The following is a 57671-nucleotide window of genomic DNA, read 5'->3' as shown; positions in this document are numbered from 1 at the left end:
TTTACGAACCATGCAAGATTGGATTGTACAACGTCAAATGGCCATGGTAAAAGGTGTTGTTGAAGTAAACGCCATAGGCGGAAAAATTAAGCAATATGAGGTTGCCCTAGATCCGAATGAATTAAGAGCAATTGGCTTAACCATTACCGATGTTTTTGAAGCTTTGGAGACCAATAATCAAAATACAGGAGGTGCTTATATCGAAAAAAATCATCAAGCCAACTTTATTCGTGGAGAAGGATTGGCAAGAAGTTTAGACGATATTAGACAAATTGTTATTAAAAACACTAATAATATTCCAATTATCATTGAAGATATTGCAACCGTTCAATATGGTGCTGCCGTTCGGTATGGTGCTATGACTCAAGATGGAAATGGTGAGGTTGTTGGCGGAACGGTAATGATGCTTAAAGGAGCCAACTCCAATGATGTTATAAAAAATGTAAAGGAAAGAATGGCTGAGATTGAAAAATCTTTACCAGAAGGTGTTAGTATAGAACCTTTATTAGACAGAAGTAAACTGATTAAAGAAACAACATCTACAGTTTCAAAAAACCTAACTGAAGGCGCTTTAATCGTTATTTTTGTCCTCATTTTTTTATTAGGTAATTGGAGAGGTGGCTTAATTGTGGCTTCAACAATTCCATTATCATTATTATTTGCTTTTATTTTAATGAATGCATTTGGTGTTTGGGCAAACCTAATGAGTTTAGGAGCCATAGATTTCGGAATTATTGTTGACGGTGCCGTAATTATTGTAGAAAGCACTGTTTTCATTATAGCGACACAAGTCTTAAAAAAGAAGAAATTATCGCAAAAAGAAAGGGATGGTGTAGCAGCAAATGCTTCTAAAAAAATGATGAATGCTGCCTTTTTTGGTCAACTTATCATCTTAATTGTGTTTTTACCCATTTTAGCATTAGAAGGTATCGAAGGGAAAATGTTTAAGCCAATGGCTTTAACGTTCATATTTGCCATGATTGGTGCCATGATTCTTTGCTTAACATATGTACCAATGATGTCTGCCTTAATTTTAAGAGCTCCTAAATCTGACAAAAAATCGTATGGTGATAAATTTGTTCTTTGGACAGAACGAAAATACCAACCAATATTAGAGAAAGCTTTAAAAAATGGAAAACTAATTGTTGGTATCTCGGTCGTTTTATTTGGTATAACTGTATTTATGTTCTCTAAAATGGGAGGAGAATTTATACCACAACTAGATGAAGGAGATATTGCATTTCACGCTATTCTAAAACCTGGTAGTTCTCTTACAGAAACACTTGAAACGACAACTCGAGTTGAGCAAATTGTAATGTCTAAGTTTCCAGAAGTTAAAAAAGTTGTTAGTAAGATAGGGGTTGCAGAAATACCTACAGATCCCATGCCAATGGATCTTGCTGATGTTTTTGTTATTCTGAAACCTAAAAGTGAATGGACAACTGTAACTTCTAAAGATGAATTAATTGAAAAAATAAAAGAAGCCGTAGAAATTATTCCAGGAGTAAATTACGAATTCACGCAACCTATGGAAATGCGTTTTAATGAATTGCTAGAAGGTGTTCGTGAAGATATTGCTATAAAAATTTATGGTGAAGACATTGATGTTCTTTCTCAAAAAGCGGAAGAAATTTCTAAAATTATTGCGGGTACAAAAGGTATTGGTGATATGAAAACGGAAGCTACCACAGGTTTACCACAAATAACCATCACATATAATAGAAGTAAACTAGCGCAATACGGCTTGCAAATAAACATGCTGAACCAAATTGTGCAATCTGCATTTTCAGGAGGAACCGCAGGTATTATTTTTGAAGGTGAAAAACGTTTTGACTTAGTAGTTCGTTTAAATTCTGAAAATAGAAAAGACATTTCAGACGTTCAAAACTTATTTATCAACTTGCCTTCTGGAATACAAATTCCGCTTCGCGAAGTTGCAGATGTGAGTTATAAATCAGGTCCTATGCAAATAAGTAGAGACAACACCAATAGAAGAACTTATGTTGGTATTAATGTTAGAGGACGTGATGTAAAATCTTTAGTCGAAGAAATTAAAGTAAAATTAGATGAGAAGCTAGAATTACCTGCGGGTTATTTTATCCGCTATGGCGGCGCTTTTGAAAACCTAGAACGTGCTAGTGATCGTTTACAAACCGTTGTTCCCATTGCCTTGTTACTTATTTTTGTATTGATTTATTTTGCATTAAAATCGTTACCACAAACCTTAATGATTTACATAGCAATCCCTATGGCAACCATTGGTGGTGTTGTAGCATTATGGCTTAGAGACATGCCTTTTAGTATTTCTGCAGGTGTTGGTTTTATTGTGCTCTTTGGTGTTGCTGTTCTTAACGGACTAGTAATGATTAGTGGTTTAAATGAACTAAAAGAAGAAGGTGTTACCAATTTAAAAGACAGAATTATAGAAGGTACAAAAAGACGTATTAGACCTATAATGTTAACTGCACTTACAGATGTTTTAGGTTTTTTACCAATGGCAATTTCCGCATCTGCAGGTGCAGAAGTACAAAGACCTTTAGCAACCGTTGTTATTGGTGGTTTATTGACCTCTACCCTATTAACACTATTCGTTTTACCTATTTTATATCATTGGGTAGAAAACAAAACTTTTAATTTTAAGATGAATAAAAAACTGATTACGAATACCGCTATTTTAGTATTTATATTCTTATTACCTATTGCAGGAAATGCCCAAGAGTCTATAAATAAGCTACCGATACTTTCAATGCAAAATGCTCTAGAATTATCAAAAGAAAATTATCCTAGTTTAAAAGAAGGACAGTTAGAAATTGAAAAACAGCAACTATTAAAAAGTACTGCTTTCGATTTTGGTACTACTCAAATTTATACAGGCGGAGAAGAACTAAACAATGGTGTTGGTGTTTACACAACTATCGGTTTAGGTCAATCTAATATTGATGTTTTTGGAATTTCATCTAAACGAAAATTAAATAAACAACGTATTCAATTGGCAGAAAAGGCCTATCAACTTTCTGAGTTAGATTTAGAGCTAGAAGTTAAAAAAGCTTGGTCAAAAGTATTTCAGACAAAGAAAAACTACTATTTATATAAAGAGTTAGACTCAATTTATACTAATTTCGAAAAATCTGTAAAGTTAAATTATGAAGTAGAAGCGATCTCTAAATTAGAATATTTAGCGGCTAGAAATCAAAAGTTACAAATTCAGAATAAAACAAAACAAGCCTACAGTGCGTATATTATTGCAATACAACAATTCAATTTATGGTTTGTTTCTGATGAACTGTTTACCGTATCAGATAAATTTGAAGACGTAAATACTATTGATATCAGTACGATTAACCCAGAATTACATCCATTATACAGTCTTTCTCAATTGCAAGTAACAGAAGCAGAGGCGAACTATAAAGTAGCAAAAGCAGAAAACTTGCCTAAACTAAATCTTCAAGGAGGCCTACAGGAAGTACAAGGAATTTCTGGGTTCTACAACTATCAAATAGGTATTTCTATCCCCTTTTTATCAGGTAAAACAAAAGCACTAATTAAGACAGCAAAAATAGATACAGAAATTGCCAAAGCAAATTTAAAATTCAAACAAAAGGAAATTAAATCTAAATTATTTCAGACAAAAGAAAATTATCAAAAATGGAAAACTTCTTGGTTGTTTTATAAAGAAGAAGTTTTACCCCTTGTAGAGAGTCAAAAAACAGGTGCTTTATTTGCTTACAAAGAAGGAGAGATTGATTACACCTCATTTACACAACTTATAAAGGAAGCCATACAGTCTGAATTAGACGCACAAGATGCATTTATAAATTATTTAGAAAGTACTTTTGAATTACAATATTTTAAAAATTAAGACGATGAAAAACACAATATATAACATTCTAGCAGTATTAATTCTCTCAGTTTTACTAACTTCATGCGGTGATAAAAAAGTAGATGCACACGCACATGATATAGAAGTTAAAACAGAAGTAAAGCAAGAAGAACATCTTGAAGAAGCGATGCTTTCTGCACAACAATTTGATGCTTTAAAAATGAAAGTAGCAACTATAGCAACAAGACAAATGAGTGGTTTTGTAGAAGCAAATGGAACCTTGGAGGTTCCACCACAAAATGAAGCAGCAATAACTACAGTTGTAGGTGCAAATGTGGTTTCTATTAAAGTGATTGAAGGAGATAAAATAAATAAAGGGCAGGTTGTGGCGTATCTATCACATCCAAATATTATAAAAATGCAAACGGAATATTTAAATGCTTATAGCAATCGTAATTTTCTACAAAAGGGTTTTGAGCGTCAAAACAAACTATACAAGGCTGGCGTTGGTTCTGGTGCTAATTTTCAAAAAGCAGCAGCTGAGTATGAAGCATCAAAAGCATTAGTCAATGGAATGGCTGCACAATTAAAACTGTTAAACATAAGTACTTCTTCTGTTAGAAATGGTACTATTTTTCAACGCATTGCATTGCGAACTCCAATTGAAGGTTTTGTGCAAAAAGTTCAAGTAAAAATGGGACAATATGTAGATCCACAAACAGAATTGTTCGAAATTGTAGACACACATCACGTGCATGCAGATTTAATGGTTTTCGAAAAAGATGTTTACAAAGTAAAGAAAGGTCAGAAAATAACGTTTGATGTTCAATCGATTCCTAATCAAGAATTAACGGCAGAAATATATTCGGTAGGTAAAACTTTTGAAGAAAACCCAAAAGCAATTCACATACACGCAGAAATAGAAAATAAAGAAGGAAATTTAATTCCGGGAATGTATATTAAAGGAAGGATTCAGGTAGAAAACACAGAAACAACAGCATTGCCAGAAAGTGCTATTACAAAAGAAGGCGATCGTTTTTTCGTTTTTTCTGTTGAAAAAGAAAATGATGCTTGGAGTTTTAAACCTGTAGAGGTTATTCCAGGTCAAAAAGATGGTGATTGGGTGGCAATAACTTTTCCGAATGAAATAAACCCAAATACAAAATTTGCTTATAACAATGCGTATTACCTTATTGCAGAAATGAAAAAAGGAGACGCAGAACATTCACATTAATGACGCAAACAATAGAACATTTTTTAGAATCTAACAATATTCGGGTTACAGCAATGCGACTGCTTATTTACAAGTTTCTTGCAAAAAAGCAAGTTGCTGTTACCTTAACGGATATTGAAAATGCTTTTGAAAAAGTAGACAGAACAACTTTATACAGAACTATTAAAACTTTTGAAGAAAAGACAATTGTACATCAAATTGATGATGGAACGGGTATTACTAAATACGCCCTTTGTGCACAAGGATGTAATTGTGAAATTGAAACCGATTTACACCTACATTTTCATTGCAATCATTGTAATGAAACAGTTTGCTTAACAGATCATAAAATTCCACAAATAAAAGTACCCGATGGTTTTATTTCAGAAAACATCAACCTCGTTGTAAAAGGGATATGCGATAAATGTAGCGGACAATAAATGCACTTCCGTTGCATTGAATTTTATAGCATCTTTGAGTTATAATTAAAAGCATTATGAAAAAAAAGCAACTCAATTTAAGAGATATAAAACCAAGTCCAGAAAAAGAGCATCATCACCACCATGATGATGACGGCCACAATCACGATGGAGATCCAGGTGGTTTTAAAGCCTATATTCCAGCAATTGTAAGTTTTACAATGTTGATGACTGGTATTGCCTTTGATTATTTTGACATTTCTTTTTTTAAAGATTGGATCAGAATTATTTGGTACGGAATCGCATATATACCAGTTGGACTTCCCGTAGTTAAAGAAGGTTGGGAAAGTATTAAAAAAGGAGCTGTTTTTACTGAGTTTTTCTTGATGTCTATCGCAACTGTTGGAGCATTTGTTATTGGCGAATATCCAGAAGGTGTTGCGGTAATGTTATTTTATGCCGTTGGCGAATTATTTCAAAGTGCCGCAGTAAATAGTGCTAAAGGAAACATCAAAGCATTGTTAGATGTCCGCCCGAAAGAAGCTAATGTTTTTAGAAACGAAAAAATAGAAAGCGTAACACCTGAAGAAGTTGCTATTGGAGAAAAAATTCAGGTTAGAGTTGGTGAGAAAATTCCGTTAGATGGTATTCTAACCTCAGCAAAAGCATCTTTAAACACGGCAGCGTTAACAGGAGAAAGCAAACCGAATACTCTTACAAAAGGTGATACTGTATTTGCTGGAAGTATTAATTTAGAAAACGTAATTGAAATTGAAGTAAGCAAAGAATTTAAAGACAGTTCTATTGCTAGAATTTTAGATTTGGTACAAAATGCGACAGCCCGTAAATCTAAAACGGAATTGTTTATCAGAAAATTCGCACGAATTTACACACCAATTGTAGTGTATTTAGCGATTGCCGTAACATTCTTACCATACTTTGTTGTAGCTAATTATGTATTTACAGATTGGTTATATAAAGCCTTAATCTTCCTAGTAATTTCTTGTCCTTGTGCTTTGGTTATTTCTATTCCGTTAGGTTATTTTGGCGGATTAGGGGCTGCTTCTAAAAATGGAATTTTGTTTAAAGGAGCTTCATTTCTAGATACCATGACTAAAGTAAACACACTAGTTCTAGACAAAACAGGAACTGTAACAAAAGGTGTTTTTAAAATAACAAACATTAAAACAATTGGTTGGAAAGAAAAGGAATTTATGAAATACCTTTTTGCCATAGAAGAACAATCTACACACCCAATTGCCAAAGCTATTTTAGAATATAAAGCAGATACTCCATATTTTAAAGCAACTGAAGTCTCGGAAATTGCAGGAAAAGGTTTAAAAGGAACCGTTAATGAAAGAGATATTTTGGTTGGAAACAAAGCTTTAATGACTACTCATAAAATTGAAGTTCCGCAAGAAGTTGAAACCATTGTAGAATCGATCGTTTTAGTTGCTATTGACGGAGTCTTTGCTGGTTATGTAGTAATTGCAGATGAATTAAAAGACGATGCAAAACAAACCATTATCAACCTACATAAAATTGGTATTAAAAACATTATAATGCTTTCTGGTGATAAAGACTCTATTACTCAAAAAGTAGCATCAGAATTAGGTATTAAAATCGCCAAAGGTGGATTATTACCAGAAGACAAATTACATGAAGTAGAACTTTTAAAGCAAAATCCTGCAAATAAAATCGCTTTTATTGGTGATGGTATTAATGACGCACCCGTTTTAGCTACAAGTGATGTTGGTATTGCCATGGGCGGTTTAGGGAGTGACGTTGCCATTGAAACAGCTGATGTTATTATTCAGACAGATCAACCATCAAAAGTAATTAAAGCGATAAAAATAGGACGTTCTACACGACAAATCGTATGGCAGAACATTGTACTCGCTTTTGGTGTAAAATTAATTGTAATGATTTTGGGTGCTGGAGGTTTGGCAACCATGTGGGAAGCTGTCTTTGCTGATGTAGGTGTTGCTTTACTAGCAATTTTAAACGCTGTTAGATTGCAAAAAATGCATTGGGATTAAAGATTATATTCTTCACTTTTTATCAAAAAAAACGTCTCAAAGAAATAGAACTTAATTCATTTCTTTGAGACGTTTTTAAAGACCTCTAAACTTCTTAACCTTTATACTCTTTACTATTAAGTTTAGTTTTCACTACCCCAAGGAGCAGAAGGTGTTTCAATTTCTTTTGTGGTATCAAACTTTACAGAAAAGTACCTTTCAGAACCAATTCTTCTTAGACTATATGTAAAACTTGTTTTATCAATAGTTACCCACCAAACATTGGTTGCTGCTGCCGGAATTAAATCTGCAGTTAGTTTATCCGCAGGAAAAACTTGAAGATTCGCTAATCCAACATTCGAACTCATACCTCCATATTGTGTAATTTTATATTCTGATCCATCTTTGTGCCTATGATCGTGTTTTAACTGAATCAAATTATCTTTATCCATTGTAAAAACCCACGTTCTAGATTTGTCATCACCCACAAAAAAAGGAATTCTAATGGTATTTTCTTCACAAGAACGCACATGCATTACTAATTTCTCACCAGTAAAACCATCGCCTTCTTTTCCGCCTGCAACAATTTCTCCTTCATAAGATTTGCCATAATGTGTTGTTAAAGCATCCCAAAACACTACAGAATTTGGCACACCTTGTGCTAATAATTGAATTGGTAACAATAATAGAAACACTAATTTTCTCATATTTTAATTTTAAATAATCGGATGAAGATACACTTTTTAAGCATAAAAAAACGCCTCATTTACATGAGGCGTTTTAAATATTTATAAAACTTTAAATATTAAGCTCCTAAAACTTCAGCAACTTTATCTGCAGCTTCTTGAAATTCTGTAGCAGAAATAATTTCCATTCCAGAATTGTCAATTAATTCTTTTGCTTCAACAGCATTTGTACCTTGTAATCTACAAATAATTGGCACAGTAATTTTGTCTCCCATACTTTTGTAAGCATCTACAACACCTTGTGCAACTCTGTCACAACGTACAATACCTCCAAAAATGTTTACTAAAATTGCTTTTACATTCGGGTCTTTTAAGATAATACCGAAAGCAGTTTCAACTCTAGCTGCATCTGCAGTACCTCCAACGTCTAAAAAGTTAGCAGGCTCTCCTCCAGATTCTTTAATTAAATCCATAGTTCCCATTGCTAAACCAGCTCCGTTTACCATACAACCAACGTTTCCATCTAAATCTACATAGTTTAAACCAGCAGCTTTTGCTTCAACTTCAATTGGATTTTCTTCACGTAAATCACGCATTGCTGCATAATCTTTATGTCTGTATAATGCATTTTCATCTAAAGAAACTTTAGCATCAACTGCCATTATTTTAGAATCAGATGTTTTTAATACTGGGTTAATTTCAAACATAGCAGAATCTGAACCAATATACGCTTTGTATAAATTGGTAACAAATTTTGTCATTTCTTTAAAAGCAACTCCAGATAAACCTAAGTTAAAAGCAACTTTACGTGCTTGAAAAGGCATGATTCCTAATAAAGGATCAATTTCTTCAGTAAAAATTAAGTGCGGAGTTTCTTCTGCAACAGTTTCAATATCCATTCCACCTTCTGTAGAATACATAATCATGTTTTTACCAGTTGCTCTGTTTAATAAGACAGACATATAGTACTCATCTGGCTCAGAATCTCCAGGATAATATACATCCTCACAGATTAAAACTTGATTCACTAATTTTCCTTCTGCAGAAGTTTGAGGAGTAACTAACATCATTCCTAAAATATCATCAGAAATACTTTTTACTTCGTCTAAGTTTTTAGCCAACTTAACTCCACCACCTTTACCACGACCACCTGCGTGAACTTGTGCTTTAATTACATGCCAACCAGTTCCTGTTTCTTCTGTAAGCTTTTTTGCAACTTCTACTGCCTCAGCAGGAGTACTTGCAACAATTCCACGTTGTATTCTAACGCCAAAACTGTTTAATATTTCTTTTCCTTGATATTCGTGTAAGTTCATCTGTAAATGTTTAAAACGGAATCAAAAATACAAATTCATATATAAAAAGGTGCAAAGTTTCTATTAAAAATTTATTAATGCTATTTATCTTAAATTTTCTAGAGATATTTTATTACAAATAAGTGTAACATTTTAACACGATACACGTCTTTATAATAACGAACAAAATAGACTCATGTATCTAAAACAGATAAAAGATATTGGTTTTGTACGTACAGATAATCAACCAAAAATTATATGTTTAAAAGAATCATTTTACTGCTTTTTGCAGTGTTACCAATAGCTCAGCTATCTGCTCAAAATAAAAAAAACAGAAAAACTATTAAAACCACAAGGGTTAAAAAGACTCCAAAAATAGATGGTCTTTTAAATGATGTAGTATGGGAAATGGCAGAAGTTTGTACAGACTTTGTTGACTTAAGACCTAATAATGGTAAATTGGTTTCAGAAGAATATCAAACAACTGTTAAGGTTATTTATGATGATGATGCCATCTATATTTCTGCTCAAATGAACGATCCGGACCCAGAAGGCATTCCGCAAGAGTTTGCAACAAGAGATAATTTTAGTATTTCAGACTTCTTTTTGGCTACCATAAACCCTAACGACGATGGTCAGAATCCTTTTGAATTTCTAGTACAAACTACCGGAAACCAAGCTGATGCTAAAGTTTCTAACGGAGATGAAGACTTTAATTGGAGTGCTGTTTGGGAAAGTGCTGCAAAAATTAATGATAAAGGTTGGGCAGTAGAAATGAAAATTCCCTACAGAGCAATTCGTTTTGCTAACAGACCTATACAATCTTGGGGATTTAATTTCCACCGAAGGTTAGAAAAATTAAACGCCCAACATACCTGGACGCACATTGACAATGCTGTTGGAAGATGGACGCAATACGATGGTTTAATTGAAGATTTTAGGGACATTAAACCACCAACAAGATTAAACCTTTACCCATATGCTTCTGCAACTGCCAATACTTTTGAAGGACATACAAAATATGATTGGAGTGTTGGAATGGATATTAAATATGGTTTAACTGAAAATTTCACCTTAGATGCGACACTAATTCCAGATTTTAGTCAGGTTGGTTTTGATAATGTTGAATTAAATTTAGGTCCTTTTGAACAACAATTCACAGAACAAAGACAATTTTTTACAGAAGGAACCGAATTATTTAACAAAGCAAATCTTTTTTATTCCAGAAGAATTGGAAGTTCACCTATAGATCAATTTAATGTAGAGAACACTTTATCTACCGATGAAGAAATTACAGATTACCCTAGTAAAGTAACCATGTTAAATGCTATTAAAGTTTCTGGAAGAACAAAAGGCGGACTGGGAATTGGATTTTTTAATGCCATTACAGAAAAAACAGAAGCAACTATAAAAAATAATGCTACTGGAAATACAAGAAAAGAAGTGATAGACCCTTTTACAAACTACAATATTTTAGTTTTAGACCAACAGTTTAATCAGAACTCTACGGTAACATTAATCAACACAAATGTTACAAGAGACGGCAGGTTTAGAGATGCGAATGTAACTGCTTTAGATTGGCACATAGAAACAAAAGACAGTAAATATAACGCAGACGGTTCTGTTAAAATGAGTAACATTTCTGATGACATTAACAACCCAAACACTGGGTATACGTTTGATAATAGCTTCGGATATAATTCTGATCACTGGAATTGGGAATTGGGTTATAATTTTGAAAACAAAGATTTTAACCCGAACGATTTAGGAATTCTTTTTAGCAACAACGAACAATCTATTTATGGTAGCGCAGGTTGGCGAACTTTACAACCAACCAAAAATTACAATTGGTATAATATCTATTACTACAACAATGCTAATTTTCAACATTATTCAGGCATTTATACTGGTTTTACTGCTAGCGCAGGAATTGAAGCCCAAACAAGAAATCGATTTACTTTTGGAGGAAACTTAAATTACAACACAGAAGAAAAAGACTTCTTTGAACCTAGGCAAGGATCTACAAGTGGCATTTATTTTCTACAACCAGAAAGAAAAAATATAAATATTTGGATTTCTACCAACTCTCAAAAAAAACTAGAAGTAAATGCTGATGTTTATTATTCTGCTTATAATAATTATAGCAAAGCAGCTTACGGCTTTAGCATTGCACCTCGTTATAGATTTACAAATCAGTTTTCTTTACAATATCAATTAGATTATAATAAAACGAATAACGATTTAGGTTTTGTAGACGAAGTAAATACAAATATTATCTTCGGTAAAAGAGATCGGAAAAACTACACCAACACCATTGCTGGTAAATATAGTTTTAGCACCAATTCTTCGTTATCTCTTAGTTTTAGACATTATTGGGGCGCTGTGAACTATAACGATTACTACACCCTAAATACAAACGGAGGATTAAACTCAAACGCAACCTATAATAGCGATAATGTAAACTTTAATAGTTGGAATTTAGACTTGAGTTACATTTGGCAATTTGCTCCCGGAAGTCAGTTAATAGCTTTTTACAGAAATGCAATTTTTAATGAAGACACAAACGCAGACTTAAATTTCAGTAAAAACCTAGACAATTTGTTTGAGGAATCACAAAGGCATACATTTTCTTTAAGACTCGTTTATTTTATTGATTATAATAAATTGAAAAATATATTTTAAAACTTCGTACCTTATAAAGACAACGGATATTCTTAACAACTAAGGATATCCGTTTTTTTATGAGTAAAATTAAAGTCTTTTTTATACATTCGTAACAAAGTTATATGTATGATAATTGGTAAAAACATTCACAAATATTATGGGGATGTAGAAGTTTTAAAAGGAGTAGATTTACACATAAAAAAAGGAGAAATTGTTGCTATTGTTGGTCCTTCTGGAGCAGGAAAAACAACCTTACTTCAAATTTTAGGTACTTTAGACAAACCTCAAAAGGACGAAAACTTCGAATTGAAACTAAATAATGTTTCACTGAAGAACCTTGCAGACAAAAAGCTTTCTTCCTTTAGAAACCAACATATTGGCTTTATTTTTCAATTTCATCAATTATTACCAGAGTTTACAGCATTAGAAAATGTTTGTATTCCTGCTTTTATTGCCAAAAAATCGAAATTAGAAACAGAGACAAGAGCTAAAGAAATACTTACTTTTTTAGGATTATCGCACAGAATAAGTCACAAACCCAACGAACTTTCCGGAGGAGAACAACAGAGAGTTGCCGTTGCAAGAGCATTAATTAACAATCCTTCTGTTATTTTAGCTGACGAACCTAGTGGAAACCTAGATAGCGAGTCTGCAAAAAACTTACACGAGCTGTTCTTTAAATTACGTGATGAATTTGGACAAACCTTTGTAATTATTACACATAATGAAGAGCTGGCAGACATGGCGGACAGAAAATTAACTATGATTGACGGTAAAATTATAGAATAATGTAACATTTCTAAGTTTAATACTACTTATAAATAAACCTAGATAATGAAAGAAACCTTTAACAATGTAATTAGCTATTTAAAAAACCCAATACCAGGAGAAGATCCCAATAAAAATGCTGGGTATCGCATTAAAATACTCTTTCACCTATTTGTTATTAGCATAGCAACTAGCATTATAATCACTCCTTTATTCAGTTTAATTCAAGAACTACAACTGGTAGATTTTGAAACGCATAAATTAGAAGAAATGTTTAAAGACATGTCTTTTATTCAAATTCTATTATTGGGTTCTGTCCTTACTCCTATTTTAGAAGAAACCTTCTTTAGAGCACCAATTACTATTTTTGTAAAACCAAAATCGTTTAAATACTCTTTTTATATTTTTACACTAATTTTCGGTTTCATACATATTAGCAATTTTGAAATCACCACAAACGTTTTATTACTCTCTCCTATATTAATCTTACCACAATTATTAGTTGGTGGTTATTTTGGATATATAAGAGTAAAATTTGGCTTATTATGGGCGATGTTACTTCATGGAAGTTATAATGGTTTTTTATTTTTAATAAGTTTTTTATTTGAGTAGATAGATATGAAGAAATCAGAATTAAAAGAGTTTTTAGACGAGAAGGTAGTTCTATATAACACCCCTAATTTTATTGAATCTGACCCAATTCAGATTCCGCATTTGTTCACAAAAAAGGAAGATATTGAAATTTCAGGCTTTTTAACGGCAACTATTTCTTGGGGAAACCGAACCATGATTATTAAAAATGCCACTAAAATGATGGATTATTTTGATCATTCTCCTTTTGATTTTGTGATGAATCATGAAGAAAATGATTTAAAAATTCTTGAAAATTTCGTGCACAGAACTTTTAATTCAATCGATTTACAACAATTTATAAAGTCCTTAAAACACATTTATACGCATCACCAAGGACTAGAAAAGGTGTTGTTGGTTGATGAAAAACAGACCGATTATAAGCATGCAATTCATCATTTAAAACAAGTTTTTTTTGAAACTCCTCATCAACAAAGAACTCAAAAACACATCTCAGATCCACTAAAAAATTCGGCTGCAAAAAGGATAAATATGTTCTTAAGATGGATGGTTCGAAACGATAATTCTGGGGTAGATTTTGGTATTTGGAAAACCCATAAACCAGCAAATTTATCATGTCCGTTAGATGTACATTCTGGTAATGTTGCACGTAAATTAAAACTACTTTTAAGGAAACAAAACGACTGGAAAGCACTTTCTGAATTAGATACAAACTTGCGAAAACTAGATCCAAATGATCCTGTAAAATATGATTTTGCTCTGTTTGGTTTAGGTGTTTTTGAAAAGTTTTAATAACTCTTAAAAAAGACAAATAAAGCAATTTAGCACACCTAATTTAAAGTTCCTTTTCATCCCTTTTGCTCCTATTTCTATTTTCAAACTAAAGGCTATTATTTCGTTTTAATTTCAAAAGATTATCTTTCACATTTCTAAATCTATTTTTTAAATTTAACTTTTTTTGAATCACATCTAAACATGATAAATGCAATTTAAAAACCCAGAAATATTATACTTTTTAGCACTGTTAATCATACCGATTATAGTGCATCTTTTTCAACTACAAAGGTTCGTAAAAGTGCCTTTTACAAATGTTGCTTTTCTACAAAAACTAGCACAACAAACACGTAAAAGTTCACGTATAAAAAAGTGGTTAATTCTAGGTACAAGAATGCTTTTATTTACTGCTATCATTTTCGCTTTTTCTCAACCTTATTTCAGCAAAAAAACAGCCAATAAAAAACAACATAATTTCATCTATTTAGACAACTCTTTAAGTACAAACACAAAAGGAGAAAGAGGGAATTTATTACAAATAGCAGCTCAAGAAATTATAGAAAACTCATCAGAAAAAGATGTATATTCGCTGCAAACAAATTCTAGTTTCTACGACAGAATTACAAAGTCCGAACTAAAAAACATCCTATTACAGGTTAAAGAAACTTCAAAAAATTTAGATTTACCGACTGTTTTACTAAAATTCGACTCAAAAACAGAAAGTAAAACCAACACTACAAATAGAACAATACTAATATCTGATTTTCAGAATACTTATAAAAACGAGTTTACAAATGTAACACCCCTTATTTCAGCAATAAATCTAGAATCTTCCATAAAAAACAACATTTCTATAGACAGTGTTTTCGTTACTGATTATAACGGCAATAATTTCACACTCAATGTTCTTGTAAAAAACCAAGGAGAAGCAAAAAACAACATTCCTGTTGCTGTTTACAACAACAATAAACTAATTAGTAAACTCTCCTCCTCTTTTAAAAAAGACACTTTAGAAACCATTCAATTTAAAGTCCAAAATCAAGCAGAATTTAACGGTAAAATAGTCATTAATTTTAGCGATACTTTTGCCTTTGATAATGTGTTTTATTTCACCTTAAAAAACGACCAAAAAATCAATATTTTATCCATCGGAAACAAAGCTAATTTTCTTTCTAAAATTTATACGAAAAACGAATTCAACCTCACACAATCTACAGTCCAAAACACCAACTACAATTCCATTTTAAAACAGCAATTAATTATTCTAAACGAGGTAGAAAACATATCTGAAATACTATCTAAAAAAATCATTGAATTTTCTAAAAACGGAGGAAGTCTTGTAATTATTCCGCATAAAAATCTGAATATAAATTCCTACAATTCTCTGTTTAAAAATTTAAGTTTAGGGAAAATTCAACCTAAAAAAACAGACAGTTTAAAAATTACAAACATCAATTATAAGCATCCACTTTTTCAAAATGTATTTTCAAAAAAAGTGACTAATTTTCAATATCCAATAGTGCAACATTATTATCCTTTCTCTTCAAATAATAAAAGTACAATTGTAGCTTTTGAAAACGGAAGTTCTTTTATTTCTCAAATTAAAAATGGAGAAAATAACACCTTCTGGATATCGAGTTCTCTTGATGTAAAAAACAGCAATTTTATAAATTCTCCTTTAATAGTTCCTGTGTTTTACAACTTCGGAAAAATGAGTTTTAAACACCCTAAATTATTCTATAGAATTGCATCAGAAAACACCATTGATATTGATACAAATATTGAAAAAGACAAGGTGTTAAAAATTGCAAATTCTAAAAATTCTTTTATCCCGTTGCAAAAGAAATTTCAAAATAAAGTAAGCATCACCACAAAAGAACAACCATTAAAATCTGGCATATATAGCATCCTACAAAATACAGATACCATTCAAAAAATTGCATACAATTATGCTAAGGAAGAAAGTTTGTTAAATTTTCTGGATTTAAATAAACTAAAAGAAACCAATCAAAATATTACAATTTCTAATTCGGTTGCAGACGTTTTTAAAAAAATCAACAAAAAAAATGAAGTTCATTGGCTTTGGAAATGGTTTTTATCGTTGGCAATTGTATCTTTGCTTTTAGAAATTTTGATTTTAAAATTCTATAAACCATGACTACGCTTTTAAAATCGGCAACGATTATAGACCCTTCAAGCCCATATCATCATCAACAAAAAGATATTTTAATTACCAACGGAATCATTACTAAAATTGAGGATTCTATAGAAGACAACAATTATCAAGTGGTAACACTAGATAACTTGCATGTTTCTTGTGGTTGGTTTGATACGAGTGTTTCTTTTGGAGAACCTGGCTATGAAGAACGAGAAAATATTAAAAACGGATTAAACGTTGCTGCAAAAAGTGGCTTTACCGCTGTAGCAGTAAATGCAAACTCAAATCCAGTAATAGACAACAAGGCTGCGGTTGAGTATTTAATACACAAAGCAAACGGGTTTGCTACAAGCCTCTACCCTATTGCTGCACTAACGCAAAACAGTGAAGGTGTTGATATTGCAGAATTGTATGATATGCAACAATCTGGCGCCATTGCTTTTGCAGATTACAACAGACCAATCGCAAAAGATAATTTGATGAAAATTGCACTTTTGTACGCTCAGAATTTTGACGGCTTAATTTTTAGCTTTCCTAAAAACAACTCTATTGCAGGAGAAGGAATTGCAAATGAAGGCGTTAATAGCACCAGATTAGGATTAAAAGGAAGTCCTGCTTTAGCTGAACACATACAAATTGCAAGAGATTTATATTTATTAGAATATACAGGTGGAAAATTACATATTCCAACTATTTCTACCACAAAATCTGTTGAGCTAATTAAAGAGGCTAAAAAGAAAGGATTGCAAGTTACCTGCAGTGTCTCTGTACATCATTTAACTTTATCTGACGACGAATTACATGGTTTTGACAGTAATTTTAAGGTAAATCCTCCCTTGAGAACTAAAACCGATTTAAAAAGCCTAATAAAAGGAATTAAATCCGGAGTTATCGACATTATCACTTCAGACCACAATCCTATTGACATAGAGCATAAAAAATTAGAATTTAGTGAAGCAAAAGACGGAACCATTGGTTTAGAAAGTGCTTTTGGTGCAATTAATTCAGTTTTAGACTTAGAAGATTTTATAGAAAATATTACAAGCAAACCAAAAGCTATTTTTGGTATAGAAAATCTTTCTATTCAAGAAAACAATAAAGCTGAAATTACTTTATTCAATCCTGAACAGAATTACACTTTTACAAAAGAGGATATTTTATCAACCTCTAAAAACAGCGCTTTTTTAGATAAAAAATTAAAAGGAAAAGCCTACGGAATTTACGCTAACAATCAATTAATATTAAAATAAACAGCATGCAAAATCAAACAGCAAACGAAGGAAAAACAATGGCAATTATAAGTCATTTTTGGATTATAGGTTTAATCATCGCTTTTTTCATGAACAACAGCACAAAGAATTCTTTTGCTAATTTTTACATCAGACAAATGATAGGCTTAAATTTAATTCAATTTTTAAACGGATGGATTATCTATAACTACCTAGGAAATACAGCAGGAATAATTGTAAGTACTATTTTATTGGTTTTATGGGTTATTTCATTAATGGGAGCTGTTAAAGGTGAAGAAAAAATTATTCCTGTAGTTGGAGATCAGTTTCAAGAATGGTTTAAGAACATATAATTAGATTAAAAAGGAATATAAATGAGCGATTTACAATACATAGTTAGGCAACCAAAAACAATAGCTAAAAACCCGCCATTATTAATTTTATTACATGGTTACGGAAGTAATGAACAAGATTTATTCTCTTTTGCTGAAGAATTACCAGATGAATTTTTAATTATCAGCGCACAAGCACCTAACGCACTGGGTGCCGGTAGTTATGCTTGGTACGCTATTAATTTTGATGATGTAAATGGTAAGTTCTCAGATTTAAAACAAGCAAAAGAATCTATAGATAAAATTGCCATTTTTATTGATGAAATAAAAGCAAAATACAATACAGCCTCAGACAAAACTTTTTTATTAGGTTTTAGCCAAGGTGCTATATTAAGTTATTCTTTAAGTTTTTTCTACCCAAATAAAGTACAGCACGTAATTGCATTAAGTGGTTACATTAACACAGAACTACTACCGGCATCTATTCCTAAAGAGATTAAAACAGACTACTATTGCTCTCATGGTTCTGTAGACCAAGTTTTACCTATAGAATGGGCTCGAAAAAGCAAACCTTTCTTAGATAATTTAGATTTTAAAAACGCATACTCAGAATATCCGGTAGGACATGGAGTTGCACCTCAGAATTTTTACAGCTTTAAAACTTGGATTGAAGAACGTTTATAGGTTTGTTTATTTTAGACTTTTAAAAACTGTATCCCGAATCAATTTAAAGACACATAAAGAACCTCAAACACACGTTTGAGGCTTTTTATTTATAAACAAATTAAACTCAGCAATAGACAGGAATCTATCTTATTGATTAATTTGAACTACAAATAAAACCCAACAATACATTTACCATTAAATTATAAAGCATGAATACGCTAATAAAAGTAATTGAAGCAGAAGAAATTTTGACAATAATTCCGCTTTTAACAAAATTAAATTCAAAAACTCCTTTAGAAATATTAAAAGAGAGAGTTGTAGAAACTTCAAAAAACACAAATTACGAATGCATTGGCTTATATGTTGATGAAAAATTAGTGGGAATATCTGGACTTTGGTACACAACCAGACATTATATAGGGAAGTCAGCTGAACCAGACCATGTAATTATAGACGACTCTATCCGCGGACAAGGACTTGGTAAACAATTCTTTAAATGGATAGATAACCATGTTAAAAACAAAGGTTGTGAAGCTATAGAATTAAATGCCTACTCAGGTAATACGAAATCTCATAAATTCTATTATAATGAAGGATACGACATTTATGGCTTTCATTTTTTAAAGGTATTAAGAGCCGATAAAAAATTTTATTAATTTTTTCAAAAAAAAGCTTGCGGAACTCAAAAAACATATTATATTTGCAACCGCTTACCAATAATGCGAAAGTAGCTCAGTTGGTAGAGCGTCAGCCTTCCAAGCTGAATGTCGCCGGTTCGAACCCGGTCTTTCGCTCAAAAGACTTCATATTAAAATATGAAGTCTTTTTTTTTGCTTAAAAAATAAAAAAGATTTAGAAGTTTTTAAACCTCTAAATCTTTATCATAAGGAATACGATTTAAAATGTGATTAATTACATTTACTCGCGCTTCTGTTTTTCTATTAGCCCTAATTATCTTCCAAGGAGAAATAGCTGTATTTGTTTTTTCAAACATGGCTTTTTTGTACTCTGTATAATCATCCCAAAGCAATTGCGCCTTTTCATCTAATTTTGTCATTTTCCATTGCTTTAATGGATCACTTTTTATGTCTGCAAAACGTTTTGCTTGCTCTTTCTTAGAAATAGACATATATATTTTAACCAAATGAATTCCCGATTCTAAAATCATTCTTTCGAAATCATTAACCTGGTTCATAAAGATTTTATATTCCTCTTGTGTACAAAAGTCATTAACGGGCTCTATAACCGCTCTGTTGTACCAACTCCTATCGAAAAATACTATTTCTCCTGCTTTAGGAAACTGCTCTACATATCTCTGAAAATACCATTGAGACTGTTCATCTTCCGACGGCTTCGGCAACGCAACAATGCGCATGTGACGCGGATTGATTCGTTCTGTTAATCTCCTGATCGCTCCTCCCTTACCTGCAGCATCTCTCCCCTGAAAAACAATAATTATTCTTTCATTATTATTAATGGCCCATTTTTGTAAACGAATCAACTCTACTTGCAAGTCCTCAAGCTTCCTTTGATAATCTACATATCTAATGGCTCTTTCTATATTTAAAGGTTCTTTAGACAAAAGCGCTAACAAACCTTTCTTAGAATTTAGTTTTTTTAAATTTTTAGGTGATATTTCCATATTAAATTTAATCTATATTAGTATTAGATCTATAATAACGCATTACAACATTAGGATCTGGGGTTAATACTGTTTTTGCTTCTTTATCCTCATAATCAAATTGAGATAATACGTGCCTAATAGCTTCTAACCTTGCTACTTTTTTATCATTCGTTTTTATCATCATCCAAGGGCTATAAGAAGTATGTGTCTTAGAGAACATCTCGCCCTTATAATGCGTATATCTATCCCAAAGAATTTGCCCTTGCTTATCCACAGGACTAAATTTCCATCTTTTTAATGGATTTTCTTTTCTGCCTTCAAAACGCTTTAGTTGCTCATCTTTACTAATTGATAACCAAAATTTAATAATAACAACCCCGTCTTCGTACATCATATGCTCAAACTCGGGCACTTGCACTAAAAACTCTTTATATTGTTGGTCTGAACAAAAACCCATTACAGGTTCTACAACCGCTCTATTATACCAGCTTCTATCAAAAAAAACAATTTCACCAGGGTTTGGTAACTCCTTTATATAACGCTGAAAATACCATTGTCCTTTTTCTATTTCTGTAGGTTTGTTTAAAGCCACCAATCTACTAGAACGTGGGTTTAGGTGCTCCATAAATCTACGAATATTACCACCTTTACCAGCAGCATCTCTTCCTTCAAAAATAATTGCAACACGCTTGTTGTTATTAGAAATCCATCTTTGTAATTTAACAAGCTCTATTTGAAGCAACCGTAGCTCTTCATTATAAATAATTGTTTTCTTTACTTTCTTACAAGCAGCATTCTTTTCTCCTATAAGTGCTAATAACTCTTGATTGCTTTTAACATTCTGAAAGTCTTCTGAACTTAATCCTTCTTTAATTTCCATAAATTCTATTTACTCGGACTAAAATAACTACTTTTTTTTAGAAATACATTAAAAAAAAATCATTTTAAATAAGTTATTTTATATTTGTTACTTATGAAATACTTTATACTTAGTCTAGTTGTCTTTATATCGTCATATACTATTGCTCAAGAAAAATTCTCAAAAGAAATTAGCCTAATCACAGATAACGATTTATACGTTTCTACCGTTAGAGATCGATATTATACAAGTGGAATTTTCTTAAGCTACAGCTATCTTTCTAAAAATAAAAAAGAGCCTTTGGATAAACGAATTTTAGAATGGAAAATAAATCAAGAAATGTATACTCCTTTTAAAGCTACAGTTCAAAACGCTAGCAATCACGACAGACCTTTTGCAGGCTATCTATATGGGAGCTTCGGCATAAAAAGAATCTATAAGAACAATCAAATTTTTAACACTACTGCTCAAATTGGAGTAATAGGCAGTAATTCTTACGCAGAAGAATTACAAGAATTGATACATAATGTTTATGGCTTTAAAGAAGCAATAGGTTGGGAATATCAAATAAAAAATGCTTTTGCTTTAAATTTTAATGCGGAGTATTTAAAAACAATTGTAAACAACCAAAACCAGCTTTTTGATATTACTTGGACCAACAATGTAAATTTGGGTTCTGTCTACACAAATATCTCTACAGGTGTTTATAGTAGAATTGGATTAAAACCCCTTCAGAAATTAGCTAATTCAATTGCATTTGATACAAACCTAAATAACGAACAAACTAATTACTTTAGAGAAGTTGAATCTTTTTTCTACATAAAACCTATGTTGCGTTACGCAGTTTATGACGCAACTTTACAGGGAAGTTTCCTAAACAAAACAAGCCCAATTACCAACGATTTAAAGCCAATTGTCTTTCACCTAGAATTAGGATTAAAATTTACCGCAAACCGCTTTAACTTTGGATACTCATTTCATTACAACACAAGCAAATCTAAAGATTTACGATTTACAAATGGACATAGATACGGTCGCATCGCAATTAATTACCTACTGAAATAGCCTAATTTCAATTAACAAAAAAAAGAGTTCGTAACTACTCCTCAAAAAACTCATCTTTAAAACCGATTAAATACAATTTTTCTTGCGCTCTAGTTAATGCCGTATACAACCATCTGTAATACTCTTTAGACACTCCTTCTGGTAAATAAGGCTGTTCTATGAATACTGTTTTCCATTGCCCTCCCTGAGATTTATGACAGGTCATAGCATAAGAGAACTTAACTTGTAATGCATTAAAAAACAAATTCTTTTTAATTTCCATAAACTGTTTAGACTTCGATTTTAAGTGCGCATAATCTTCCTTTACTGCCTGATACAACTTATTAGACTCCTCATAAGTTAAAGAAGGGGTTTCACTCGTTAAAGTATCTAACAATAAAACAGTTTCAAAAGGCTGCATTTCTGGGTAATCGATCATCCTTACTTCTACTTCTGCAAATTTGAAACCATACAATTCTTTAATAGAAAATATTTTTAAGACCTCACAAATATCTCCATTAGCAATAAAACCTGCGGTTGAATTTTCTTTTAACCAGAAATAGTTATTTTTTACTACCATTATATAGTCTCCTGCAGAAATTTCATTTTCTTGACCACGAATTTTCATTCTAATTTGTTGATTGTAGTCATTCGCTCTTTTATTAGAACGCACAATAAACGCAGTATCCTCTACTCCATCACTTTCATAAGCAGTAACCAAAGCGTCTTCTATATCATAACCATCATCTAAACGTACAATATCCGGAAAATCGACATCAAACTTAAAATTAATAGCATCATTCTGAATCATCAACCTCAATAAGGTAGCATTTGCAAGAATTCCAGAATCTTCATGCTGACGCATAACTTCATCTAATTCAATTTCTGTTACATTCTTATGATAATCATACACCAAAGTATCTTCTTCTAAAGCAGGACTAATATTTAACTTTACAGGAGGTAATTGAGCAGTATCACCTATAAATATCAATTTACACTGATGACCAGAGTACACATATCTAATTAAATCGTCTAATAATGAACCCGAATCGAATAATTGTTGATTCTGTCTACTATCAGGAATCATTGAAGCTTCATCAACAATAAAAATAGTATTTCTGTGCTTATTGGGTTGCAAAACAAAACCTACGCCACCATTTGACTGTTTTTTAGGAAAATATATTTTTTTATGAATTGTAAATGCAGGTCTTTTAGAATATACAGAAATAACTTTTGCAGCTCGTCCCGTTGGTGCTAATAAAACTGCTTTCTTACCAATAGCTCCCAAACTATTAACATAAGCACTAATACTTGTTGTTTTACCGGTACCAGCGTACCCCTTTAATAAAAACAAAGCATCTGTATCTTCCGTAAAGCTAAAGTCGCTTAAAAGATTTAATAATTTATTCTGCTTCGTTGTTGGTGAAAATTGAAATTTTTTCAATAATTCTACGTAAAAATCGGCTCTTTTATTTATCATATAAAAATTAATACAACAAAGATACATTGATTTGTAAATAAAAGTTTTTATCATAAAAAAAAAATTGTAGATTTGCCTTAGGACTATTAAAAAAAATACTTAACAATGGGATTACTTGGAATGATTTTGGCAGCTGTTTTAGTTGCAATATTACTAGCTTTTATTATAGTTAAATTTTTACCATTAAAACTAAGGTGGATTGCCTCTATATTACTTTTGGCATTAACCGCTTTTTTAGTTTCTAAAATATACTACGGTATTATGGAGCCAATTATTTTTAACAAAACCAAAGTTGTTAAGTACAGCAAAGTTGTTGATAAATTAAAAATAATTAGAGATGCAGAAGTTAAACATTTTGAAGTAACAGGAGCATACACTAAAGACAAAAATGCTTTATTGAAATTTATTGACACTGCTAGATTAGCTTTAACAGAAACAAAAACTGTTGTTGAAAAAGAAGATAGAGGTGGTGGAATTATCATTGATGTAGAAAAAAAGAAAGTAGATACTATCGGTTACGAGCCAGTTTCTAAATACTTTAAAGGTAAAAACTACAAAGAGATGTTTAAAGTACCTGGTGTAGACGGAAAAGAGTTTGATATTGAAGTAGGAACAGTAGAAAAAGTACCTGGAATGGTGGTACCAACTTTCTATGTAAAAACAGATAAAAAAGACATTTTAAAAGGAATGAATGAATCTCTTTTAAAACAAGAATTAGAGCAAGTAGCTACAGATCAAATTAAAGGGGAATATGTTTCTGTAGGTTCTTTAGACGAAGTTTCAACTGGTGGTAACTGGCCTCCTGCTTATGATAAAAAAGATCGTGATCAAGAAGAATAGTAGAAATACTGTAACACACTCAAAAGATACAAAGTTATCCATCCAATTTAATTTGGATGGATTTTCTTTTTGTATCATAAACAATACTACAAAAGAAACTAATTACTTTTCTGAATATGTTTTTAAAGAAAAACAATTAACTCCAGAGAACCTATTAAAGAAAATAGAAGAAATATTTAAAACAGATATACACTTACAAAAAGATTTTTCTTCTGTTTTAGTTATTCATCAAAACAATTTATTTTCATTAGTACCTAATCAATATTTTTCTGAAGACGTACTTTCTGAATATCTTAACTTTAATATTAAAACATTAGCTACAGATTTTATTGCATATGATGACATAGAAAGCATCAATGCAAAAAATGTATATGTGCCTTATGTAAATATTAATAATTACTTATTTCAAAATTTTGGAGAGTTTGAATACCAACATCATTTAACTATTTTAATTGAAAAATTAATTTCAGCTAATAATTCTGATGATAAAAAGGTATTTGTAAATGTTTCTAAAGAAAATTACGACATTGTTGTACTAGAAAATAAACAATTGCAATTTTCAAATTCATTTAATTTTCAAACAAAAGAAGATTTTATCTATTATATCTTATTTACATTCGAACAATTAAAGTTAGATGTAGAGAAAATAGGTTTATTTTTTATGGGAGATATTGAGCCAGAATCTGAAATTTACAAAATAACGTATCAATACATTAGAAATGTTTCCTTTTTAGAAAGCAATAACAAAATTTTTAATGAATTAGATGCTTCTAAACATTCTAATTATATACTTTTAAATTCATGAGAATAATTTCTGGAAAACACAAAAGTAGACGTTTATCAGCGCCTAAGAACTTACCTGTTCGCCCTACAACAGATATGGCAAAAGAATCGTTGTTTAACATATTAAACAACACATATTTCTTTGATAGTATTGCTGTAATTGATCTTTTTTCTGGTACAGGAAATATTAGTTACGAATTTGGTTCTAGAGGAACTAAAGACATTTACGCTATAGATGCACACTTTGGATGTATAAAATACATCAACGAAACAGCTAAAGTTTTAGACCTACCAATAAATACTTTTAAAAGTGATGTTTACAAGTTTTTAGAAAAGACTTCTTTACAAGCAGATGTTATTTTTGCTGATCCACCTTACGATTTTGAAGAAGAACAATTTTTAAAAATAGTAGATTTAGTTTTTACTAGAAAACTACTAAAGGAAGAAGGTGTTTTAATTGTTGAACACTCTAAACATACAGACCTTTCTAAACATGAAAACCACAGCTATGATAAGCGATACGGAGGAAATGTATTTAGTTTCTTTGAAAACGAATAATTCTCATCAATTAAAAGTTTACTCATAAAAAAACACGGCAAATGCCGTGTTTTTTTATGTTTGAAAAATATAATATATCTACAAAAGAGACTTTATAATATCTGCAACCGTAATTCCCTCTGCCTCTGCTTTGTAATTTTTTACAATTCTGTGCGATAAAATAGGGATTGCCACTGCTTTCACATTCTCTATATCCGGAGAAAACTTTCCATTTACAGCTGCATGTGCTTTTGCTGCTAAGATTAAGTTTTGAGAAGCTCTTGGTCCTGCACCCCAATCTAAGTAAGATTTTACTAAATCTGTTGCTTCTTTAGATTTTGGTCTTGTTTTACCAACTAAACCAACTGCATATTCTATAACATTATCTGCAACAGGAATTTTACGTATTAGTTTTTGAATTTCAACAATTTCTTCCGCAGAAAATAATGGATTTATAGTGGCATTTTTATTGCCTGTTGTACTTTTTACAACTGCTACTTCTTCTTCAAATGAAGGATATTCTAAATAAATAGAAAACATAAATCGATCTAATTGAGCTTCTGGTAAAGGATAAGTTCCTTCTTGTTCAATTGGGTTTTGTGTTGCTAATACAAAGAATGGTAAATCTAATTTATAATGATTTCCAGAAACCGTTACAGAACGCTCTTGCATTGCCTCTAATAAAGCTGCCTGCGTTTTTGGTGGAGTTCTGTTAATTTCATCAGCAAGAATAATATTAGAGAAAATAGGGCCTTTAATAAATTTAAAATGCCTGTTTTCGTCTAAAATTTCACTCCCTAAAATGTCGGAAGGCATTAAATCTGGTGTAAACTGAATTCTTTTAAACCCCAATCCTAAAGCATCTGACACTGTATTTACTAATAAAGTTTTAGCCAAACCAGGCACTCCAACTAATAATGAGTGACCTCCGCAAAAAATAGATAGTAAAGTAAAGTTAACAGCTTCATGCTGACCAATAATTACTTTACCTATTTCTGTTTTTAGCGCGTTGTATTTGTCTACTAAATCTTTTACAGCTTTAACGTCAGACATTATTTATTTACTGCTTTTTTCCAATTCTTATCAAACGTACATTTACTATGTGTAGGCCCAATGTTAATGTAAGTATCTTTTATTTTTTCTTTAGACCATTTTGTAATGGTTTCTTCTTTCTTTTTCTGAAGTGCTAATTGCTGTACTTTAACGTAATCATCAATAATATTTGCAACATGCGTATCTGTTCTACCTTTCATTAAAATGAATTTAAACATTTTATCTCCAGATCTTTCTTCATCATAAAAAGGGTCTGTCATTTCACCTTTTTTAAGATCACTAACTCTTGCATAAAAAGCAGGATCCATTCTTGTTAAATCGAATTTAGATTCTCCTGTAGATGGGTTAATAATAAGTCCACCACTATTTCTAGTGTCTTCGTCATCAGAATATTTTTTAACAGCTTCCTCAAAAGTTAAAGCTCCTTCTCTAATTTTTTGAACAATACTATCTGCTTTTACTTTAAGTTCATTCATTTTAGAATCCGGAACTTCTGGTTGCATTAAAATATGAGAAGCAACTCTTGTATTTCCTTTAACGGCATGCAATTGCATAATATGATAACCAAATTCTGACTTAAATGGTTTAGAAACTTGACCAATATCTAAAGTAAAAGCCATTTCTTTAAATTCTTTAATAAAAGCAGATTCTTTTGTTACCGAATATTCACCACCATTAGTAGTAACTCCTGGATCATCAGAATTAATAATCGCTTTCATTCTAAAGTTAGAACCGTCTTCTATTTCTTTTTTTAGTTCATTAAGTTTATTAATAACTCTCTCTACCTCTTGTTTTGTAGGCACTGCTGTTAAAACTATTTGAGCTAATTCTATTTCTGCAGGAAACTGAGGTAATTCCTCTTTTTCTTTTAATCCATTAAAATACAAACGAACTTCTTCTGGAGTAACATCTATTTTTTCAGTAATCTTTAATTGCTCTTTTTCAATTAAAAGGTTTTCTGTTTGAACCGTTGTTAATTCCTTTTTTAAATCTTCTAAATCATTAAAACCATACGCTTTAATTACTTTATCTACATCACCGTATTGTTGTGTAAAATACTGGATACTTCTCTCTACTTTTTCTGAAATTTCTGCATCTGAAACGGTAACACTATCTACAACTGCGTGATGTGCCATTAATTTCTGTTGCATTAATTCTTCTAGCATTTCGCAGTCTGTAATTTGCACTTTACCTTCGCTTCTTACTTCTACTTCTTGCTTAAATTTAGCAATATCAGAATCTAAAACAATGTTTTTACCAATGACAACGGCTACACCATCTATTTTTACTTTTTGCGCCGAAGTTTGCAGTCCTAAAAAGCATAAGAATAATGCAAAAATTGATGATTTAATATATTTTAAAATTGTTGTTCTGTGTTGCATCTTTTACTATTATTTTTTCTATCTCTCTTAATAATTCAATTTTACGTTTATGTAAAATCATTTGTTCTATGGTTGGTGTAATATAACTTAATGGCGCAATAGAATTACGCTCTAACACGTCGTTTATAGCCACCAAATATAAACCTATTGAGTCTTGTTTTTCGATGAATTTTGTTTTTTTTAACAGTTTATCCTTGGAAAAAGGAAGTTTTAACAAAATGTTATCTAATTGAGTCCAAACAGAGTCGTTAAATTGATGTGATTTAAAACTCAACTCTTGTTTTTCTAATTTTTCTAAATCAGTAATATCATCCGATTTAAAAAGTTTTAAAATATTCTTTTTATCTTTAATGTTATTATCTACATGAAGGTACCTTATTTTAACTAGCTCTTCATTTAGTTTAAAATTCTCCTTATTCAACATATAATATTCCGCTAATTCCTCTTCAGAAATAACAGTATCTAATTGTTGTTTTACAAGTTGTTCTTTAAAATTATTAATTAATAGACTTTCTTTATAATCTTTTACTAGATTGTCTATTTGGTTTACCGTTTCTAAAGAAATATTATTCTTTGCTTTTTCTAGCAAGAGTCTTTTAATTGCCCAATTTTGAATATAGCTTTTTACCAACACTAAGCTATCTACATTACTTATATTTTTAGGTAATACATTTGCTAAGTCTTCTTTAAAAAGTTTTTCCGCATTAACAGAAGCCACAACTTCTGAGGTGTTAACTTCTTTTTCTTTCATTGTAAAAAATTCACAAGAAGAAAATAGCACTACACAAAATAGGGAAAGAATATATTTCATTATTTATTTTCGTAAAATTTAATTAACTTTTTTAATTCCTTTTTGCTCACTTTAACTTTACTTTTCTTTCTTAAAGCTGCAATCCAATTTTTGTCTAAAAAGTTTTGATAATCATTAATCACCTGTCCTTTTATACTGTCTAAATCGGTTGTTGTATAAGTATCCTCTTGGCTCTTAAAGAACTTTTGCAAGCCAATTGAATCGTTAGAAGACTTTGTCCAAATTTTTTCTTGCATCAATTCAAAAAGTAACAAACCATCTTCATACTCTTTTAAAGTATATGCATATTCTGGTTCTGTATAAATTAAATTCTCTTTATAATAGGTAAGAATTTGATCATCTTTAAACATTTCAAAAAGTTTAAAAACAGCTAAATGCCTTCTATTTCTAATATAGTTTATAAAAGTTTCTTGTGTAATATTTTTATCATTTATACTAATAATAGTATGCTGTAATGAATCTTTTGGAATTGCTCTTAGATTTTTACGATCTAAAATCTTTTTAGCTTCCTCATATTCTATAATTGTGTACTCTTTTTTTAATTTATTTACAACTGCATCTTCAGACAACTGCATTCTAGAACTCTTTTTTATTTTTTCTTTTAATTCAACTTTCATTTCATCAAAAGATTTAATAGGATGTTTTTTTAACAATTGTACAATATGCCAACCAAACTGACTTCTAAATGGTTTAGAAAAATCTGATACGTTTTCTAAGGCAAAAGCTGCATCATCAAATGATTTTACCATTCTTCCTGCTCCAAATTTACCTAGCTTACCTCCATTATTTTTAGAACCTGGATCTTCTGAGTATTTTTTTGCCAAATCGTCAAAACTTTCTTTATTATTTAATTTAGCATAAATACTATCTATCTTCATTTTACCAACAGCAGTGGTGTCTCTTATTAAAATATGTGCCGCTTCAATTTCTCCTTTAGATTCTTTTATATCATCAACTTGCATAATATGATATCCAAATTGTGTTTTAAATGGCATAGAAATTTCACCAACCTTAGTCGAATACGCAGCAACCTCAAAAGGATACACCATATTAAAAGCAGAGAAATATCCTAAACTACCACCATTCCCTTTTCTTCCTGTTTTAGGATCATCTTGAGCAGATCTATCTTCTGAATATTGTGCTGCTAATGCTTCAAACTTTTCACCTTTTATAATTCTTTCTCTTAATTCTAAGATTTTATTATAAACCATTAAGGTATCTTTTGGTGATGCTTCTCTTGGCAATCTCATTAAAATATGTTTTGCCTTTACCTGATTTTTAGTTCTAAAATAAGCGTCTTTTACCAATTGATCTATAAAAGTAGTATCTTGTAAATAAGGTGCAGAAAGCTGGTTTTTATAAGATTCCATTTCTCTTTTATAAGAAGGCAACGTATCTAAATTAATGGCATAAGCTTCTTTTACTTTAAGCTTATAATTAATATATAAATCTAAATTGTTAGTAATACTTTTAGCCTCTTCATTATCTATAGCATCTAAATTCTTTTCATACACTCTTTTAAATTCAGAAACAGTTGTTTTTTCTCCATCTATTGTAATTAACGTTTTCTCTTTCTTTTGCGAGAAGACAGACATAGAGGCACCTAAAACAAATAATAAAACTATTTTTTTCATAAAATGACTTAATTATAATGATATGATTCCTTTAATTTTTTCAGCTTTTAAATAATAAGAAATTACTTTATCTGAACTTTCTATCTTTAATACGATAGAAACGCTCACATATTTCCCTGTCTTAGATTTTTTTGTATTAATTACTGCTCCAGAATCGTTAAATAAATCTTCTACTTCCTGTACCTGATTGCCATCTGTTGGTACAATAAATTTATACATATAATCTGCCGGAAACTTTGTAGTATCGTCTAATTGACTCTTTAACTTTTTATAAAATTCTTTTTTATCACTCATAAAAACACTTTCTTAAATCTAAATTAATTATAAACAACAAGACACAAAATTACATTAAAAATTAGTTTTATAAAGAGATTCATTTATTTTTGTGAAATGCAGCAAAAAATAGTCTTAATAGGTGGACCTGGAACAGGAAAAACTTCCGTTATAAATGAGTTAACAAATAGAGGGTGTTTTTGTATGCCCGAAATTTCTAGAGAAGTAACCTTAGAAGCTCAAAAAAAAGGAATCGATCAATTGTTTTTAACAGAACCTTTATTATTTAGCAAAATGCTTTTAGAAGGCAGAGAAAAACAATTTTTAGAAGCGAATAAAAGCGAGCAAGAAGTTGTTTTTTTTGATAGAGGAATCCCTGATGTTCATGCATATATGGATTATTTTAAAACCGACTATCCAGCAACATTTTTCGAAAAATGTAATCTTTATAAATATACTAAAATTTTTCATTTCTCTCCTTGGAAAGACATTCACATCACTGATAACGAGCGCTATGAATCCTTTGAAGAAACCACCGAAATAGACCGATTTTTAATGAAATCTTATACTGATTTAGGATACGCAATAATTAATGTCCCTTTTGGCTCTTTAAAAGAAAGAACAGATTTTGTTATAAATTCGCTTGCTTGCGAATTATGATTTCGCCAAAAGAAATATTAAAAAAATATTGGGGCTTTTCTGAATTCAGACCCCAACAAGAAGAAATAATTACAGCATCTTTAGATCAAAAAGATGTCATTGCATTACTGCCAACAGGTGGCGGAAAATCTATCTGCTTTCAAATTCCGGCTTTGGCACAAGAAGGTGTCTGTTTGGTTATTTCACCTTTAATTGCTTTAATGCAAGATCAGGTAGAAAACTTAACTCAGAAAGGAATAAAAGCCACAACTATTAAATCGGGTTCTACACAAGATGAAATGATAACATTGTTTGACAATGTTAAATTTGGAGGCATAAAATTCTTATATCTTTCTCCAGAAAGGTTGCAATCTTACTTTATTCAACAGAAAATAAAAGAATTAAACGTTAATTTAATCGCTATTGATGAAGCACATTGTATTTCTGAATGGGGACATGATTTTAGACCTTCATACAGAAACATCAATATATTAAGAGAATTAAAACCAGATATTCCTTTTATCGCTTTAACAGCGACTGCAAACCAAAAAGTTCTTGGTGATATTGAAAAAAACCTTGAATTAAAAGAACCACAGCTTTTTAAAAAATCTTTTTATAGAGAAAATTTAGCCTATCAAATATTTACGATTGAAGATAAATTACAACGTTTACTTCAGATATTTACAAAAACAAAAACTCCAGCGATTGTTTATGTTAATTCTAGAAAAAAAACAGCTCAGATTGCCGCATTTTTAAATGCAAATAATTTTAAAAGTTCTTTTTACCATGCTGGATTATCATCCGTAGAAAAAAATATTTCTTTTGAAAATTGGATGACCGAAAAAACTCCCATAATAGTGGCTACAAATGCCTTCGGAATGGGAATTGACAAAGCAAACGTTGGTTTGGTTATTCATTTAGACTTGCCTACAAGCATCGAAAATTATGTACAAGAAACTGGTAGAGCTGGTAGAAGTGGTAAAAAATCGTTTGCCGTTTTGTTATATAACAAAAGTGATGTTTTATTATTTAAAGAACGTTTAGCAAAAACATTATTAAGCATCTCTGAAATTAAAGAAATCCACAGAAAATTATATCAATATTTTAGAATTTCTTTGGGCGAATTAAGCGAAGAATCTTATTCTTTTAATCTTTTAGAATTTTCTAAAAAGTATAATTATTCCGTATTAAAAGTAGATACTGCTCTTAAAATATTAGCTAATAACGGAATTATAGAAATTAGTAATCAGTATAACAAAAAATCTACGTTGCAATTTATTGTGAACAGTAAAACGGTTTTAAATTATTTGGATAAAAATCCTATAATTAAAAATTTTACCAATTCTATATTAAGAACCTATGCTGGTTTATTTGAGGAAGAAGTTAAGATTGATGAATTTTTTATCGCTAAAAAATCTGGTTTAACTACCAATCTTGTTTTAGCAAATTTTGAACGTTTAGAAAAAGACAATATTATAGCTTATAAGCCCGTGAAAAATGATGCAGAACTCCTATTTTTAGTACCACGAGAAGATGATTATACTATAAATAGGTCTTCTAGAGAAATGAAGCAATTCATCCATCAGAAAAAACAAAAATCCGAAGATTTAATTGCTTTTATAAATAACAATTCAGTTTGTAGAAGTAACCAGGTATTAAGTTATTTTGATGAAATAAAAACCGAAAAATGTGGTATTTGCGATGTTTGTATTTCAGAAAACAGAAAGCCAACCAAAAATTTAGCATCAGAAATAATACTACTTTTAAAGAATAAGCAAGTTTTATCATCCCAAGAAATTAGTGCTTCTTTAGTAGCGGATGAAAAAGACATTTTAATACATTTGCGACAACTATTAACAGATGATAAAATAAAAATTAATCATCAGAATAAATACCAATTAATCCACTAATTATGAAAGATATGCGTATTGTTTTTATGGGAACTCCAGATTTTGCTGTTACTATTTTAAAGCATTTGGTAGAAAATGATTATAATGTAGTTGGTGTTATTACAGCTGCAGACAAACCCGCAGGAAGAGGACGAAAGTTAAATGAATCTGCAGTAAAAAAATATGCAACTTCGGTAAATTTACCAATTTTGCAACCTACCAATTTAAAAAATGAAGATTTTAATACAGAATTAAAAAGTTTAAATGCCGATGTACAAATTGTAGTCGCTTTTAGAATGTTACCAAAAATAGTTTGGCAAATACCTAAATATGGTACGTTTAACTTACACGCTTCTTTATTACCAGAATATAGAGGTGCAGCGCCCATACATTGGGCAATTATAAATGGAGAAACTAAAACAGGTGTAACTACTTTTTTTATTGATGATAAAATTGATACTGGAGAAATCATCTTACAAGAAGAAATAGCGGTTTCAGAAACAGAAACAGTTGGTACGTTGCATGATAAATTAATGTTTTTAGGAGCCGATTTAGTTGGTAAGACCATAGACCTAATTGCTACGGAAAAAGTAACCACGACAAAACAACCAGATTTAGAAGAAAAATCTGCTTCTAAATTGAATCCTGAAAATTGTAGAATAGATTGGACAGATTCTTTAGACAACATCTATAATAAAATTAGAGGTTTAAACCCTTTTCCGGCAGCTTGGACTATCATTAAAAATGAAGAAGAAGAAATAACTGCTAAAATCTATGCCATTAGAAAAGAAATTTTAGAAGAAGCTCATGCTTTTGAAATTGGTGAAATAATTGCCACCAAAAAAGAATTAAAAGTAGCTGTTCATGGCGGTTTCATTATTATTGATGAAATAAAACTATCTGGAAAGAAAAAAATGGATGCAAAAAGTTTACTAAATGGCTATAATTTTTCTTCTGAAGCGAATGTCTTCTAAAGCCTTTATCTGTAAGGTTTTTACAGATTTCCGTTATTTCCAACTACCTTTATTAACAATTTACACATATTTATTAACAAAAAGGTGCTTTTTATGCACTCAAATTTGCGTAAACCCTTAATCCATCTATATTTGTTAAGCTATTAAGCAAAAAATATACAATTAATTTTAAAAAATTTATTTATTATGAACAAGTCAGATTTAATCGATGCAATGGCTGCTGATGCAGGAATTTCTAAAGTAGCAGCTAAAGCGGCATTAGAATCTTTTACAGACAATGTAACTTCTGCTTTAAAAGGTGGTGATAAAGTTGCATTAGTTGGTTTCGGTACATTCTCTGTTTCTAACAGAGCTGCTAGAACTGGTAGAAATCCTCAAACAGGAAAAACTATTGAAATTGCTGCTAAAAACGTAGCTAAATTTAAAGCTGGAGCTGGTTTAAGCGACGCTGTAAACTAAAACATATAGTTTTAAAGTATATAAAAAGCTCTCTTTTTTAAGAGGGCTTTTTTTTATGAAAATTTTTATTATATTTAACATAACTATTTTAAATCAAAAATTTGAAACTAAATAAAGGTAAATTATTAATTGCAGAACCAGCTATTTTAAACGATAGCGCCTTTAATAGAACTATAGTCTTATTAACAGAACACACTTCTAGTAATTCTGTTGGCTTCATCTTAAATAGACCTTTAGAGTATACTATTAATGATTTGTTGCCAGAAATTGATTGTAATTTCCCTGTATATCAAGGTGGTCCTGTAGAACAAGATAACTTGTACTTTGTACATAAAGTACCACAACTACTCCCAGATAGTATAGAAGTTGCTAACGGAATATTTTGGGGAGGAAGTTTTGAGTGTTTAAAGGATTTATTAAACACAGACACCTTAAAAGCATCTGATATTCGTTTTTTCTTAGGATATTCTGGTTGGGGCAAAGAACAACTAGACCAAGAAATGAATCAAAATTCATGGTTTGTAGGTGATAATGATTTCGAAAATATTTTTTCCATGGACGATGAAAGTCTATGGAAAAATAAATTACTACAAAAAGGAGGCAATTATAAGCTTTGGGCAAATGCCCCCAGTGATTTTAATTTAAATTAAACACCCGTAATTTGTAATACTTTTAAATTACCTGCTATTTTCTTTCCAATCTCTGTAGTAAATACTTTTTTCTTATACCCAGTAACTGGTTGTACTCCAATAATTGCATTTGTAATAAATACTTCGTCTGCTTTTTGTATTTCAAAAGGTGATATTGAAGTCTCCTCTAGCGTAAAATCTTTGTTTTTAGATAAAATCTCAATTACCTTATTACGGGCAATTCCTTTTATACAACCTTCAGTTAATGCTGGCGTTTTAATAACATTTCCTTTAATTACAAATATATTTCCATTAGTAACTTCTACTACTCCCTTTTTTTCATTTAATAAAATGCAATTGTCTAACTCATTTTCTTCTGCAAAAATACTAGCTAAAGTATTCAACATTCTATTATTGGTTTTTATGGTTGATAAAAGCCCCGAATAATTATAAAAATCTTTATAAACATCTAAAGAATAAGAGTCCTTTATCTGATAAGAACTTTCTGCAGCTTCTATAGTGTAATCTATTTTATTAGTTTTAGGTGTATACAAACCACCATCTTTTCTAAAAACATTTAATCGGACTCTATATGTAGCGTCGTCTCCTTGTGCAGCAACCGTTTTTAAAATTTCTTTTTCTAGAAACTCTAACGTAAACTCCATAGGAATTTTCATACGTAACATTCTCATAGAGGCCATTAATCTAAAATAATGATCTTCCCAAAAAACCACTTTTTTATGCATCACTTTTACAGTTTCAAAAATGGCGTCACCATATTTAAAAGCTCTATTTTCTGATGATAATTTTATATTTTCTGGATCTATTAACGCTCCATTAAAGTTAATCATAAATACATTTTTTTAGAGTTGCAAAATTAATGCTTTTTAAAATATTTTAGCATAAAAAAACTCAACAATAATGTTGAGTTTTATATTTTAATAATATGTGTTAAACCACAAAGAATACAAAGTATTTAACTGAATAATACTGTTGCAAAAGAAAGGCTAAAACTTAAGCACCAATAGTGTGTCTTAATTCATCAATTTGATTTTCCCATAGTTGCTTAGACTCCTCTACTTCATCTTCATCATCTGCAAAATCTGTAATAATTAAAGAAACGTCTTTAGTTAATGCATCAACTTGAATCTTAATTTCAAAATAACTATCATCTCCCTCACTCTCTACCCATTTAAAACGGATTCTATCATCTGTTTTTTTGGTGATCAATTCTGCAATTTCTTCTTCTCCTTCCCAAGTAAAGCTATATTCTTTACCTCTAGAGTTTACCTTATCTGCAAACCACTCTTGTAAATTAGAAGGTGATGAGATGTACTGATACAACATGTGAGGCGATGCGTGAATAGCTATTTCTAGTTCGAATTTTATTTTATCCATTATTATTTTCTTAGGTTGACAAGATAGTTATTAATTCTTTTTAAAAAAAATTTAAAACAGTTCTTGCCAGTTCGTAAAATTCTACTATATTTGCAGCCTCAAAACAATGGCGAGGTAGCTCAGTTGGTTAGAGCGCAGGATTCATAACCCTGAGGTCACGGGTTCAAATCCCGTTCTCGCTACAAGTATAGTACAGAAAGTCAAGATTTATATCTTGGCTTTTTTTGTTTAGGTACAACATAGGTACAACAAATTGATTTTTTTTATTCTTTACCTCAAAACAACACATATTCCGTTAAAAATTATTAATTGCTGTAATTAGTACTTTAAATAAAGAGAACATTATGCTTTTCTCAATATCAACGTCCTTTTAAAGCCAATAAAACATCTTCAGATTTGAGAACTTCTTAAATGGATAATTTTTTTAACCGAAGCACTTCAAAAATAAAAACCTAATTAATTGCTTGTTCTGTTATAAAAATAACATCCGTCTGACGAATACAAAACTTCACATATTCTAAAATCCTTTTCTTTGTTTTTTTATTGTCATTGATAAACGCTATATTTATAGAGTAAAAGCAAACTCCTAAAACTTATTCTTCAAACTCTTACAATTTGTAAAACTATTGAAGAAGTAGATCCTCTCCCAAAAAACTGAAACAAATACTAACATTACCCATTTCCTGAAAATGCTAATATTAGTTTTGAATATAAAATTGAAAATCTATTAAAAAAAATAGTGCAATAGGTTCGGGAAATCTAAAGTTACTTGTACAAAAGATTAAAAAAAAATAATGTTTGGAACTTCAATACATTGGACAACATTCTTCTATTTATTAATAGATACAGCCATCGTTTTGTATTTACTTTACGTATCCTTCAAGAAAACACACAGTAGCTTAAAACATTTTATTTATCTTGGTTTTTCAATTATAGCTTATAATATTACTGGAGGTTTTCTTCCTATAGTTAATTTCCCAGGTCCTTTAATTATTCAATACATCATTACTTATAGCGTAGCAATTTTCTTATGCCTGTATATCATTTATTACCTTTATAAAGAATATGATATTGTCGTATTGAAATACAATTTAACTCTAAAAAAAGTTATTTTAATTACTAGCTTTGGTTTTATTCTGTTATTTTTATTCCCCTATTTTATTAGCGGTTCATTAAATCTTTCTAGATATCTTTTTACAATTCCTATTTCTATTTTTGCTTTTGTATTTCTCATTATTTTCTATAGAAACATTTCTAAACCTTCCAACTCTAATACTTTTATTTTAAGAAGAAATAAACTTTCTACGTTAAGCCTTGCAAGTATAGCCTTACTACCTGTTTTCACAATCATTGGAGACTACCAATGGATAACATTTACGTTAATGAATACTGCCTTTTATGCTATAACGATCATGGAAATAGATCGGTATTTATTTTTTATTAAAAACAATACCAGAATGTTTGAAATCTTTGCTCTAAAGAAAAAACAACGGGATGATTTCGTAAAACAAAAAATAATATATGAAGATTTAACGAGAAGGGAAATTGAAATTACGTTATCTATTCTGAGTGAATTAAATTATAAAAACATTGCTAAAGAGTTGTTTATCGCAGAAAGTACGGTATCAAAACATGCTTCCAATATTTTTAAAAAAACTGGTGTAAAAAACAGAAGTGAATTCTTAAAACGTTTTTTAAATAAGCAGAAATAACTACTTATACTATTAGTATTTTTTATTGTCAAAAGATGAAATCTGTATAAAAATACGGAATATTCCGTAAAGATATACGGATAGAAAACCTAGACTATCTCTATAATAATGCTATTTTAGAGTTCTATTTATAAGATTGTAAATACATGTAAAACTATTTCCATTTCAATTTTTCATATCATCATTTCCAAACATAAAAAAGACTATTATGAATTCATTATCACCAACATCTAATTTTATAAAGGAATTGAATGAAATAAAAATTCAAAATTCAGACATCTTACAAAGAGCTCTTTGTTCTATCAAAATTTGTAGTAATTTATTAAGTTTTTATAAAAAGAAAATACTCGTTAAAAAATTTCAAACAATACAAGAAGAAATAGAGTTCTTTAAAAAGACTAAGCAAATCCCTCTTATTCAACTTATTTACTTTTCAGAAATTCGGTCTTTTGAAATTCAATTTCCTAAAGCTGATAAGAGTGAACAATTAAAATTTATAAAGAAGAAAATTAGTCAACTTAACCAATTCTTTCTTTTCAATCTTGATTTTGGACGTTATGTGGATTCCGGTGCCACTCATTTTGACAAAGAATATTACACCAGAGAATACCTGGGAAAATGTCATATTACCACCTCAAATTTTTATTTTCAAGATCCTGATTTTTGCACACCAAGAGATATGCTTTTAGGTAAATATAAGGCGTACGATTCTTTAGTTACTTATCTCGATAAGAAAAAATATATCATTAAAAATAATCTAAATGAAACTCATGCTATTATAAAAGCTAAAATACATTGGCCATTTAATAACACAAATTGTGTAGAATTACTTTATGCACTATACGTAAAAGGTTTAGGTAGAGAAAATAATATGACTATTATAAAAGTATCAGAACATCTTCAGCAAGTATTTGATATTACACCTAAAGATATCTACAAAACCTATCAGGATATCAAAAACCGGAAGAATAGTAGGACATTATTTCTTGATGAACTCTCAACAGGAATAATATCTGAAATGAATAAAAGTGAAGAATAAGTGTATCTATATTACTAAATTCCAACCTCTAAAAAAGAACGTTATACGGTCGACCTAGGGTCATCTCCTTTTTCCACCACTTTTCATTTTAGTTGTACTCTTTTGGTAGTGAAAATTAAAATAACAACACTCAAATATACCCAAAACACTTCAAATTTCAAAATGTTAAATTTTAACCGTATACGGTCTTCATGGAGAAGGAAATCCAATAAAACTGCACAATTTTGTAGAACGAAAGTTAAATCAAGTCAGGGACTGCCAAATTCATGGATAGCAGTCCCTTTCTCTAAAACCACAACCTCATGCCTACAAGTATTATTACCACAGACGATCTTCTAGAGTTCAAACTGGAATTACTAGATGATATTAAAAACCTTTTAGTAAAACAATCTAAAGGAAAACTAAAAAAATACCTAAAATCATCTGAAATTATGGATTTACTACAAATAAGTCCTGGTACACTTCAGAATCTCCGTATAAATGGGACTTTACCTTACACCAAAATAGGAGGAATTATCTTCTATGAGGCAGAAGAAATTCAAAGTGTTATGACTGCAAACCGTATGCATCACATGATAAATTCTTAGGATATGAATTATATCAAATTACTAAATGCAGCCTTCGGAAAATTCTTTTTTGATGATCGCCTAAACCCTACACACATCAGTCTGTATATGGCGCTATTCCTAGAATGGAACAGTTGTCGTTTTGCAGATGATTTCTATATAAATCGAAGAGATTTAATGGTTGCTTCCAAAATAGGTTCAAAATCTACATACCACAGATGCCTAAGGGACTTAAATTCCTGGGATTATCTTTTCTATTTCCCTTCCAAAAACCCCTATAAAGGAAGTAAAATTAAGATGGTTATTATTGATACTAACATTGAAACATCTTCAGAACAATACAATCCCATATTAGAACAACTAGCAGAACAGTACTGTCCTAGAGGTAAACCTGTTGAGAAACAAAACAGTCCCATCTATGAACCAGTAATCAACTCTCACAATCCCAAAGAAGGACAAGCATTGGTATCAAATATAAACAGTCTAAAACAAATAAACAATATAAAACCAAAGGGCAGGCAGACTGTTATTATTTTTTTTAAAGAATCTTTTTTTAATCCTGATGAAGGAAAAAAATTCTTCGAATATTACGAATCTCGAAATTGGAAAACTAGCGATGGAAATGAAATTCGAGATTGGCGTGCTTTAGCTATTAATTGGATGAATAGAACCAAAGTTTTCGGCATAAAAAATAAAAAACAGGTATCCCAATTCAAGGACAACTTAAGAACTACTAAAAACAAAAATTATGGACAACCCCTCTAAAATAACCGAAGGAAGCGTAGAGTATTCGCTTGGAGATTTTGATGGTAAAAACGTTATATACGATTTTGATAAAGTTTTGATATACTTAAACGCTAAAGGTAGATTGCTCTTTGGTCGGCATTTCAAAATCTATAATGAAGACAAGGAAATCATTCGTAAACTATGCTACTATTACATCAAAGACAAAGAAAATTGTAAAAAATACGGAATAGATACAGACAAAGGAATTCTTCTTTCTGGTCCTATTGGTTGTGGTAAAACAACTTTAATGAAACTACTGAGACACCTGGTTCCGTTACAACTTCCTTATGAAATGATTCCGTGTAGAAATGTAACTTTCAGTTTTAATCATTTGGGTTTTAAAACCATCGAATCTTATGGCAACTCTAAATTTTTCTGTTTTGATGATTTAGGTATTGAACCTGCAGGAAGATTTTATGGCAAAGATTTAAATGTAATGGGAGAAGTATTGTTATCTCGCTATGAGCTTTACCTTCAAACCAAACACAAAATTAAAACACATGCAACCACCAACTTAAATGCCGAAGAACTCGAAGAACGATACGGAAATCGGGTTCGTAGTAGAATGCGTGAACTATTCAATTTGATTGCATTTGATAAAGGATCTGCAGATAAAAGAACTTAATTCAACCTCTGAAACTTTTAAACCATAAAATTATTTCCGAAATAAAGTGTGTTATAATTTCTTTTAAACTTTTCGTTACTTCTAAGAATAGGTCTTTCATCATTTTATTTTTTTTAATGTGAACAAAATCGCTTGAGCAATCAATGCGATTTTTTGTTTGTTTGCAAAATAGCGACATTCATCCAAATTACTTAGAAACCCCAATTCCAATAATACAGCAGGATAATAATCGATTGATTCTCGTAGTACTTGAAAATTAGCAAACTTCACTCCCCTACTTTCAAAACCCAATTGTTTTTTAAATACAGTTTGTAATTGAAATGCCAACCAGGTACTTTGTTTAGAATTCTCCGATAAGTTTTTCCCCACATAAACTTCAATCCCTCTCGCATTTGGGTTATTAGAATGATTGCAATGCATCGAAATAAAAATATCCGCTTTTAATGTTTTGCCTAATTTAGTTCTATCCGACAAAGAAATAAATGCATCTGTATATCGACTTAAATAGATATCCAATGGTTTGTCTAATTGCTTATTTTGTCTAAAAATCTCCAAAGCAACATTTAGTACCACATCCTTTTCTTTCATGTCATTTAATCCGATAGCTCCGGAATCATTTCCTCCATGTCCAACATCAATAAGTATTCTTTTTTGTTTCACATTTTCCTGCCCAAAAATGACACACATTTTTAGTAACAAAAAGATAAAACTGACGTTTTTAAGCACTTTTTTCATTTCATTTTTCCGCTTTTAAATATTTTATTTTTCAAAACTCATAGTGTTTGATGTCAAATAACAACAATTTAACTCAACTCACGACAAACAATATTTTACAAATAAACAACTGATTATCAATTATTTAAAAACAAATATATGTAAATTTAAAATATCAAAAACAACCTTATAATTTAAAATATTTTAAAATGAAAAAATCAATTTATTTAGCAACTCTCTTATTATTACTCTCTACCTCACTTTCTGCACAAATTGGTGGTATTGAAGAATCCGTTGATGATGTATCCGATACTATAAGAACTATTTTCCCTATAATTCTAGGAGTTATTTTCTTAGTTGGTTTCCTATTTAACGCAGGGCACTTTTTCGGTGAAAATGCCGACCTAAAAAAAGGAATTACGCGTGTTTTAGTCTTTGTACTAATTGCTGGAGCAGTCGTAGGAATTTTCACGTATTTAATTGGAATAGTGGTATAAACATGAAAAAGTTAGCCACCTATAAAAATATTCGTAAAAGTGCGGAAATTTTCGGTTTACCTATTTCTCTTTTTGCATTAATGATGATGGCTATACTTGCCACCCTTATGGTTATTATCTTTTCATTTAGCTTCTGGGTAATTATTGGTCTTTTAATTTTCAACGCTGCCTTATATGTCGCATTAATTCGAATAGTTCATCATCCTCAATTATTTCAAATATCTAAGGTCTTCCCAAAAATAATCTCTAACAAAAGAAATTCAGGTTTCAATTATGAACAAGATTAATCTTTCTACACACCATCCAATTGCAGATATTCAAGACAATATCATTTTTGCCAACAATGGTAATGTTGTCTTATGTTTTAAAGGGAATCTTCCAGAAATCTACTCCTTATCCGAAAAAGATTTTGAAGATATACATGGAGCTTGGTTTCAGTCTTTAAAATCGCTACCTGTAGGAACGATCGTTCACAAACAAGACATTTATCTCAAAAAAACATATACTTCAGAAAAACTACCGAATACCACTTTCTTAGAAAAAGCTACACATACTCATTTTAAAGGACGTGAATATATAAACCACAATTGTTATTTATTTTTCATCTTAACAAAAAACAAAACATTAAACAATCCTAAATATGTAAATCCTTTTCGAAAGGTAACAAAGGGAATTGTACAAGAACTAGATGACAACGTAAAAAGCTTTACCAACTCGGTAACAGATGCTATTTCCTTTATTAACAATTGTAGAAAAACAACCTTTCTACCATTAGAAAAAGAGGAAATTCAACAACTTACTACCGACTATTTTAATGGTTTTAATAAAGGTTATGACACTGATATAGTACTTGATAAGAAAAACGTCAATATTGGCGAAAATTATTTTGATGCCCTTGCCATCAATAGCGAACTGTGCTTTGGCGAAAGTGTACAGAGTAGCAAAACCAATGAGAAATTCACTACAGATGATTTTGTATTTCATCAAGGGTTTATTGATGGCCTAGGGCTTACGCTAAATGAAAACCATATTGTAAACCAAATTATCTATTTAGACAACAAACACAAATGGCGCAAGCTGCTTGACAAAAAAATAGAGGAACTTCAAAAGAGTTCTAATTTCGGATCACAAAACAAAGTACTTCTTGGAAAAATTCAGCACATTCTTGATCAGATCAATATGGATGATAATGCACGTATTGTGCGTGGACATCTCAATATTATTTATTGGTCTAAGGATCTTAAGTAATCAGACTCCATAATAGATAGAAATTGATAAAATGTTTGTTCTAAAATTTTATAAATTTCTTTTGGCCAATCACTTGCAAACGACTTCTTGGTTCCTTTTGACCTTAACACATTCTTTATTTTTCTTTCAAACTTTGGATTAACTTGAACCCTTTTGTTTCATTCAAAACTTTATCCAATTTAATTGAACAGACGACCTATTTTAATTACTGACAAAAAACATTACAATTTTGGTATCTAAGTAATTAAAAAAAAATATTTATTTTAGTTTTATAAATCTTCAGACAATTTATCTAAAATACTCTCAACTACTGAACTTAAATCTTTTATCAAAAATTTTTTCGGTTGTAAAATTATATTTCCCTCTATATAACAATATAGAAGGACATCTAAATCTTCAAAGAAAGGTAAGTCTTCAATGTAATTTTCAAAATAGAAGTTTTCATACCTAATCTTTAATTGAATAATTAAATTTTTCAACATCTCATTAGACATCTCTTCTGTAATTATTTCAAAAACCAAATCAACATCTAAAAATTTAAAGAGCTCATTACTATAATTATATTTCGTAAAAAACTCTTTTAACTCTTTATTATTCTTATTTAAAATTTCAAATAATTCTAATGCCTTTTTCTGAACATCTAAATTATATATTTGATTGTGTATCTCTTCCACTTTTAAGACAAACGCCTGTTCTTCTGGGGTTCTTTGATTATAAAAATGTTTTAGACCGTCCATTTTACTCACATCAATTTCCCCATTATCCTTAAGCTTTTCAAGCCCTGACTCTAAGTATAAGTTAAGTTTTTGTTCTGTAAGATTTAATAAATCATTGTTTATATAAAATAGATAATTATTATTAATAGTGACCATATCATAAAGACTATACTTTCCTTCTTCAGCATATTTAATAACAACAGATGTTAATGTATTAAACTCCTCATTACTTAGATCTCTGAAATTATAACCCATTAATTTGTTAAACTGTTTTGTCTCTTCTAATTCAAGATGAATTTTGTCAGCTTTTAAAATTTCTATTAATTTATTTTTGTTTAAAAAGCCTGTTAAAATAAAAGTGAAAACTGGCTTATAAAACTTATACAGTTTTATATTATCGTTATTAATATATTTCTTCTTGAAGTATTCATTATACTCAACTTTTTTGTCCTTCTCATTATCATCTGCTTTAAAGTTAAGTAGGTTATCAATATTCAATTCTAAATCACCTAAGTCGTAATAATTTAATTCCTCTAAGCCTTTAGCGTCCTTATAGTCTGATGAGGTTAATTTTCCATTTTTATATTCAATACATATAATACTAATAAAAAAAATAATTTTAAGTACAGACTCCTTGCCTATCGATTTAATGACAGGATGAATATATTTAATAACATCTATACAAAAATTTAGAGTTCTCAAGTTTAATATCCCGTGTTTTTTAAATTCACTCAATATTTCACTTTTATAATCCCTTAAAAACTTTTCAAAAAGTTTATCTTCAGAATACCTATATATTATTGTCTGATATATAGAGTCCAAATTAGGTAAATAAGCTAAAACGTTGCCTATCGTTTTTTCTTTAATTCTATTGTATTTATCCTTTTCTATTATTTCAGATTCATCTCCACAAATAATTACTTTAACATTTTTATGCTCAGTGTAATTATTAATAAAGCCTAACACTTCATCTATAGACACACTACACCTCTCTAAATCATCAAAACAAAAAACCGTTTTTGATAAATTGAAATTAGTCTTTACTCCTAAAAACAAATCCTTAAGTTTTGTACCCCCTCCAAATATGTTTCCTACTACATTTGTTGCGTTTCTTAAAAGAAGCATCGAATTAATTAAATACGGATTTTCTATTTTTTTTATTAGAGGTAAAACTTGAGTAAACAAAACTCCTTCTAATTCGGAAATACTGTTAATACCATTTAAGGAAATGTAAACACTTTCAAATTTTTCTTTCCCAGCTATACCTTTTAATATATTCTTCCAAAAAAAAGTCTTTCCACTACCCCATTTACCATTCAATAAAAGAGCATATTGAGTGTTTTGTTTTTTTAAATAATCTGTAAATATTACCTCTATTTTTTCTTTATCCATATTATTATTTAAAAAGGTTTATTAAAAAACTCATTATAATTCCAACTCTTCTTGAGAATCAAAACCTGTAAAATTATTAGCATCATTAATAAAACCAATTTCGGTGTCCTCATCAATTGGATTTGTACTAAAATGTTTTACTATAAAAGGCTTCAATTTACTTTCTAAATTAGTAGGAATATCATTATCAACAATTATCATTTGGAAGTTTTCAGGATTCTGATTATTCAAATTAAGTAAGTATCTATAAATGTTTTCATATTTAGTGGAATCATTCATACCTTCAATTAAATCATCATTTAAATTTGTTCCTAAGTCATATTCAGATTTAGTTTTACCAATGTATTTAGCTATAGTATCAATCATTAAAAAAGAAGGGTAATTAACAGAGTTATGAATCGCATATTCAAGTAAGCTGATAAAATAACCTATTGATGTTAATGTTCTTACACCTCCGGAAGTAATTTCTTCATAATTTTTATTTCTAATCATAGGGAGATATGATTTATCAGAAATTGTGACTCCATGAACATTTTTCATTCCAATGAAATTCAAAAAACCTATTAAACTATCTCTCAACTTTATAAAGACCCTATCTAATGTAGGAGCTGAATCTTTTAAAAATTTTAAATCCTCAGAAAAGTTTGTGATAATTTTATCAAGAGTCACAATTTCAGATTCAATTGTTGATTGTTGGTTTCTAATTTTATAAAAGTATTTTAAATTTTTAATATCACTTCGAATCTCCCCAGCTCTATTTGTAAGACTATCTCTTTGGCTTATATATGGTGTAACTATATCTTTTGTTTGTCTATCAAATTGGAGTCGTAATTCATCAAGTTCAATTTTATGATTATCAATCAATACCTTATTTGAATCAATTTTATCTATTAGTTGAGAATAAATCTTATCTAAATCTTTTTTCCTTCTTTTAATTCCATTTAATTCTGATTTTATAATCTTAGGGTCAGTTTCAACAAGCCCTTTCTTCAAAGAACTTAAATTCATTTCCTGTTCGCAAACTGGACATTCTGTTTTTCTATCAATCAAATTTGGCAACTTTTCAAGAACCTCAACAGTTGCAATCATTTTTTTTATATCATTATTATATTCATTTCTTAATGATACATTTTGTTTTAATTCTTCTTGTTTTGTCGATTTCTCCTCGTACAAATACTTTAATTTATTTTCATAAGAATTAACATCCTCTCTTAAGCTATTCATCCCTTGACTATTAGAGATAATGTCTTCATCAATACTTTTTATCTTTTGATTAATACTAAAAACCTCATCTTCCTTCTCTTCCTTTTTCCTATTTAATTGATCAAGAGAATAAACTTTAGTTTCATTTAAAAAGGATGATACAGATAAGTTTTTTTTATTCAATTCTTTTCTTTCATTAACTTTTTCAGATATTGCATTATCTAATTCTGAAATTTGTGAATCTAACACATTATGCATGTGTTTAAAACCCTCTTTCAATTTTGATATTCTAAAATAATTATCGCCAAAGATTCTTTTAGTTCCTACCTGATCCTGATCCAAATAAATAAACTTATTAATATCCCTAAAACTCAAGGAACTCATCTTTGAATCTTCTTTTGATGGAGATTGTTTTATTTTAGTTATTGGAATATTCATATTCGCTAATAAGAATTCAGAAAAATAACCATCAATTCCTTCCCTTTTGTAATTAGGTGAATAAAATTTAGGGAAACTATCTTCTAAATTTTCAATATTAGATCTGTATACTTCTATATCTTTATTAGATTCAAAGAGATCTCTTTTAATAGTAAAAAGTTCTCCAGACAATTCTAATTCAAGTAAACAGTACTTTCCAGCAATTTCTATTTCATCATACAAAGGAACTTTACTTGCTCCCAACAAATAATCTATTAAACTCAAAACACTCGACTTTCCTGTATCTGAATCACCGTAAACAATATTCAAACCCTTTTTAAAAAAAACGTCATAATTTTTCCTATGCCCGACAAGAGTTAGTTGATTAACTATTAGTTTAGGTATTTTAATTTTTAGAGCCATCTTTTATATAGTATTCAATTAAACTATTTGTATTCGAAAATGTCTGAGACTGTAAGGGCTTCATTTTTAAAAAAATAACACTCATCCTTGCAAAAAAGGCTGATTTAAGCATATCTGCATATACTTTACCCTCTTCAGTAACTTGATAATAAACATCTATTCCATTCTTTAATTTTACATCAGCAAAACCATAAACTATGAGAATATTTAATATTTTTTTTATTTCCTTAAGATCATAAAGTTTTTTCCTATTTGGAAATTGAGCTTCGATTGAATAAATTTCTGACCGTATAAATTCAACCATTTCTTTGTCTTTTTGATGTAATATCCTATTCAATAAATATGGATGTTTAGATAAAAACTCAAACAAGGCTATTTTCTCCAATGTTAATACTGGAGACTCATTTCTATTAAAAGATAATTGATTCAATAAAGAAATCATTTTACCTATTTTTAGATTTACTTCAAAATCGGGAATATAAAAAGGTAACATAGATGAAGATTTATAATTTTACTTAGACTTATTGTCTTTGAACTCATTAAAGGTTTTGATATCATTATCTTTAGCCCACCATATATCTTCATCCTTTATTGATAATTGATGAAGCATGCCATACTTTTGAAGCCCTTCTAGTGCAGAAAAATTACTATTTAAATAATTTCTATCTTTTTCAAGTATTTGTTTGTGGATTGCATTAACAAGAGCATTTGAACTATTATGTTTTCCAGTAATTAATTCTCCAAATTCAATTATGTATAGTTGCTTAATTTTCTCATATAATAATGATAACTCACTTACATCTACTCCAAGTGCCACAAGCTTTCTTGCTGTAAATTCTGCACTAAAAAAAGCATGTTTCGCTCCACTTATAAGGGTATCATGAACATCAGCTATAATTAATTTTAACACAAAAACTTCATCATCATATTGCCCCTTATCTTTAAAAACTTCATTATTCTTTATTGAACTTATTTGTTCGTTTTTAAAAAACTTAATTAGCTCTGATTTTAAGGCTAATAGTATATTATCATTCTCGTTATCCGGGATAATAATACTAAAATGATCATCGTCAGAATAAAAAATTTTCTGTTTATCTCTATCTAAGGCAACGGAACTTTCTTTAGGAACAATTTTATCACTCATTCCTTGGGCATAAAACCTTTTAGGAAGGTTTGTGCATTTAACCCATTCATCATTTAATTCATTTATATTCTTACCTAATGGTTTCATATCGTTCACTTGCAAATTATCTACAATCTTACCTCCCAAATTCGCCAAATTAGATCCTGAATGTGGTGTTGCTAACGATATATATAATTTAACCCTCGATACACTAAACTCATTTATATCATCAAGAATAAATCTTTTAGATACAAGTCCTCCCATGCTATGACCTATCAAAATAATATTATCATATTTTTCACATCTATACGTTATTGAAGTTTTTAAAATTTTAGCAATATCATCAATAGGAGAATTTGTAGTAGTTTTCTTTCCCCATATCATATTTTTTAATTTTTTAATTTTCGGAAAAAGTTCTAATAGTTGTGTATGATAAGTAAAAACTCCTATATCAAAATTTGTATAAATCTCATCCTCTAATAAAAGAGAATCTATTAAAGGTTTCTCTCCGTTTTCATTTATCCATGTAGTCTTTCCGCCAACGAAACCGTGTACAAAAACGATTACGTTATTAGCCTCTACATTTTGATGAATTAAATCAATCATAAGTAGTATTATTTATAAGAATGAGTGCTATTAGCTTTTTTTTATAAATATATAAAAATATGTATGGGTTTGGAAGATTAACTGATATTAATTTAATAACTGCTTTTTAAAATGTAACTCGGATTTTTATCCGAGTAAGACTGTAAATTTGGAAAACAATTCTAGTAGATAAAAATAATATAGTGCGCTCACGAATACAACTCAATTAATTAAATTTTACGACTACAAAATTACTTTTCAATCCCTTTCACCTAAGAAGATTAAGGGGATAAAAGTAAGTTTAACAACTACCTCAATCACGCCAAAATTTCGCATATCTCAGAATTTAGTTATTCGATACATTCCAAAAAAAAAAATACTGGAAAAACCAATAATTACCAATAAAGTTAAGAGATTGTCTAGTTGCATAATTTTAAATTAAATGCCGATTGAACTCGATTTTAAAGCTATTTCTGCACCACGACGTAACTTGTTAAATATTTTTAATGCCAATTGTGCTTGTGTCACCGGAATCTTTGGTAGCATCGGAATACCAGCTTTCCCTATTATTTTAAATGCCAATGATTTTTCATTGGTCGGTAATTTCATTAGTGACGTAAAATAGATTTTCGGGTTTTGGAGAAAGTCTTTTCTAGCAGCATACGACTCTACATAATTTCTTTGGTAACCGAATGTTTTGTCAAAAGATTTTTCTGCATTTTCAAAAAAATGATTTCTATCAAAACCACGTTTCACCAACTTTCCGTGCATCTTAACTTCGGATGCTTTGTACTTACTTCCTGGAGAAAGGCTAATCGAATTAGAAGCGTCTTTTCTGCTCACAATAATATGAATATGACTCTGGTCCCCTGCCTTTTTCATGCCTTGAACAATTCGTTTACCATCTTGTTGATGTGGTGCATGCTCTTCTAATTTTCTGATGTCTTTTTTCAAATTATTGACATTACCTTCTACCCTTCCCGATTCAATATTCCGGATTTCATTTTTTAGTTTTAATATTTTTGTGGCATACGGCTGGTTTTCTTTCACCTCTTTATCAGTTCCCTTAAATCTTCGTTGCTGTTCTATTTTTGCATAATACTTTATATCATTAATTGTAATCGGTTTTCCATTGATTTCTCTATTGAAAGAAGCCACATAATCTTTCATTATAGCTCTCGTATATTTTATTAAATCTTGATGATTGTTTTGTAATTTCTTCAATTCATATTTGGAAGGACTCACGGTAATCGAATAAAATTTAGGTTCATTTTTTTTGAGTTTCCCCGTATTTTTATCAATGCTGCTCACCACTTCTTCTGCAGAAATTTCGTCATCATATTGATTGAAAAAATGCTCCATACTTTCTTGATCTAAACCTTCATTTTCTTTCTCTAAATACTTTACAAAATCAGCTGAACTTTGCGAATAATTACCTCCAGTTTTTTGAGGTGTAATAGTGATATACATAACTCAAAATTTTATAGGTTGTTCATTGAATCTCCTTTTTCCTTAAAACGGATTTCCTTATTTTTATCGATCCCGTTTTTCTCTAGAATCAAGCCTTTTTTTGTAGGCTCCTGCACCTGAAAAAGCGATGCAATCATTGCAGCGGTAGGTTTCGTTTGTGTCTTTTCGACATCCTTCATAATGGCAATTACCGCATTAATCCGTTTCTTAATAGTTGACTCAATAGTCCTGCCTGTAGGTCCAAATTTTTCTTTTGGAGAAATTTCATTATAGAAGAAAAAATCAAGAATAGTTGCCATCGCTTCAGTATGTGATTTGAAGTGTGCTCTTGAAAATTTTTGAAAACGTTTTGCAGTTTCTTTTTTAAATCTAATTCCGATAAATGAGTTCATAATTCGCCGATTTGTCGCAAATTCTTCCCTAAAAGTAGGAGTTCACAGGTCATTTGTCGCAAATAGTTGTATATCAGTAAATTAAACTTTATGTAATTTACTGACATTCAGTGTTTTGAAAACAAAAAGAACGCCATAACATCGCACAGCGTGTTACCCTCTTGCTACTCCTTTTTGTCACGCTTTAGCGCGACAAATTTTTCGTACAATCTGGCTAAAAAGCCCATTGCCATTTTAGAAAATGAATTTCCAGTATGTTATTTTCGATGGGTATCGTTATCGGCGAAAGTAAAAATATGGATAACAATACTTAAAATTGAATGCTGATTTTCAAACATCTAAAGATACGTTTTTTTTATATAACAAGATTCAATAAACAGAAAAACACCTCCAAAAACTTAGAGGTGTCAAATAATTCAAATCAAAAAATTATATATTGAATACATACGTATAGGAATACAAATTCCGTTGTGCTTCTTCCGTTATCATAGCTTCAAAACAAGTATAATTTTTTCTTACATATTTGCGAATATCATCGCCAAATTTTTCTTCCACATCTTTTTTCGAATTTTCTAAAAGTCGATTTTGAGCCTCTTCACTCAAGTCTGTAAAATTTAGGTAAATCATAACTTTAAATTTTAAAATTGATTAATATTCGCTTGGTAGCATTAAGGTTCCGTCTATAAAAAACAACCTCAATTCATCCAATGGAAAATCTGTATAATTATAAGAATGAGATTCTAAAATAGTATCATTTCCATCACCATAATTTATAGTTGCTTCCTTACCTGTAGCATCCTGATTTTCCTTATTAAGTCTTTTAAAATCGATGGTAATAAAATAACTTTTATCAAGTAAACTTTTTGCAATTCCAGATGCATCTATAAGAAGCCAAAAGCAATTTGCTTTATTCACTAAATATAATATTCCTTCTGTATATCTTGTTCCAAGAATTGGAAGTGAATATATATTTTCAGAACCCGAAAATAATTGTAAATCGTGTTTTAGTGTTGTATGTTGTGTGTTCATTTTTTTTCTATTTAAGTTTATATTAAAAATAAAAAGAGGACATTACTATACGGTAGAACATCCTCTTTACCTGCTAATTATTCAATAGCATTTTGTTCTCCTTTGATACCAAGCAATAGAATTTCATCTGCTACCACTTCCGTAACATATCGTTTTTCACCTTCTTTGGTTTCGTAAGAACGAGACGTTAGTTTTCCTTCAATAGCAACCTCTTTTCCTTTGTCCACATACTCGGCTACTATTTCTGCAATTCTACCCCATGCTACAATAGCATGCCATTGGGTATTTTGCACTTTTTCCCCATCTGAGTTTTTATAAAACTCATTCGTTGCTAATGAAAAATTAACAACTTTTTTCCCACCCTCTAGGGTCTTAACTTCGGGTGCATTTCCTACGTTCCCGATTAACTGTACTTTGTTTTTTAGTGTGCTCATAATAATATATTTAAAGATTAATTAAACCCTATCTGAACTATTCAGACAGTTTGCTATTATTTTTTTTGAAGTGATTTACTTATTATATCTAGAGCGTTTTCCTTTTTGTTTTTTTTTGGTGCCGCTTCCTTTTTGATGTTTTTGTATGATTTCATAAGATTTCATTTTGATTTACTTCCCATAGTGCCTTCGCTGTTTCCTTTTTTGTTGCTGATACATTTTCATTATTTTGAATTGAGAAAGACTTATAAAAAGTGAAGTGCAGCAAAACGGTTTATGCAGTCTGTTCAACTTCAAAATCTTGGTATTTTGCTGTCAAAAAAGGAAGAAACAGGAAGGTTTGGGTTTTAATCGAAATATCTGTGTGAAGTACAAAAACATAGGAAGTGGCACCAAAGGATAAAAGAATATTCCTATATAGCGGAGGCATTTATAATTTTTGCTCAGGAATGAAGTGCACCATTCAGCGTTAGCAGAATGGGTAACGAAATGGAAAGCGAGAATTATAAATTGTGTCCAAGACTTTTTTAGATAAGCGTTTTTTTCGAAATGAAGCTTTTTGCGAAATGCAGAAAAATGTGCTGAACGAGGTCTAAAACAATAAAAATGTACTTCAATGGGTCTTGAATACTTACAAAGATATCATCCGAAAAAAAATAACTAACATTATTAAACACCAAGTTTTTAAAATTTATTTTTTTTTATAAATAATATGAAAATTAGCCGATTCTAAGTATTATATCAATTAAAAAACTCATCTTTTCACTAGAATTAAACTGTACAAACACCTAAAACACTTCCTTTATTAATATAAATTTCTTTACTTGTAGAGAGAATAGTTTTAAACATGAATAACAATCTATTACACACTGTAATACAAAAGATTAACACTATCTGTCAAGTTGTATCTGTACAACACTAAATTCTATAATTATATTAAACCAAAGCAAATATGAAGGGAAAATACAATCTTTTTAAAACTGTCAGAAAATTGTTAATGTTAACATTTATTTCTGTGGTATTTTTTTCATGTAAAAAAGAAACTACACAAAATGAAGTTTGGAGTTCAAAATCAGATATCTTGTTTTTAGATTTCGAAAAAGAAGACATTAATAACAATTTCATTGACATAAAAGGAAGTCACAAAATTGTTAAAAATAATAGAAATCATGCATTAGAAATTTCCTTTAAAAAAGATGAAAAAATTACAGGAGTAAAATTAACACCGAAAAATAATTTCAAATTAAATAAAAGCAAAAAATATAGTTTAGTTTTTGATGCTAAAAGTTTAGGGGACGAAACTACTTTTTTAACAGTTTATGCCGAAAACGGAAATGGAGAAAGAGTAAGAAGAATTACAAACATTGATACCGGTAAATTCAAATCATATTTCTTTGAACTCACCTCAAATAAAACTGACATAAATAGTGGTTTAAGAGATACTCCTAAAGCTTGGGAAACCGAAGCAACTCATATGAAAATTAGTGGACTTCTATATAATATGGATTTTTCTGAAATAGCAGGAATAGACTTTTTTAGATTAGAAGGTTTAAAAGACAAAACTATTTTAGTTGATAATATTAGAATTGTAGAAAGCCCAGAAAGAGATCCAAATTTTTTAAAAGGAATTGTAGATAAATTTGGGCAAAATGCAAAAAGAGATTTCCCTATAAAAGTACATTCTGATGAAGAACTAAAGAAAATTGCTGATGTAGAATTAAAATCTTTAGCAGAATATACGTTAATGTCAGATAGAAGCCAATATGGTGGATGGAAAGATGGTCCTAAATTAGATGCAACGGGTTATTTTAGAAAAGAAAAAGTTGATGGAAAATGGGCTTTAATAGATCCAGAAGGTTACTTATATTTTTCAATTGGTTTAGCAAATGTACGTATGGCAAACACTACAACGTATACAGGTATCGATTATACAGATGAAAAATTATATCATAGAGACCCGGAAGATGTAACTCCTGAAGACTCTAAAGGTATTATAGAAATACCTACAGAAACCATGAAAACAGCTCATGTAGTTAATAAACTTAGAAATGACATGTTTCTTGAATTACCAAAAATTGATGATGCTCTAGCTAATCATTATAGTTATAGAAGAGAATCTCATTTTGGGCCTATAGAACATGGACAAACATATAGTTTTTATAGAGCGAACTTAGAACGTAGATATGGAGAAACAAGCAAAAATTCTTTTTTTGATAAATGGTTAGAAGTTACAGAAAACAGAATGCGTAATTGGGGATTCACGTCCTTTGGAAACTGGATTGACCCAGCATTTTATCACAGAAATAACTTACCTTATTTTGCTAACGGATGGATTATTGGAGATTTTCAAAAGGTATATTCTGGTTCGGATTATTGGGGACCAATGCCAGATCCTTTCGATCCAGAATTTGAAAGAAGAGTAATAAAATCAATTGATGTTGTTTCTAAAGAAGTCGAAAACAATCCTTGGTGTATGGGTGTTTTTGTTGATAACGAAAGAAGTTGGGGGAATGAAAGTTCTACAAAAGCACATTATGGATTGGTTTTAGATGGTTTATCTAAAGGAAAAGATAGCTATTTAAAGCAACAGTTTATGACTATTTTAAAGACTAAGCACAAAACTATTGGAAACTTAAATAAAGCTTGGAAAACAAATATAGCTAGTTGGAAAGAACTTGAAAAAGGTGTTGATTATAAAAAACAAAATGAATTTCCTGAAGGTATGGTGGCAGATTTTTCTGTAATGCTCACAGCTTTTGCTACCAAATATTTTAAAACTGTTCATGATATTTTAGAAGATAAAATGCCAAACTATATGTACATGGGATGTCGTTTTGCTGTTTGGGGAATCACAAAAGAAGTTCGTGAATCTGCAGCTAAATATGTTGATGTTTTTAGTTACAATCATTACAAAGAAGGTATTGGTACTAAGTACTGGAAATTTTTAGAAGAAATAGATATGCCAACCATTATTGGAGAATTTCACATGGGAGCACCAGATTCTGGGTTATTTCATTCTGGTTTAGTTCATGCAGCAGATCAAAAAGATAGAGCTAATATGTGGGCAGATTATGCAAACTCTGCAATAGACAACCCATATTTTGTAGGAGTACATTGGTTTCAATATTTAGATTCTCCACTTACTGGTAGAGCCCACGATGGTGAAAATTATAATGTAGGTTTTGTCTCTAATACAGATATTCCTTATCCACCAATGATTAAAAAAGCAAAAGAAGTAAATTCAAATTTATATACAAGAAGGTTTGGTAAAAAAATAAAAAAGTAATTAAAAAATGAAACGTTTACTTAAAACAAAATCGAAACAATTATTAGCCCTTGGGTTTCTATTAATTTCTCTTATCAGTTGTAATAAAGATAAAGAGAAAAACAATCCTATAAAATTTATAGACGTAACTAAAGAAGTCCATTTAAATACAGAAAAAAACTGGAAATATGGCGGACCAACTATCGCAGACATCAACAATGATGGAAAATATGATTTACTTTTAGGTAATCATGACAACACACCTATTCAATTATTTTGGGCACAAGAAAACAATACTTTTAAAGAACAAAAAGGGCTTTTCCCAAAAGCAGATTTACATGGAATGGCTGCAGGTGATTATGATAAAGATGGTGATTTAGATTTGCTAATTTCTTTAGGAGGCGGAAACGGGTCAACACCACAACCTCAACGCTTGTTACGTAATGATAATGGGAAATTTGTGGATGCTACAGAAGAAACTGGGTTATCAGAAATGGGAGCTCGTGGTCGTTCTGTAAGATGGATAGATTTAGATAATGATGGTGATTTAGATTTTCTTCAAATTAATGCAGAACAAATGGTCAATGAAGAAATTCCAAGAAATCTATTATTCGAAAATAATGGAAACGGAACATTTACTTATAAAAAGAGTGAAGCTTTTGAACAAATTAATGCAGAACGTTTACTAATTACAGATTTTAACAATGATGGAATACTAGATTTACTAACATTTTCTCCTTATGCTGCCGCAGAATTTTGGAAAGGAAATAACGATTTTTCATTTACCAACTTATCTAAAGAATGGTTACCTAAAGAGTTACAGAATATAGACCAGATGAGTACTGCTGCACAGGCAGACATAGATAATGATGGTGATTTAGATTATTATTTAGCAAGAGGTAAAAGTTATTATCAAATTGCAAATAATTCTATTTCTTTTGATGAAAAACTGAAACGATTAGATTTAAGAGATGAAGGAAACAAAAGTCATGATGGTATAACTTTTTATGCGGATGCAGCTATACAACTTTCCGATTTTTATCGTTTTCCTAGAGGCCCTGAAAAACCAAGTATTCCGTTGTTTATTGGAAGTT

General features: G+C 30.2%; 53 protein-coding genes, 2 tRNA genes and 1 pseudogene (2 of these 56 running past the window's edge). 34 read left to right on the top strand and 22 right to left on the bottom strand.

Annotated features, from left to right (window positions below; genetic code table 11):
* The 4 genes in view from WHD08_RS17995 to WHD08_RS17980 are tightly spaced (at most 56 nt apart) and all read left to right on the top strand, a layout consistent with a single transcriptional unit that may run on beyond the window.
* Window positions 1-3859 carry the 3' portion of a CusA/CzcA family heavy metal efflux RND transporter gene (locus WHD08_RS17995; RefSeq protein ID WP_208889818.1) on the top strand. 476 nt of this gene lie to the left of the window's left edge, so the window shows 3859 of its 4335 coding nt (coding positions 477-4335); its start codon lies beyond the left edge, outside the window; it ends in the stop codon at window positions 3857-3859.
* Window positions 3860-3863: 4 nt separating this feature from the next.
* Window positions 3864-5054 (top strand): efflux RND transporter periplasmic adaptor subunit, encoded by a 1191-nt coding sequence (locus WHD08_RS17990; RefSeq protein WP_208889819.1) that lies wholly within the window; start codon window positions 3864-3866, stop codon window positions 5052-5054.
* Window positions 5054-5473 carry a Fur family transcriptional regulator gene (locus WHD08_RS17985; RefSeq protein WP_208889820.1) on the top strand — a complete coding sequence of 140 codons (420 nt, stop codon included), beginning with the start codon at window positions 5054-5056 and terminating at the stop codon, window positions 5471-5473. The genes WHD08_RS17990 and WHD08_RS17985 overlap by 1 nt, the downstream gene beginning before the upstream one ends.
* A gap of 56 nt (window positions 5474-5529) precedes the next feature.
* Window positions 5530-7491 carry a heavy metal translocating P-type ATPase gene (locus WHD08_RS17980; protein WP_208889821.1) on the top strand — a complete coding sequence of 654 codons (1962 nt, stop codon included), beginning with the start codon at window positions 5530-5532 and terminating at the stop codon, window positions 7489-7491.
* 122 nt (window positions 7492-7613) lie between these two features.
* On the opposite strand, the gene WHD08_RS17975 is transcribed toward WHD08_RS17980, so the two are convergent.
* A complete protein-coding gene (locus WHD08_RS17975; protein WP_208889822.1) occupies window positions 7614-8177 on the bottom strand; it encodes a hypothetical protein in 564 nt (187 codons plus the stop codon).
* Between the two features lie 98 nt (window positions 8178-8275).
* Complete coding sequence (gene sucC, locus WHD08_RS17970; RefSeq protein WP_165733658.1) at window positions 8276-9472, bottom strand: ADP-forming succinate--CoA ligase subunit beta; 1197 nt, start codon at window positions 9470-9472, stop codon at window positions 8276-8278.
* A gap of 237 nt (window positions 9473-9709) precedes the next feature.
* On the opposite strand from sucC, the gene WHD08_RS17965 reads away from it, so the two are divergent.
* The 10 genes from WHD08_RS17965 (at window position 9710) to WHD08_RS17920 (ending at window position 19427) form a co-directional block, all read left to right on the top strand.
* A complete protein-coding gene (locus WHD08_RS17965; protein ID WP_208889823.1) occupies window positions 9710-12133 on the top strand; it encodes a DUF5916 domain-containing protein in 2424 nt (807 codons plus the stop codon).
* A 108-nt stretch (window positions 12134-12241) separates the two neighbouring features.
* A complete protein-coding gene (locus WHD08_RS17960; protein ID WP_165733660.1) occupies window positions 12242-12904 on the top strand; it encodes an ABC transporter ATP-binding protein in 663 nt (220 codons plus the stop codon).
* 45 nt (window positions 12905-12949) lie between these two features.
* Window positions 12950-13495 (top strand): CPBP family intramembrane glutamic endopeptidase, encoded by a 546-nt coding sequence (locus WHD08_RS17955; RefSeq protein WP_208889824.1) that lies wholly within the window; start codon window positions 12950-12952, stop codon window positions 13493-13495.
* A gap of 6 nt (window positions 13496-13501) precedes the next feature.
* Window positions 13502-14266: a TIGR02757 family protein gene (locus tag WHD08_RS17950; RefSeq protein WP_208889825.1), complete on the top strand. Its 765-nt coding sequence runs from the start codon at window positions 13502-13504 to the stop codon at window positions 14264-14266.
* 190 nt (window positions 14267-14456) lie between these two features.
* Window positions 14457-16406 (top strand): BatA domain-containing protein, encoded by a 1950-nt coding sequence (locus tag WHD08_RS17945; RefSeq protein ID WP_208889826.1) that lies wholly within the window; start codon window positions 14457-14459, stop codon window positions 16404-16406.
* On the top strand, window positions 16403-17656 hold the full coding sequence (locus WHD08_RS17940) for a dihydroorotase (RefSeq protein WP_208889827.1): 1254 nt from the start codon (window positions 16403-16405) through the stop codon (window positions 17654-17656). Before WHD08_RS17945 ends, WHD08_RS17940 begins: the two co-directional genes overlap by 4 nt.
* A gap of 5 nt (window positions 17657-17661) precedes the next feature.
* Window positions 17662-17988 carry a hypothetical protein gene (locus WHD08_RS17935; RefSeq protein ID WP_165733665.1) on the top strand — a complete coding sequence of 109 codons (327 nt, stop codon included), beginning with the start codon at window positions 17662-17664 and terminating at the stop codon, window positions 17986-17988.
* A 21-nt stretch (window positions 17989-18009) separates the two neighbouring features.
* Window positions 18010-18651 (top strand): alpha/beta hydrolase, encoded by a 642-nt coding sequence (locus tag WHD08_RS17930; RefSeq protein ID WP_208889828.1) that lies wholly within the window; start codon window positions 18010-18012, stop codon window positions 18649-18651.
* 191 nt (window positions 18652-18842) lie between these two features.
* Window positions 18843-19289: a GNAT family N-acetyltransferase gene (locus tag WHD08_RS17925; RefSeq protein WP_208889829.1), complete on the top strand. Its 447-nt coding sequence runs from the start codon at window positions 18843-18845 to the stop codon at window positions 19287-19289.
* 65 nt (window positions 19290-19354) lie between these two features.
* Window positions 19355-19427 (top strand) — tRNA-Gly (locus tag WHD08_RS17920).
* A gap of 68 nt (window positions 19428-19495) precedes the next feature.
* On the opposite strand, the gene ppk2 (WHD08_RS17915) is transcribed toward WHD08_RS17920, so the two are convergent.
* Complete coding sequence (gene ppk2 / locus WHD08_RS17915; RefSeq protein ID WP_208889830.1) at window positions 19496-20275, bottom strand: polyphosphate kinase 2; 780 nt, start codon at window positions 20273-20275, stop codon at window positions 19496-19498.
* Window positions 20276-20282: 7 nt separating this feature from the next.
* The gene (gene ppk2 / locus WHD08_RS17910; RefSeq protein ID WP_165733669.1) at window positions 20283-21137 is read right to left on the bottom strand and encodes a polyphosphate kinase 2; all 855 of its coding nucleotides are present in this window, start codon (window positions 21135-21137) and stop codon (window positions 20283-20285) included.
* Window positions 21138-21230: 93 nt separating this feature from the next.
* On the opposite strand from ppk2 (WHD08_RS17910), the gene WHD08_RS17905 reads away from it, so the two are divergent.
* Window positions 21231-22181, top strand: a complete 951-nt coding sequence (locus WHD08_RS17905) for a lipid A deacylase LpxR family protein (RefSeq protein ID WP_208889831.1) — start codon at window positions 21231-21233, stop codon at window positions 22179-22181.
* A 34-nt stretch (window positions 22182-22215) separates the two neighbouring features.
* Here WHD08_RS17905 and WHD08_RS17900 read toward each other — a convergent pair whose 3' ends face one another.
* Window positions 22216-23640, bottom strand: coding sequence for an ATP-dependent DNA helicase (locus tag WHD08_RS17900; RefSeq protein ID WP_208889832.1), 1425 nt, complete (start codon window positions 23638-23640; stop codon window positions 22216-22218).
* Window positions 23641-23745: 105 nt separating this feature from the next.
* Here WHD08_RS17900 and WHD08_RS17895 point away from each other — a divergent pair, with 105 nt between their 5' ends.
* From WHD08_RS17895 to WHD08_RS17885, 3 genes are read left to right on the top strand one after another with little or no spacing between them, the layout of a single operon-like run.
* Window positions 23746-24480, top strand: coding sequence for a hypothetical protein (locus WHD08_RS17895; protein ID WP_165733672.1), 735 nt, complete (start codon window positions 23746-23748; stop codon window positions 24478-24480).
* Window positions 24449-25285, top strand: coding sequence for a DUF3822 family protein (locus WHD08_RS17890; RefSeq protein WP_208889833.1), 837 nt, complete (start codon window positions 24449-24451; stop codon window positions 25283-25285). The genes WHD08_RS17895 and WHD08_RS17890 overlap by 32 nt, the downstream gene beginning before the upstream one ends.
* Window positions 25282-25821, top strand: coding sequence for an RsmD family RNA methyltransferase (locus WHD08_RS17885; protein ID WP_208889834.1), 540 nt, complete (start codon window positions 25282-25284; stop codon window positions 25819-25821). Before WHD08_RS17890 ends, WHD08_RS17885 begins: the two co-directional genes overlap by 4 nt.
* Window positions 25822-25899: 78 nt before the next feature.
* Here WHD08_RS17885 and WHD08_RS17880 read toward each other — a convergent pair whose 3' ends face one another.
* The 5 genes from WHD08_RS17880 to WHD08_RS17860 are packed head-to-tail and all read right to left on the bottom strand — an operon-like array spanning window position 25900 to window position 30974.
* Window positions 25900-26853: an AAA family ATPase gene (locus WHD08_RS17880; protein WP_208889835.1), complete on the bottom strand. Its 954-nt coding sequence runs from the start codon at window positions 26851-26853 to the stop codon at window positions 25900-25902.
* Window positions 26853-28235, bottom strand: a complete 1383-nt coding sequence (locus WHD08_RS17875) for a peptidylprolyl isomerase (RefSeq protein WP_165733675.1) — start codon at window positions 28233-28235, stop codon at window positions 26853-26855. The genes WHD08_RS17880 and WHD08_RS17875 overlap by 1 nt, the downstream gene beginning before the upstream one ends.
* Complete coding sequence (locus WHD08_RS17870) at window positions 28201-28986, bottom strand: hypothetical protein (protein ID WP_240915495.1); 786 nt, start codon at window positions 28984-28986, stop codon at window positions 28201-28203. The genes WHD08_RS17875 and WHD08_RS17870 overlap by 35 nt, the downstream gene beginning before the upstream one ends.
* A 59-nt stretch (window positions 28987-29045) precedes the next feature.
* Window positions 29046-30680 (bottom strand): peptidylprolyl isomerase, encoded by a 1635-nt coding sequence (locus WHD08_RS17865; RefSeq protein ID WP_208889836.1) that lies wholly within the window; start codon window positions 30678-30680, stop codon window positions 29046-29048.
* A gap of 12 nt (window positions 30681-30692) precedes the next feature.
* On the bottom strand, window positions 30693-30974 hold the full coding sequence (locus WHD08_RS17860; protein ID WP_165733678.1) for a DUF493 family protein: 282 nt from the start codon (window positions 30972-30974) through the stop codon (window positions 30693-30695).
* Window positions 30975-31070: 96 nt separating this feature from the next.
* On the opposite strand from WHD08_RS17860, the gene WHD08_RS17855 reads away from it, so the two are divergent.
* The 5 genes from WHD08_RS17855 to WHD08_RS17835 all read left to right on the top strand — a co-directional run bounded on the left by WHD08_RS17855 (window position 31071) and on the right by WHD08_RS17835 (window position 35564).
* The gene (locus tag WHD08_RS17855; RefSeq protein ID WP_208889837.1) at window positions 31071-31613 is read left to right on the top strand and encodes an AAA family ATPase; all 543 of its coding nucleotides are present in this window, start codon (window positions 31071-31073) and stop codon (window positions 31611-31613) included.
* Window positions 31610-33502, top strand: coding sequence for a RecQ family ATP-dependent DNA helicase (locus tag WHD08_RS17850; RefSeq protein ID WP_244183284.1), 1893 nt, complete (start codon window positions 31610-31612; stop codon window positions 33500-33502). Before WHD08_RS17855 ends, WHD08_RS17850 begins: the two co-directional genes overlap by 4 nt.
* 2 nt (window positions 33503-33504) lie before the next feature.
* Entirely contained in the window at window positions 33505-34455 is a 951-nt protein-coding gene (fmt, locus tag WHD08_RS17845; RefSeq protein WP_208889838.1) for a methionyl-tRNA formyltransferase, read from the top strand.
* A gap of 186 nt (window positions 34456-34641) precedes the next feature.
* Window positions 34642-34914 carry an HU family DNA-binding protein gene (locus WHD08_RS17840; RefSeq protein ID WP_068449845.1) on the top strand — a complete coding sequence of 91 codons (273 nt, stop codon included), beginning with the start codon at window positions 34642-34644 and terminating at the stop codon, window positions 34912-34914.
* Between the two features lie 92 nt (window positions 34915-35006).
* Window positions 35007-35564, top strand: a complete 558-nt coding sequence (locus tag WHD08_RS17835; RefSeq protein ID WP_165733705.1) for a YqgE/AlgH family protein — start codon at window positions 35007-35009, stop codon at window positions 35562-35564.
* On the opposite strand, the gene WHD08_RS17830 is transcribed toward WHD08_RS17835, so the two are convergent.
* The gene (locus WHD08_RS17830; protein WP_208889839.1) at window positions 35561-36394 is read right to left on the bottom strand and encodes an aminotransferase class IV; all 834 of its coding nucleotides are present in this window, start codon (window positions 36392-36394) and stop codon (window positions 35561-35563) included. The genes WHD08_RS17835 and WHD08_RS17830 overlap by 4 nt on opposite strands.
* 163 nt (window positions 36395-36557) lie before the next feature.
* Entirely contained in the window at window positions 36558-36941 is a 384-nt protein-coding gene (locus WHD08_RS17825) for an START-like domain-containing protein (protein ID WP_165733681.1), read from the bottom strand.
* Between the two features lie 108 nt (window positions 36942-37049).
* On the opposite strand from WHD08_RS17825, the gene WHD08_RS17820 reads away from it, so the two are divergent.
* The 6 genes from WHD08_RS17820 (at window position 37050) to WHD08_RS17795 (ending at window position 41669) form a co-directional block, all read left to right on the top strand.
* Window positions 37050-37123, top strand: a tRNA-Met gene (locus WHD08_RS17820).
* A 612-nt stretch (window positions 37124-37735) separates the two neighbouring features.
* Complete coding sequence (locus WHD08_RS17815) at window positions 37736-38653, top strand: helix-turn-helix domain-containing protein (RefSeq protein ID WP_208889840.1); 918 nt, start codon at window positions 37736-37738, stop codon at window positions 38651-38653.
* Window positions 38654-38861: 208 nt separating this feature from the next.
* Window positions 38862-39692, top strand: coding sequence for an RteC domain-containing protein (locus tag WHD08_RS17810; RefSeq protein WP_208889841.1), 831 nt, complete (start codon window positions 38862-38864; stop codon window positions 39690-39692).
* A gap of 302 nt (window positions 39693-39994) precedes the next feature.
* Window positions 39995-40279, top strand: a complete 285-nt coding sequence (locus WHD08_RS17805; RefSeq protein WP_208889842.1) for a helix-turn-helix domain-containing protein — start codon at window positions 39995-39997, stop codon at window positions 40277-40279.
* A 3-nt stretch (window positions 40280-40282) separates the two neighbouring features.
* Window positions 40283-41023 (top strand): hypothetical protein, encoded by a 741-nt coding sequence (locus WHD08_RS17800; RefSeq protein ID WP_208889843.1) that lies wholly within the window; start codon window positions 40283-40285, stop codon window positions 41021-41023.
* Window positions 41007-41669 carry an ATPase gene (locus tag WHD08_RS17795; protein ID WP_208889844.1) on the top strand — a complete coding sequence of 221 codons (663 nt, stop codon included), beginning with the start codon at window positions 41007-41009 and terminating at the stop codon, window positions 41667-41669. Before WHD08_RS17800 ends, WHD08_RS17795 begins: the two co-directional genes overlap by 17 nt.
* Window positions 41670-41768: 99 nt before the next feature.
* Here WHD08_RS17795 and WHD08_RS17790 read toward each other — a convergent pair whose 3' ends face one another.
* Window positions 41769-42404, bottom strand: coding sequence for an N-acetylmuramoyl-L-alanine amidase family protein (locus WHD08_RS17790; RefSeq protein WP_208889845.1), 636 nt, complete (start codon window positions 42402-42404; stop codon window positions 41769-41771).
* Between the two features lie 188 nt (window positions 42405-42592).
* Here WHD08_RS17790 and WHD08_RS17785 point away from each other — a divergent pair, with 188 nt between their 5' ends.
* The 3 genes and pseudogenes from WHD08_RS17785 to WHD08_RS17775 form a co-directional block, all read left to right on the top strand.
* Window positions 42593-42880, top strand: a complete 288-nt coding sequence (locus WHD08_RS17785) for a hypothetical protein (protein WP_208889846.1) — start codon at window positions 42593-42595, stop codon at window positions 42878-42880.
* A 2-nt stretch (window positions 42881-42882) separates the two neighbouring features.
* Entirely contained in the window at window positions 42883-43167 is a 285-nt protein-coding gene (locus WHD08_RS17780) for a VirB3 family type IV secretion system protein (protein ID WP_208889847.1), read from the top strand.
* Window positions 43154-44125, top strand: a pseudogene (locus WHD08_RS17775) (DUF3875 domain-containing protein); the annotation flags it as partial. The gene WHD08_RS17780 and the pseudogene WHD08_RS17775, both read left to right, overlap by 14 nt.
* A gap of 272 nt (window positions 44126-44397) precedes the next feature.
* Here WHD08_RS17775 and WHD08_RS17770 read toward each other — a convergent pair.
* The 9 genes from WHD08_RS17770 to WHD08_RS17730 form a co-directional block, all read right to left on the bottom strand.
* A complete protein-coding gene (locus WHD08_RS17770; RefSeq protein WP_208889848.1) occupies window positions 44398-46236 on the bottom strand; it encodes a P-loop NTPase fold protein in 1839 nt (612 codons plus the stop codon).
* A 33-nt stretch (window positions 46237-46269) separates the two neighbouring features.
* Complete coding sequence (locus tag WHD08_RS17765) at window positions 46270-48279, bottom strand: AAA family ATPase (protein WP_208889849.1); 2010 nt, start codon at window positions 48277-48279, stop codon at window positions 46270-46272.
* A complete protein-coding gene (locus tag WHD08_RS17760; RefSeq protein ID WP_208889850.1) occupies window positions 48263-48772 on the bottom strand; it encodes an ABC-three component system middle component 4 in 510 nt (169 codons plus the stop codon). The genes WHD08_RS17765 and WHD08_RS17760 overlap by 17 nt, the downstream gene beginning before the upstream one ends.
* Before the next feature lie 18 nt (window positions 48773-48790).
* Window positions 48791-50008 (bottom strand): ABC-three component system protein, encoded by a 1218-nt coding sequence (locus WHD08_RS17755; RefSeq protein ID WP_208889851.1) that lies wholly within the window; start codon window positions 50006-50008, stop codon window positions 48791-48793.
* 417 nt (window positions 50009-50425) lie between these two features.
* Window positions 50426-51457 (bottom strand): MobB family relaxase, encoded by a 1032-nt coding sequence (mobB, locus tag WHD08_RS17750; protein ID WP_208889852.1) that lies wholly within the window; start codon window positions 51455-51457, stop codon window positions 50426-50428.
* Between the two features lie 11 nt (window positions 51458-51468).
* Window positions 51469-51849, bottom strand: coding sequence for a BfmA/BtgA family mobilization protein (locus WHD08_RS17745; RefSeq protein WP_208889853.1), 381 nt, complete (start codon window positions 51847-51849; stop codon window positions 51469-51471).
* Window positions 51850-52278: 429 nt separating this feature from the next.
* Window positions 52279-52476 carry a hypothetical protein gene (locus WHD08_RS17740; protein WP_208889854.1) on the bottom strand — a complete coding sequence of 66 codons (198 nt, stop codon included), beginning with the start codon at window positions 52474-52476 and terminating at the stop codon, window positions 52279-52281.
* Window positions 52477-52497: 21 nt separating this feature from the next.
* Complete coding sequence (locus tag WHD08_RS17735; RefSeq protein WP_208889855.1) at window positions 52498-52878, bottom strand: DUF6876 family protein; 381 nt, start codon at window positions 52876-52878, stop codon at window positions 52498-52500.
* 77 nt (window positions 52879-52955) lie between these two features.
* Window positions 52956-53312: a single-stranded DNA-binding protein gene (locus tag WHD08_RS17730; RefSeq protein WP_208889856.1), complete on the bottom strand. Its 357-nt coding sequence runs from the start codon at window positions 53310-53312 to the stop codon at window positions 52956-52958.
* Between the two features lie 997 nt (window positions 53313-54309).
* Between WHD08_RS17730 and WHD08_RS17725 the strand changes: the two genes are divergently transcribed.
* Both WHD08_RS17725 and WHD08_RS17720 read left to right on the top strand, forming a co-directional pair.
* Window positions 54310-56598: a beta-galactosidase gene (locus WHD08_RS17725; protein WP_244183285.1), complete on the top strand. Its 2289-nt coding sequence runs from the start codon at window positions 54310-54312 to the stop codon at window positions 56596-56598.
* 7 nt (window positions 56599-56605) lie between these two features.
* Window positions 56606-57671, top strand: the 5' portion of a protein-coding gene (locus WHD08_RS17720) for a CRTAC1 family protein (RefSeq protein ID WP_208889858.1). Its footprint extends 851 nt past the window's final position; the window shows 1066 of its 1917 coding nt (coding positions 1-1066); it begins with the start codon at window positions 56606-56608; the stop codon falls past the right edge of the window.

Source organism: Polaribacter sejongensis (assembly GCF_038024065.1).
Lineage (GTDB): Bacteria > Bacteroidota > Bacteroidia > Flavobacteriales > Flavobacteriaceae > Polaribacter > Polaribacter sejongensis.
Note: the sequence above shows the minus strand (reverse complement) of the source record. Positions and strands in the feature narration are given on the sequence as shown.

Bases quoted from the DNA above. Each gene is read 5' to 3' on its own strand.
- WHD08_RS17990 (WP_208889819.1), top strand. From the start codon at position 3,864: ATGAAAAACACAATATATAACATTCTAGCAGTATTAATTCTCTCAGTT.
- WHD08_RS17985 (WP_208889820.1), top strand. From the start codon at position 5,054: ATGACGCAAACAATAGAACATTTTTTAGAATCTAACAATATTCGGGTT.
- WHD08_RS17980 (WP_208889821.1), top strand. From the start codon at position 5,530: ATGAAAAAAAAGCAACTCAATTTAAGAGATATAAAACCAAGTCCAGAA.
- WHD08_RS17975 (WP_208889822.1), bottom strand. From the start codon at position 8,177: ATGAGAAAATTAGTGTTTCTATTATTGTTACCAATTCAATTATTAGCA.
- sucC (WP_165733658.1), bottom strand. From the start codon at position 9,472: ATGAACTTACACGAATATCAAGGAAAAGAAATATTAAACAGTTTTGGC.
- WHD08_RS17965 (WP_208889823.1), top strand. From the start codon at position 9,710: ATGTTTAAAAGAATCATTTTACTGCTTTTTGCAGTGTTACCAATAGCT.
- WHD08_RS17960 (WP_165733660.1), top strand. From the start codon at position 12,242: ATGATAATTGGTAAAAACATTCACAAATATTATGGGGATGTAGAAGTT.
- WHD08_RS17955 (WP_208889824.1), top strand. From the start codon at position 12,950: ATGAAAGAAACCTTTAACAATGTAATTAGCTATTTAAAAAACCCAATA.
- WHD08_RS17950 (WP_208889825.1), top strand. From the start codon at position 13,502: ATGAAGAAATCAGAATTAAAAGAGTTTTTAGACGAGAAGGTAGTTCTA.
- WHD08_RS17945 (WP_208889826.1), top strand. From the start codon at position 14,457: ATGCAATTTAAAAACCCAGAAATATTATACTTTTTAGCACTGTTAATC.
- WHD08_RS17940 (WP_208889827.1), top strand. From the start codon at position 16,403: ATGACTACGCTTTTAAAATCGGCAACGATTATAGACCCTTCAAGCCCA.
- WHD08_RS17935 (WP_165733665.1), top strand. From the start codon at position 17,662: ATGCAAAATCAAACAGCAAACGAAGGAAAAACAATGGCAATTATAAGT.
- WHD08_RS17930 (WP_208889828.1), top strand. From the start codon at position 18,010: ATGAGCGATTTACAATACATAGTTAGGCAACCAAAAACAATAGCTAAA.
- WHD08_RS17925 (WP_208889829.1), top strand. From the start codon at position 18,843: ATGAATACGCTAATAAAAGTAATTGAAGCAGAAGAAATTTTGACAATA.
- ppk2 (WP_208889830.1), bottom strand. From the start codon at position 20,275: ATGGAAATATCACCTAAAAATTTAAAAAAACTAAATTCTAAGAAAGGT.
- ppk2 (WP_165733669.1), bottom strand. From the start codon at position 21,137: ATGGAAATTAAAGAAGGATTAAGTTCAGAAGACTTTCAGAATGTTAAA.
- WHD08_RS17905 (WP_208889831.1), top strand. From the start codon at position 21,231: ATGAAATACTTTATACTTAGTCTAGTTGTCTTTATATCGTCATATACT.
- WHD08_RS17900 (WP_208889832.1), bottom strand. From the start codon at position 23,640: ATGATAAATAAAAGAGCCGATTTTTACGTAGAATTATTGAAAAAATTT.
- WHD08_RS17895 (WP_165733672.1), top strand. From the start codon at position 23,746: ATGGGATTACTTGGAATGATTTTGGCAGCTGTTTTAGTTGCAATATTA.
- WHD08_RS17890 (WP_208889833.1), top strand. From the start codon at position 24,449: ATGATAAAAAAGATCGTGATCAAGAAGAATAGTAGAAATACTGTAACA.
- WHD08_RS17885 (WP_208889834.1), top strand. From the start codon at position 25,282: ATGAGAATAATTTCTGGAAAACACAAAAGTAGACGTTTATCAGCGCCT.
- WHD08_RS17880 (WP_208889835.1), bottom strand. From the start codon at position 26,853: ATGTCTGACGTTAAAGCTGTAAAAGATTTAGTAGACAAATACAACGCG.
- WHD08_RS17875 (WP_165733675.1), bottom strand. From the start codon at position 28,235: ATGCAACACAGAACAACAATTTTAAAATATATTAAATCATCAATTTTT.
- WHD08_RS17870 (WP_240915495.1), bottom strand. From the start codon at position 28,986: ATGAAAGAAAAAGAAGTTAACACCTCAGAAGTTGTGGCTTCTGTTAAT.
- WHD08_RS17865 (WP_208889836.1), bottom strand. From the start codon at position 30,680: ATGAAAAAAATAGTTTTATTATTTGTTTTAGGTGCCTCTATGTCTGTC.
- WHD08_RS17860 (WP_165733678.1), bottom strand. From the start codon at position 30,974: ATGAGTGATAAAAAAGAATTTTATAAAAAGTTAAAGAGTCAATTAGAC.
- WHD08_RS17855 (WP_208889837.1), top strand. From the start codon at position 31,071: ATGCAGCAAAAAATAGTCTTAATAGGTGGACCTGGAACAGGAAAAACT.
- WHD08_RS17850 (WP_244183284.1), top strand. From the start codon at position 31,610: ATGATTTCGCCAAAAGAAATATTAAAAAAATATTGGGGCTTTTCTGAA.
- fmt (WP_208889838.1), top strand. From the start codon at position 33,505: ATGAAAGATATGCGTATTGTTTTTATGGGAACTCCAGATTTTGCTGTT.
- WHD08_RS17840 (WP_068449845.1), top strand. From the start codon at position 34,642: ATGAACAAGTCAGATTTAATCGATGCAATGGCTGCTGATGCAGGAATT.
- WHD08_RS17830 (WP_208889839.1), bottom strand. From the start codon at position 36,394: ATGATTAACTTTAATGGAGCGTTAATAGATCCAGAAAATATAAAATTA.
- WHD08_RS17825 (WP_165733681.1), bottom strand. From the start codon at position 36,941: ATGGATAAAATAAAATTCGAACTAGAAATAGCTATTCACGCATCGCCT.
- WHD08_RS17815 (WP_208889840.1), top strand. From the start codon at position 37,736: ATGTTTGGAACTTCAATACATTGGACAACATTCTTCTATTTATTAATA.
- WHD08_RS17810 (WP_208889841.1), top strand. From the start codon at position 38,862: ATGAATTCATTATCACCAACATCTAATTTTATAAAGGAATTGAATGAA.
- WHD08_RS17805 (WP_208889842.1), top strand. From the start codon at position 39,995: ATGCCTACAAGTATTATTACCACAGACGATCTTCTAGAGTTCAAACTG.
- WHD08_RS17800 (WP_208889843.1), top strand. From the start codon at position 40,283: ATGAATTATATCAAATTACTAAATGCAGCCTTCGGAAAATTCTTTTTT.
- WHD08_RS17795 (WP_208889844.1), top strand. From the start codon at position 41,007: ATGGACAACCCCTCTAAAATAACCGAAGGAAGCGTAGAGTATTCGCTT.
- WHD08_RS17790 (WP_208889845.1), bottom strand. From the start codon at position 42,404: ATGAAAAAAGTGCTTAAAAACGTCAGTTTTATCTTTTTGTTACTAAAA.
- WHD08_RS17785 (WP_208889846.1), top strand. From the start codon at position 42,593: ATGAAAAAATCAATTTATTTAGCAACTCTCTTATTATTACTCTCTACC.
- WHD08_RS17780 (WP_208889847.1), top strand. From the start codon at position 42,883: ATGAAAAAGTTAGCCACCTATAAAAATATTCGTAAAAGTGCGGAAATT.
- WHD08_RS17770 (WP_208889848.1), bottom strand. From the start codon at position 46,236: ATGGATAAAGAAAAAATAGAGGTAATATTTACAGATTATTTAAAAAAA.
- WHD08_RS17765 (WP_208889849.1), bottom strand. From the start codon at position 48,279: ATGGCTCTAAAAATTAAAATACCTAAACTAATAGTTAATCAACTAACT.
- WHD08_RS17760 (WP_208889850.1), bottom strand. From the start codon at position 48,772: ATGTTACCTTTTTATATTCCCGATTTTGAAGTAAATCTAAAAATAGGT.
- WHD08_RS17755 (WP_208889851.1), bottom strand. From the start codon at position 50,008: ATGATTGATTTAATTCATCAAAATGTAGAGGCTAATAACGTAATCGTT.
- mobB (WP_208889852.1), bottom strand. From the start codon at position 51,457: ATGTATATCACTATTACACCTCAAAAAACTGGAGGTAATTATTCGCAA.
- WHD08_RS17745 (WP_208889853.1), bottom strand. From the start codon at position 51,849: ATGAACTCATTTATCGGAATTAGATTTAAAAAAGAAACTGCAAAACGT.
- WHD08_RS17740 (WP_208889854.1), bottom strand. From the start codon at position 52,476: ATGATTTACCTAAATTTTACAGACTTGAGTGAAGAGGCTCAAAATCGA.
- WHD08_RS17735 (WP_208889855.1), bottom strand. From the start codon at position 52,878: ATGAACACACAACATACAACACTAAAACACGATTTACAATTATTTTCG.
- WHD08_RS17730 (WP_208889856.1), bottom strand. From the start codon at position 53,312: ATGAGCACACTAAAAAACAAAGTACAGTTAATCGGGAACGTAGGAAAT.
- WHD08_RS17725 (WP_244183285.1), top strand. From the start codon at position 54,310: ATGTTAACATTTATTTCTGTGGTATTTTTTTCATGTAAAAAAGAAACT.